The sequence below is a fragment of the Arthrobacter sp. JUb119 genome (assembly GCF_024807995.1).
Taxonomy (GTDB): domain Bacteria; phylum Actinomycetota; class Actinomycetes; order Actinomycetales; family Micrococcaceae; genus Glutamicibacter.
Genome location: NZ_JANUFE010000001.1, coordinates 1,147,494 through 1,205,164, shown reverse-complemented (window position 1 = coordinate 1,205,164; position 57,671 = coordinate 1,147,494). Strand labels below are relative to the sequence as shown.

The following is a 57,671-nucleotide window of genomic DNA, read 5'->3' as shown; positions in this document are numbered from 1 at the left end:
CGGGCTCGTGGGCGTCGCGGAAACAAGAGTGGCCGCCGAATCGGTTTCAGCCGCCGACGGGGCGAGTTTTACTTCCGCTGAAGATTCGCTCACCGAAGTAGCGGAAGCTGGCACAAAAGTTCCGGCGAATGCCAGAGAGAAGACAATTCCGGCGCTAATTGCAACGCTGGAAAAGGCGCTTTGCGAAGTACAATGTTTTTTTGCTCCCTCGAGCAAGGACTTTTTACCTGTACGACCGTTGTTCCGTCGTGCAACTCTGTCCCCAACAGGTCTGCCAAACACAAGAATTCCCCAATATCCGAGGACATTGGGGATGCTAAACCTGAAGAACGCAGACTGGTGCGTAGAATTTGACGCTCGTTTCCCATAAACGAGTGCCTAAATTACAGCCAATTGATCCCCACGACCAACTGGCTTTCCCCAAGTTTTGCCGGACCCCCAAAATCCGGGCGAGTGATATGGCGACAGCGTATCGGATGGATTTCACTTTCGTCAACACTGAAGATTAATAAAACGATGCGGACGATCAATTTGTTGGCTGGAAAGGCTGAGAACGCGAAGTTTCTCGTGGAAAACGGATACCGTGGGGTCCTGAAAAAGCTCTAATAAGTCGCCTAAAAAGGAAATTAAAAAGAGGTGAACAGAGACCGCTGGAACCACCTACGAGGACTTTGCGCGGGCTCTTTCGGACGAGAACGAGCCGACCCTTCTCACTGTCTTTTACGACCGGCCGGCAAATACTCCAGATGGCCGGTCATGTCGCCTGGCGGCGGTTCCTCGACAACTGTTGCGGTTCTGGTGATAATCGACTTGACGCGTGTTCGGCTCCAGTACGGTGCTGATCTGCGGGTCACGGACCTGGGGTAGAAACTGCCCTACGAGACGAATTCCTTCGACGACGCAATCGCCTCGCTGGTCTTGCACTACTTGGAGGACTGGACAGGGCCGCTGGCAGAAATACGGCGCGTACTCAAGCCTGGCGGCAGGCTCTTACTGTCGCTGAACCATCCGATCCAGTACCCGTGGAATCACCCTGGCAAAGACTATTTCCAGCGGGTCCAATACACCGATGAACTGTCCTTCACAGGACAGGCCGCATCACCGACCTCTTGGCATCGGCCGCTGCGTGAGACGATGACCGCATTCCTCGAAGCCGGAATCAGCGTCTACCAGGGCTGGGATCCGCCATATTCCAAGTATGCTTCCAAAAAGATCATTCCCGAGCGGTACGAGAACGGCACGCGTTCCTGAGTTGCAGCGTCCTCGAGCTGCAACCGGCCAAGATAGGTCGCAGCCCGCCTGCGAATTCCGTGCGCGGCAGTGGACATCTGCCGAACTGGACGCCCGGCAGACGATCGATGGATCGATGGATCGATGGATCAGGGCAGTGCCGGGGTGGCCGATTCCAGCTTCGAATGATGCGGATCGACCAGTTCCTGCTCGGCCAGCTGCAGCAGGTAGTCACCATAGCCGCTCTTGCCCAGGGCAAGAGACAGGTGCCGCAGCTGGCCGTCATCGATGAAGCCTTGGCGCCACGCGACTTCTTCGGGCGAGCCGATCTTCAGGCCCTGGCGCGCCTCGACGGTGCGCACGAAGTTCGATGCGTCATTGAGCGAATCGAAGGTGCCGGTATCCAGCCAGGCGGTTCCGCGCGCCAAGACGGTGACATTCAAAGCGCCATCGTTCAGGTAGAGCCGGTTGATATCCGTGATCTCCAGTTCCCCGCGGGCCGAAGGCTGCAGATCCTGGGCCTTCTCGACCACGGAATTGTCATAGAAATACAAACCGGGAACTGCGAAATGGCTCTTGGGTTCAAGCGGCTTTTCTTCCAGCGAGATGGCACATCCTGACTCGTCGAACTCGACCACTCCGTAAGCGCTGGGATCCTTGACCCAGTAGCCGAAAATAGTCGCCCCGGGTTGATCCGAGTACCTGCCAAGCTGCGTGCCGAATCCCGGACCATGGAAGATGTTATCGCCTAGCACCAGGGCAACTGACTCGTCGCCTATGTGCTCGGCCCCAAGCACGAATGCCTGGGCCAGGCCCTCGGGCTTGGGCTGGACCGTGTAGGTGAGCTCGATGCCGAACTGCGAACCGTCGCCCAGCAGATTGCGGAACTGCGGTTCATCTTGTGGTGTGGTGATAACCAGGATCTCACGGATCCCGGCAAGCATCAGCGTTGACAGCGGGTAGTAGATCATCGGCTTATCGTAGACAGGCACCAACTGCTTGGATATTCCCCGCGTGATTGGGTGCAAACGCGACCCGGTTCCCCCAGCTAGAATTATTCCCCTCATGGCTATCGAGCCTAATGAAACGTGAAGTAGTCGCGTCAGAGTAGTCATACTCGAGAATTGCTAGGATGCTGCCCCGCTGCGTAGCCCTCTGGCTACATTAGTGAGATGAAAAGAATCCTTGTAACTGGGGGAGCAGGATTCATTGGGGCAAACTTCGTGCACCACATGATCGCGCACTCCGACAGTGAAATCACCGTACTGGACAAGATGACCTACGCGGCAAACCGGCAGTCGCTGGAAGGCCTTGACAGCAATCGCTTCAACCTCGTTGTGGGCGATATTTGCGACTACGTCCTGGTCAACGAACTGGTGCCGCAGCATGATGCTGTGGTCCACTTCGCGGCCGAGACGCACAACGACAATTCCTTGCATGATGCTCGCAGTTTCGTGAATTCAAATGTCTTGGGGACTTTTGAACTCCTGGAAGCGGTACGCAACCATGGCGTGCGCCTGCACCACATCTCCACCGACGAGGTCTATGGGGATTTGGAGCTGGATGATCCGCAGCGCTTCACCGAAACCACGCCGTACAAGCCATCCAGTCCTTATTCGGCGACCAAGGCCTCCAGTGACCTGCTGGTCAAGGCCTGGGTCCGCTCCTTCGGGATCGAGGCGACGCTGTCCAACTGCTCGAACAACTACGGTCCGTACCAGCATGTGGAGAAGTTCATCCCGCGGCAGATCACCAATATCCTCGGCGGGCTGAAGCCCAAGCTCTACGGCAATGGCGCCAATGTGCGCGATTGGATCCACGCCAGCGACCATTCCTCGGCGGTGCAGCTCATCCTCGAAGCAGGAGACTCCGGCCGCACCTATCTGATCGGCGCCGACGGGGAGAAGAGCAACCGCGAAGTGCTGGGGCTGATCCTGGGGCTGATGGGCAAAACGGCTGATGGCTTCGACTGCGTGGTTGACCGTGCCGGCCATGACCTGCGCTATGCCATTGATTCCACAGTTCTGCGCGCCGAGCTTGGCTGGGAACCCCGGTACACCAATCTGGAACGCGGGCTGGAGCAAACCATTGACTGGTACCGGCAGCACCGTTCCTGGTGGGAGGCGGCCAAGGCGAAGGCCGAGCAGCGCTACCAGCAGCAGGCCGACGCGTTGAAGGTTGCCAGCTGATGGGAGGCACAGCGGAATTGCAGGTGGAGGAAAGCACGATTCCGGGACTCAAGGTGGTGCACTTGCCGGTGCACCGCGATGAGCGCGGTTGGTTCAAGGAGAACTGGCAACGGGAGAAAATGGTGGCCGCCGGGTTGCCGGACTTCCGGCCGGTGCAGAACAATGCCTCTTTCAATGCCCAGCGCGGGACAACCCGCGGACTGCATGCCGAACCCTGGGACAAATACATTTCGGTGCTATCGGGGGAGATCTTCGGCGCCTGGGTGGACCTGCGCCCCGGGAAGGGCTTCGGGAGGCTGTTCACCACGCATATGGGCGAAGGCCAAGCGGTTTTCGTGCCGCGCGGGGTGGCCAATGCCTTCCAGACCTTAGCCGGGAACACTGTGTATTCCTACCTGGTCACCGAGCATTGGACCGACGCAGCCCGGGCGGGGTACAGCTACGTCAATCTCGCCGACCCGCAATTGCGGATCCCGTGGCCCATCAGCCTCGACGCGGCCGTTATTTCCAAAGCCGATAGGGAACACCCGCTGCTGGCCGAGGCGAAACCGGTACAGCCCAAGAATATCGCGGTGCTCGGCGGGAGCGGGCAGCTGGGGCGCGCCTTCGCCGTGCTGGCGCAGCGCGATGAGCGGATCGCCTTGTACACCCGGGCCGAGGCGGACCTGCTGTCCCCGGGTTTCGCCTCCTCGCTGGACCTTTCGAACTGCAGCCATGTGGTCAACGCCGCGGCAATGACCGCGGTGGACCGGGCGCAAACGCCCCCGGGCAGTGCCGAGGCCTGGCGGGTCAATGCGGTAGCCGTGCGCGAGCTCGCCGCTCGATGCGCCGAACAGGGCGTGCCGCTGGTGCACGTGTCCACCGACTATGTCTTCGATGGCGCGGCGCGCGAGGTCGACGAGCAGCATCCGATCGCTCCAGCCGGCGTCTACGGGCAGAGCAAGGCCGCCGGCGAACAGGCAGTGCTGGCTCATGGCGTCAACTATGTGGTGCGCACCAGCTGGGTTATCGGGCAGGGCAACAACTTCGTTTCCACCATGCGCAGGCTGGCCGAGCAAGGCATTGGCCCCAGGGTGGTTGATGACCAATTCGGCCGGCTGACCTTTGCCAGCGAACTGGCCCGGGGCATCATGCACCTGCTGGATACTGGCAGCGACCCGGGGATCTACCATCTGCAGGGCAGCGGCGAATCGGCCAGCTGGTACCAGATTGCCCGCGAGGTCTTCGCCCTCTGCGGCTATGACCCGGATGCCGTGCACCCGATTTCCACGCAGGAGTATGCACTGGGCAAGCCGGAGCTGGCGCCGCGGCCGGCGAACAGCACCATGGACACCGCTAAGCTGCAGGCGACCGGCTTCGCCCAGCTGCCGTTGCCCGAATTGCTGGAGCAGTTCCTTCACGCGAGCCGCGTGAAGCCGTGAAAACCAAGTAGGTAAAAATCGAGTGTGGTCCAAGTGCCCGTTGGACCACCGGCCAAATGCCTTCAGCCTGATCCGCCAAACCCGCCCGAACCACCAGTAGTTCCAAGTCATCGCATGGCCGCGGAGGGCAAGCCCACGTGAGGCGCCAGGCTGCGCGGCACTATGCGTTCACTGGGAAAAGCCGAAAAAGTGACTGAGCTTCATTTTATGCGCCAAACAGGGTGATTTCGCTGCCAGCTCGCCCTAGGATGGAAGACTACGCGGATGAATCAAGTAATGCCATCCGTGCATTTGGGGGAACCAACCGATTGGGGCGGTTTGGATAATGGAATATTCACGAATCATCTCCCTTGCCAGCACTCGCAATGCTCAGAGGCAATGGGGAAAAAACAAGATACATTCGAAATTCTTGAGAATCTCGAAAAGCGCATTGGGCAGGGTCCTGGCCGACCCGCACATCGCCGGATCCGTGGTCTCCGGACCGGTGGGCAGTGGGCGAAGGGCACTGGTGGAAGCGGAACTGGGCCAGTTGGCCGAACCACCGCAGCTGATCCGGGTGAACGGAAGCAACTTCGGCACGAAAGTGCCTCTCGGTGCGCTTTCCTTCCTGCTTGCCCAAATCGACGTGGGCGAGTACCCGACCCCGCATGAAATGATCCACGGACTGGGGCGCGTCCTGTGCACCGGCCAGCGGCCATCGATTGTGATGCTCGGGCGGCCCGAGCTGATTGATGAGCAATCAAGTTCGCTGCTGGCCCAGCTGGCCGCAATGGGCAAGATCAAGCTAATCGTGATCTGCGACCATGTGCAGGATCTTCCCGGCGACCTGTTCGCCTTGTACCGCTCGGGCCGGTTGGAGCACCTTTGCGTGAACCGGATGGGCAGCACCGAAACCCATGCCTTCGTCCAGCAGGAATTGGAAGGGCGGGTCTCCGCCTACGCCTCGGCAACCCTGTGCTACTTGGCCGGGGGCAACCGCTCGCTGATGCTCAAGTTGATGCACAGCTGGCGCGAAGACGGCCATCTGCTGCAGCACAACGGTACCTGGGCCTTGCGGATAAACGCGCTCGATTCCGGGCCTGCGATGCAGGCCCTGCACGTTTCGCTGACCCATGGGCTCGATGACGGTGAACGCGAATTGCTCCGGGCCCTGGCACTGGGCGGGCCGGTGGAACTCAACCGCATCCGGCGTTCGGGCCTGACCTGCGAGCTTGACGGCTTGCTGAACCGTGGCCAGGCCAAGTACCTGCCCGGCGCCGCCTACAAGGTAGGCATATCCAATCCGCTGCTGTCCCTGCTCGTGCGCGCCGAATCCAGCAATCAGGCTCACCCTCACGGTGTGGAACTGCTGGCCAAGTTGCACAAGGACCCATTGGCTGCCCGGATCCTTGCGCAACTGAAATCCCTGAACGACCTTGGCGACTACGAATCGCAGCTCAGGGTGGCTGAAGACTTCCAGCAGCAGGGATATCACGCCGAACGCTGGCCAACTGACCCGCGCACCCGGGTGGGCATTGTGGAAATGCACGTGCGCGCGCTGGCCATGCTCGGCCAGCTGTCCCACGGAGTCGAAGCAATCGACCTGGCCAGGGCGGGACTGGACCAGGCCATCAGGGAATCCGGTCCGCGCGAATCCCTGGATATCGCCTTCCAGGAACTGGAACTGCTCAGCCGCTTCGCTACCTTGTTCAGCACCGAGATGACCAAGGAAACGAGCATCGCCGGAAGCAGCGAGGCACTGGTGTCCTCTTCGGGCTGGATGAGCGAGTCCTTGCACCTGAGGTCCCTGTCGCTGCAAGCTGCCAGCTGGGCGGCGCAGGCGCGCCAGGCCGATGCCATGAAGCTGGTCCGCTACGTGGACGAGGAACTGCGCAATGTCCGCTTCAGCGGCCCGGCGATTTCGAATTTCCACTCCGAAGACGCCGCGGACATCGAGTTCCAGCTGCTCCAAGCAGAACTGCTCGCCGGACGCTGGAAACTGGCATCGGACCGCGCCCAGCGTTTGGCCGATGGGCAGTACATTAACCCATTGCTGATTTCCTATGGAAATATCATGCGCGGGATCCTGCTCGGGTTGGGCAACGATTACGAGGCTGCCTTGCACCTGCTGGAACCGAGCCTGCACCAGATGGAGGTTGCCGGAGACCCGGGAACAGAAGCGCTGATCGGGTCGGTCATCGCCTATGCGCTGGCCTGCTCCGGGCGCAGGGCAGAGGCCTCGGTGCTGATTTGCCCGCAGTACGGGACCCCCGGGGGGATGCAGGTTCCGTTGAGCTTCTATTCCTGGGCGGCAGAAATCTTCTCCTGCCTTGCCTTGGCGGAACTCGGTTCGGCGCAGGCCGCACGGCGGCGCCTGGCTTCCTTCGCGCAGCTGGCCCGTGACGGCCAGCATGCATTGCTCGAAGCACTGACCCTGGGATTCATTGTGCGCCTGGGGGACCGGGGCGTGCTGCCACAGCTGCGCAGTGCCGCCAGCCGATGCGAAGGCGTAGTCGGGCAGAACCTGGAGGCGCTCGCCGATGCGGCGCAAGCCATGGACTCGTCGCGCCTTGTCTTGGCGCTGCAGGACATGGTCGAAACAGGGCACCTGCTCATGGCCACGCCAACGCACAACGAATTCGTCGCCGCGCTGGAAGTCAAGGACCAGCGCAAGCTCTCCCGCATGGTCAACGGCCTCAAGCGCGCCTCGGCTCCGCAGATCCAGCGGGAAAACGAGCTGCAGCTCGACGACCTGGAACAGCAGCCGGTCTGGATGCGCGAGCTGACCAAGCGCGAGGCCCAGATCGCCAAGATGGCCATCGCAGGCAAGACGAATCTGGAAATCGCCAAATTCAACGGCGTCTCGATCCGCACCGTGGAAGGACACCTGTACCAGGTGTATTCCAAGCTCCAGGTTCGCAACCGGCAGGAGCTCACCGCCCTGGACCGCACCAGCCGCCGTACTGCAGGGTTGAGATGAAACAGCAGCAATTGATCACTAGAACCAGGCCAACTGAATACAACCAGCTGCTGCAGATCCTGCAGCGGCCAGGCCCTGCTGGAGTCGTGGTGCTGGGTGAGCTGGGCATGGGCAAGACCAGCCTGGTGGAGGCAGTGCTGGCCACCCCGGGCATCGAGGAGCCGGTGATGAAGCTGCATTGCACGCCGTCATTGAGCACCATTGCGCATGGTGCCTTGTCGCCCTACCTGGGCGCCCTGGAAACTATCGACGAACCGGTGGGCGTGCTGCGCGAGCTGAACCGGAGCCTGTTCTCTGCCCGCGGGCACGCCGCGCCGCATATCGTGGTGGTGGAAGATGCCCAGTTCCTGGACCCGCAGTCCTGCTACCTCCTCTCCCTGCTGGTGGAGAATGCCGAGGTGAAGGTGCTGGCACTGGGCAACGGATCCCTGCAGGCAGGCAGCCCGCTGGCCACGTTGGCCGAGCTTGGTTCCTTCACCACCGTGGCCCTGCAGCGGCTGGACCGCAACGGGGTGCGTGCGGTGGCCGAAGGCGTTATCGGGCGCAGGCTCGGCGCTGGCACGGTGCGCCTGATCGACGTGGTCACCGGAGGGAACCCGCGCTTTGTCGAAGCCTATGCTGCGTCCTGCATGGAGCAGGGCACATTGTTCCATGATGACCGGCTGCCGCAGGACCGCTCGATCCACGAGCCGGTGTGGATCGTGGCCCGTGCCCTGCCGGAAATCGATACCCGGCTGCTGTCGCTGGGCCGTGAGATCACCCGCGGCCTTTCCAGCCAGGAGCGGCGCACCTTGCTGCTGCTGGCCCTGGCTGGCCCGCAGCAACCGGATCTGCTGGAGCAATGCGGGCTGCCGTACGGCCGGCTGGTGAAAACCGGGGAGCTGGTGCTAAATGGCGGTGCGGTCTGCTTGAAATCCAGGCTGATGGAGCGCATCGTCCGGGCGCTGGCCTCGGAGCAGGATACTGCGCAGCTGCATGAGCTGTGGTACGCCGCGGCAGCCGAGCTGGGCAAGGCGCATAGTGCCAGGGAAGTGCTGTGGTGCCTGGAAATCGGAAAGCAAGTGCCCTCCGAGCTGGTCCTGGCATGCGCCGAGCGAACCGCCCGGAACCTGGACTTCACCCTGGCCCTGCGTCTTTGCGAATTGGGCAAGCTATCCCAGCAACATGGTCAAGGAGCGCTGCTCGAAGCGCAGGTGCTGCTGAGCATGGGCCGGCACTATGCCGCACGCGCCCTGCTCCTGCGCCTGATCGACCAGCTGACCGATCTCTCCCTGCTGGGCCAGGCCTATGCCTACCTGGTAGAGGTGACCAGCTGCATCGAAGCGGACGGCGCAGAGCTGGAGCGGATCCTGGATGAATGGCGGCAACGGGCCCAGGGGCATCCGGACGGCGAAGCGGTGGCCGGCTTCATGGCTCTGCAAAGCGCCGGGGCCCAGGCGCTGGATTTCTGGATCAGGGTGAATACACCCCGCGGCCCGCTGCCCAGCGTGGCCGAATTGCGGGACTTCCTTTCGGATCCGCAGCTGCCTGTGCAGGCCAGATTCATCGGGAAGATCATGCTCAGCGACCTTCATAGCTCCGCCGGCAACTGCCAGCAGGCCCTGGAACTGCTGGAGCCGGTGCTGGAGCTGTTCAAGGAGCATGCGCCGCTGCAGGCAATGTACGAAGTGCGGGTGTTCTTCCGCATCGGCTGGAACCTGCTGTACCTGGGCGAATACGAGCGGGCCGAGGCCTTCATCGATTCCTACCGCCAACCCAGGCTCCGCTCCATCCAGCATTACCAGGGAGCCATCTCGCTGCTCGATGGCATCAGCCACCTGCTGCAGGGCAAGGTGCAGCGGGCCTTGGCCAAAATGGCCGAGTCGGTCACCGAGCTGCAGATCGTGGACACAACCCAGTTGCTGGCCTTGGCCAGCAACCTCTACCGGCTGCTTCTGGCGCGCATGGGCATCGATGTGCCCGTGGCCCTGGCTACTGCGCCCGAGGATTTCAGTTCCAGCGGCATGATTTCGCCCTCCGGGCAGCTGGGCGAGGAATCCTCGGAGCAGCGGATCTTTGCCCGGGCTTTTGCCGCGGGCCTGGGCAATCCGTATCAGGGCGAGTCGCTGCAATGCTTCCCGATGGTTGAACGCGAAATCCTGTTCAGCTTGACCAGGCAGCTGGGTGACGAAGAGCTGGCCGAATCAGCGCAGGGGGAAAGGCTGCGGGCCTTGGCCGCCGGCCAGGAAGGTTCGCGCGCTGCGCTGCAGGCGCGCTTGATGGAATTGCGCGGCTCTCGTCTCGGAGAACCCCTGGAGCAGCTGGCGCAGGAGGCCTTGTCCAAGCAGGACTACCTGGTGGTGATCGAAGCCTGGGCTCGGGCGGCCGAACGCTATGCGCAGGCCGGGGACCAGCGCCGCTGCGGTGCATTGCTGCGCCGGGCGGCCCGGCTGATCGAACAGCAGGGAATGCGCCCGGGAAAGTACATTGACCGCGTTCTCGCGATTACGGAGCTGACCGCCCGTGAAACCGAGATCGTGAACCTCGCCCGGCAAGGCCTGAACAATGCCCAGATAGCCCGGGCCTTGACCGTCTCGCAGCGTACGGTGGAAGGCCACCTCTACCGGGTATTCTCCAAATTGGGGATCACCGAGCGCGCGGAATTGGACCACGCCGGGCTTGAAGCGGGTACAACGCGCAAGTAGCAGGTGCCGGTCTGCGCAATCTTGGGGTAAGTACCACCCGTGCCCCGCCCTGCGCTGGTGGGTAATGTGAAATGCGGGAGCTGGCGAATTACGCAGGAGTTCTTTTTCTCAACGAGTGCGTATCTGTCTGGCAGCGGTCGGTGTTGTGGCGGCGAAGCTCATCCCAGAAACGGGGCCGGCGGCCAGCGAATCCGCGAGGATTACCCCCAGCGCGACCGCCGGTCCCTTCCCGAAAAGGCCCTGTATCGGCAACCCCTCTGCGCCGATGCAGGGTTTTCCCGTTCCCGGCAAAATCTTTCCAAGTAGTAAGCGAGTAGGAACCAAGTGCAACGCGAGTAGTTACGGGCAATGCGGGCGGTCTTTTGGGTGTTCTTCCACTCGTGTATCGGCTGCCATTGCACTTTAGGCTCAAGGTACACAACGGCAATCCGGCTCGTGGGACAGCGTGATTGCCTTGTGTTTTTGGGGAACTCGCTTATTTCTTGGGGGAATACAGATGCATTGCTTTGTGTTGCCGGTCTGCGACCACCCATGCTGCGTCGAATCGCTAGCAAGGGTGGGAACAAGACATGTCGCAAATTAGCAGCAGGCTGCGCGAGGATCGCGTATCGTCGCTGGGCACCTGGACGCTGGCGCGTCCATCAATTATCGGGGTAGCCGGCACCGCCGGGGCCAAAGGCCGCGCCTATCTGCGCCGGCTATTCGGGACTGACTTGTTGGTGATTGCGCTGGTGAGCTCCTTGCCGGCAATCGCCCAAGCCCAGGGCTCGCTTTTGCACCCGCAGCTTGCAGGCAGCACGCACTACTACGTGCTGGCCGGGCTGGTGCTCACCGCAGCCTGGATGATCAGCCTGCGGTCCTTCAAAGCCCATTGCCTGGGCAGCGTCGCGGTGGGGATGCAGGAATACAAGATCATGGTCTATTCGGGCCTGGTGCTTGCCGGCTTCATGGGGGTGCTGATCGTGCTCACCGGCCAAGAGAGCCTGAAGATCTTCCTGCTCCTTTCCTTGCCGCTGGGACTGTCCGCGCTGCTGACCGGCAGGTGGACCTGGCGCCAGTGGCTGGGCTGGCGCTGCCGAAGCGGCTACGCCTTGAGCAATGTGCTGGTGTACGGCCAGCCGGATGACGCTGGATTTGCAGTCCGGCAGATTTCCAAGAAGTCGGGACCTGCCTACCGGGTGGTCGGCGTGCTGATGGACGGAGCGCCAAACCTGGAAGTCGAACGCGCTATCCGGATAGCCGATCCGACCCTGCCGCTGGCCTATGACACCGGCGGCATCGAGCAGGAAGTCAACCGGTTGCACGCTGATTCGGTGGTAGTCGCAGGGCCCCTGGCCGGAGGCAACGAAGCCTTGCAGCAATTGGGCTGGAAACTGGAAAGCAGCGGGGCCAAGCTCATCGTGGCCTCCTCGCTCATCGGAGTGGCAAGCCGCCGGGTGCGCACCAGCCCGGTGGATGGGATGCCGTTGCTGCATGTGGAGCTGGCGAAGTTCACCGGGGCGCGCTACTTCTTCAAGCGCGGCTTCGATATCGTCTTTTCCGTGCTCGCCTTGCTGGCCCTGTCGCCGGTTTTCCTGGTGATCGCCTTGCTGATCCGGCGCGACGGCCCGGGGAAGGTCTTCTACGTTCAAGAACGGGCCGGCCAGGACGGGCGCCCATTCAAGATGATCAAATTCCGCACCATGGTCCAGGATGCCGAAGCGCGCTTGGCCGCCCTGCAAGAGCTGAACCAGGGGGCAGGCCCGCTCTTCAAAGTGAAAGACGACCCGCGGATCACCCGCTGCGGCCATTGGCTGCGCAAGCACTCCTTGGACGAGCTGCCGCAGTTCGTCAACGTCCTGCGCGGGGACATGTCGGTGGTGGGACCGCGCCCGGCCTTGTTCACCGAAGTGGAGTCCTACGAAGGGCACACCCGCCGCCGACTGCTGCCCAAGCCCGGGGTGACCGGTTTATGGCAGGTCTCCGGACGATCAAACCTGGAGTGGAAAGAAAGCGTGCGGCTGGATCTGTATTACGCAGAGAACTGGACCGTGCTCAGCGACTTGCGCATCATCTGGCGGACCTTTCGTGTGATGATCGAATCTGATGGAGCCTACTGATGAGTGTTGCACCCGATACCTTGATCCACCCGGCGCTGCGCGTAGCAGTCATCGGCGCCGGCTACTGGGGCCCGAACCTGGCCCGCAATTTCGCGATGAGCACCGAATGGGAGCTGGTGGCCATCTGCGACATGGATATGGCCCGTGCCGAAGCCTTGGCACGCAAGACCGGCAACCCGGCCGTGGTCGGCTCGATGGACGAACTGCTGGCCAGCCACGCCATCGACGCCGTGGCCATTGCCACCCCGGCGCGCACCCACCACCAGATCGCCATGCAGGCCATTGCCGCCGGCAAGCACGTGGTGGTGGAAAAGCCTCTGGCCGACAACAGCGTGCACGGAGCCCAGATGGTCCAGGCCGCAGCCGAAGCCCGGACCATTCTCATGGCGGACCACACCTACTGCTACACGCCGGCGGTACTCAAGATCCGCGACCTGCTGGCCGCCGGGGAACTGGGGGAGATCCTCTACATCGATTCCACGCGGATCAATCTGGGACTGGTCCAGCCGGATGTCGATGTCTTCTGGGACCTAGCGCCCCATGACCTGTCCATTCTGGACTTCGTGATTCCCGGTGGATTGAACACCCGCAACGTGACCGCCTTGGGATCGGACCCGCTGCGAGCCGGGAAATCCTGCATCGGCTACCTGTCCATGGAACTGGACAGCGGCATCCTGGCGCATATCAACGTCAACTGGCTCTCTCCGACCAAGATCCGCCAGATGGTCATTGGCGGCAGCAAGAAGACTCTGGTGTGGGATGACCTGAACCCGCAGCAGCGGCTGACGGTCTTCGACCGCGGGGTGGATCTGGAACGCCAGGAAATGATCCGCGCCGACAGCGAAGACCGCAAGGGCGCCACCATTTCCTACCGCCTGGGGGATACCTGGTCGCCGGCGCTGTCGGAATTCGAGCCGCTGGGACTGATGGTCTCGGAATTCGCCGCCAGCATCAGGGGATCCAGGCCCGCGCCCACCGATGGGCCCTCGGCGTTGCGGGTGCTCGGGGTGCTCGAGGATGCCAGCTTGTCCCTGGCCGCAGGCTCCATCCCGCAAGCCACCAGCAACCGGAAAACACTCGTTATGGGGAGCGTACTATGAGCGGAAACATTGAAAACCTGGCCGGGAAGCGATTCCTTGTCACCGGTGGTGCAGGCACCATCGGGTCAGAAATTGTCGACCAGCTCCTGGCCGCAGGCGCCGCGCATGTCGATGTGCTGGATAACCTGGTGCGCGGGCGTCGGAGCAATCTCGCCAACGCGCTGGCCAGCGGGCGGGTGACCCTCTATGTGGGGGATATCGCCGACCGCGTGCTGGTGCGCGAAGTGATGGCGGGCAAGGACATGGTCTTCCACCAGGCGGCCATCCGCATCACCCAGTGCGCCGCGGAACCGCGCCTGGCCGTGGACGTCATGGTCAATGGCACCTTCAATGTGCTCGAAGCCGCGGTGGCGGCCAAGGTCCCGAAGATCGTGGCGGCCTCGAGCGCTTCGGTCTACGGGATGGCCGAGGAATTCCCGACCGCAGAACGCCACCACCCATACAATAACGACACGTTGTACGGGGCGGCCAAGACCTTCAACGAAGGGCTGTTCAAGTCCTTCCGCGCCATGTACGGGATCGACTACGTGATGCTGCGCTACTTCAACGTCTACGGGCCGCGCATGGATGTGCACGGCGCCTACACCGAGGTGCTGGTGCGGTGGATGGAACGCATTGCCGATGGATTGCCGCCGCTGATCTTCGGCGATGGCTCGCAGACCATGGACTTCGTGGTTTCCCAGGACATCGCCCGGGCCAACCTGCTGGCCGCCAGCAGCCCGGTCGCCGAGGGCGTCTACAACGTGGCCAGCGGCACGGAAACCAGCTTGGCGGACCTGGCCCGGACGCTGCTGGCTGCCATGGATTCGGATCTGCCCATCGAATACGGGCCGGAACGGGCGGTGAACTCGGTGGTCCGCCGCCTGGCAGATACCAGCGCAGCGCGCGAGGACCTGGGCTTCGAAGCCCGCATCGGGTTGGAAGAGGGACTGCGGGCGCTCGTGGAATGGTGGAAGCCATTGCGCGAGGAAGTCGCCGCAGGCCGGGCACTGCACAAGCCAATCGGCGCCAGCAAGTAAGCGGACAACGATTTTTTGGGGGAAAAATCATGGATCGCATCAGCGTGATGAAACCATGGCTGGGAACAGCCGAAATAGACGCCGTAGCCGAGGTCATTGCCTCCGGCTGGGTCGCGCAGGGGCCGCGCACCGCCGCCTTCGAAGAAGCCTTCGCGCAGCACCAGCAGGTGGCGCACGCGGTGGCCACCTCAAGCTGCACCACCGCTTTGCACCTGGCATTGCTGGTGGCCGGGGTGGGGGCCGGCGACGATGTTATCGTCCCGTCCTTCTCTTTCGTGGCCACCGCCAATGCCCCGACCTATGTCGGGGCGCGCCCGGTGTTCGCCGATGTGGATGCCGCAACCGGCAACATCACCGCGCAGGGGGTGCGCACGGTGCTCACGCAGAAGACCACCGCCATCATCGCGGTGGACCAGGGCGGCATGCCTCTGGATTTGGCACCGCTGCGCCAGTTGTGCGACGAGCTGAACCTGGTGCTGATCGAGGACGCGGCCTGCGCGGCGGGATCAACCTACCAGGGGGGCCCTGCCGGGGTCGGCGCCGACGTCTCGGCCTGGTCCTTCCACCCGCGCAAGCTGCTCACCACCGGCGAAGGCGGCATGCTGACCACCGGCAACGCCAGCTGGGCGCAGCGCGCCCGGCAGCTGCGCGAGCATGCCATGGATGTCTCTGCGGCGCAGCGGCACAGCTCCACGCTGGCCCCGCAGGAAAGCTATGGGGAAATCGGCTACAACTTCCGCATGACCGACCTGCAGGCAGCCCTGGGGCTGGTGCAGCTGGGCAAGCTCGATGCGATGGTTGAACGCCGCAGGGCCCTTGCCGCCCGCTACCAGCAGGCCTTCGCAGGCATCCCCGGACTCAGGTGCGTCACCGATCCGGGGTACGGGACCTCGAACTACCAGTCGTTCTGGCTCGAAGTGGGCCCGGAATTCCCGGTGGACCGCGAGGGGCTGCTGGCGCAGCTGGCTTCCGATGGCATTTCCGCCCGCCGCGGCATCATGGCTTCGCATCTGCAGCCGGCCTACGCCGGGCATTCGGGGACCACCACCGCCTTGCCGGTGACCGAGCGGCTCACCGCGAATACGCTGATCCTGCCGCTCTACCACCAGCTGGACGAGCAGCAGCAAGACCGAGTCATCGCCAGCGTGCTCGCGCAGGCGCTGGCCGCCGCCGGCGGCGAGTGACATGGCCCGGATACTCCTGCTGGCCGCCAGCGGGTTGGCGCGCGAAACCCTGGCCTCGATCGAGTCCACCGGGGACCACGAGGTGGCCGGCGTGCTCGATGACAATACGGCTTTGCACGGGAGCATGATGGGCTCGGTCCGGGTCCTGGGGGGACTCGACATGGCCGCGGGGCGCACCGAGCAATTGCTGCTCTGCGCCGGGCAGGGCCGGCACCGGGCTGCGATCGCCGGCCGGCTGGCATTGGATGACTCGCGCTATGCCACGCATGCGCATGCCTCGGCGTTCCTCGGGGCCGGCACGCGCCTGGCTCCGGGATGCATCGTGCTGGCCGGGTGCGTGGCCACCGCCGATGTGTCCATCGGGCGGCACTGCGTGCTGATGCCCCATGCGATGCTCACCCATGACGACCGGCTGGGCGACTACTCCACCCTGGCCGCCGGGGCCACGCTGGCCGGCAACGTGCAGCTGGGCGACCGGGTGTACATCGGCTCCAACGCCACGGTGCGCGAGAACCTGTCGCTGGGCGCTGATGCGGTGCTGGGAATGGGCTCGGCGCTGCTGCAGGACATCCCGGCCGGCGAGACCTGGGCCGGATCCCCGGCGCGCAAGCTCTACGGCCCCCGGGCCGCGGGCTAGGGGCGCGGCATGGCACCGCGCACCGGGCACGCCACCGTTGGCCCACCACATACTTTCGAAGCAAGGAATTGAGCAATGGCATTGACTGGAACCGCAACGCAGCGGCATATCCCGCTGGTGGACCTCGCAGCGCAGCAGCGCGAGGTCCAAGGCGCCGTGGATGCCGGGCTGGCCCGGATCTTCGCCGAAACCGCGTTCATCGGCGGGGCCGCCGTGTCCGGCTTCGAACAGCAGTATGCCGCGTTCCTTGGCGGCGGCCATTGCGTGGGCGTGGGCAACGGCACCGACGCGCTGGAGCTGGCGCTGCGCGCCTGCGGCATCGGCCAAGGCGACGAGGTGATCATCCCGGCCAACACCTTCATTGCCACCGCCGAGGCCATCCACCTGGCCGGGGCGCGCGCGGTGCTGGTGGACGTGGATCCGCAGTACCTGCTCATTGATCCGGCGGCCGTCGCCGCGGCCGTAACCAGGCGGACCAAGGCCATCATGCCGGTGCACCTCTACGGCCAGAGCGCCTTCGTCGAACAGCTGGAACCGATCGCGCGCTCGTGCGGGGCCAGGATCATCGAGGATGCCGCCCAATCCCAGGGCGCCACCCGCCACGGGCGCAGCGCCGGCACCCTGGGGGATATCGCCGGCACCAGCTTCTACCCGGGCAAGAACCTGGGCGCCGCCGGCGATGCCGGGGCCGTGCTCACCGCTGATGCCCGGCTCGCCGCCCGGGTCAGGCTGCTCGCGGCCCATGGCAGCCGGGTCAAGTACGAGCACGAGGTGATCGGGCGCAACTCCCGGCTCGACGCCATCCAGGCGGTGGTGCTCAGCGCCAAGCTGGAACGGCTGGCCGCATGGAACGCCGCGCGCCGGCAGGCCGCCGGGCGCTACGCCGCGCTGCTGGCCGGGCTGCCCGGGGTGCAGCTGCCGTTGCAGGCACCGGGCAACCAGGACGCATGGCACCTGTATGTGGTGCGGGTGCCGGACCGCGACCGGGTGCTGCACCAGCTGAACGCGGCCGGCATCGGAGCGGCAATCCACTATCCGCAGCCGGTGCACCTGACCCAGGCGTTCGCGCACCTGGGATACCGGCAAGGGGACTTCCCGGTAGCCGAGCGGGCCGCCGCGCGGATCCTTTCCCTGCCGCTGTACCCGCATATCACGCCCGAGCAGCAGCAGCGCGTGGCCGACGCCCTGTCCGGGGCCCTTTAGCCATGGCCGGGGAAGGCGCACTGCGGGAGCCGAAGATCCCGCGGGCCGCGGGCGCCTTGACTTCTTCGGGAGCCTTTGCCTGGTCCTTGGGCAATACGCTGGTTTCGCGCCTGGGCACCCTGGGCATCGGCATTGTGCTGGCCAGGATCCTGGGGCCGGAGCAATTCGGCACCTTCGCCATCGCGCTGGTGGCCCTGATGGCTGTGCTCAGCTTCAACGAGCTCGGGGTCAGCCTGGCCATCGTGCGTTGGCCCGGCGATCCGGCAGTGATTGCCCCCACGGTGAATACGATCTCGGTGATCGGCAGCACCATCTTCTGCGCCGTTGCGTGGCTTGCCACCCCGTCCTTCACCGCGCTGATGGGCGATGGCTCGGCCACCTGGGTAGTGAGGCTGCTGATCGTCTCGGTGCTGGTCAATGGGGCGGTGGCGGCCCCGGCCGCTTTGCTGCAAAGGGGATTCGAGGAACGCACCCGGATGGGCATCGACCAGGCCAACGTTTGGGTGGGGGCCATCAGCTCGGTGGTCTTGGCCCTGGCGGGATTCGGGGCGATGGCCCTGGCCATCGGCCGGCTGCTGGGCGGGATCATTTCGGCCATCATGTTCCTCAGGGCCTCGCCGTTGCCCTACCGCTTCGGGTGGGACAAGGCATCGGCCGGGGCGCTGCTGAAATTCGGCTTGCCTTTGGCCGGTTCGAGCATGATCGTCTTCGCCATCGGCTACGCGGACCAGCTGGCCACCGGCGCCATGCTCGGGTCGATCGCGCTGGGGCTGTACGTGCTGGCCTTCAATCTCTCCAGCTGGCCGCTGTCGATAGTCTCCCAGCCGCTGCGGCGCGTTGCCCCGGCAACCTTCGCCGCGCTGGCGCAGGATTTCGCCGGGCTGAAGAAATTCATCATCGCGTTGTCCAGCATCATCGCTTGCGCCACGATCCCGGCATTCATTGCGCTGGCAGTGGCGGCCGAGCCGCTGGTCCGCTTCGTCTACGGCGATCCCTGGAGCCAAGCGGCGCCGGTGCTCAGCTGGCTGGTCATTGCCGCGCTGTCCAAGGTCTTCTGCGAACTGGCCTACGACTGCATCGTGGTGATCGGCAGCACCACGGCGATCCTGCGCATCCAGGTCATCGGGCTGCTTGTGCTGATCCCCTCGCTGCTGGCCGGAGCCCGCTTCGGCGGTCTGGCCGGGGTGGCGGCGGCGCAAGCGGCCGTGGCCTTTGCCGTGATGCTGCCCCTGTACCTGTGGAATCTGCGCTCCCTGGGCATCGGGCTGGGCGCATTGTCCGCCCGCCTATGGCTGCCGGTGCTGGCCGGCCTGGGGCTGGGAGCCGCGGGCTGGATGCTGGTGGCGTCCATAGAAAATGCCCTGCTGGGCCTGCTGGCCGTGGGCGGCCTGTGCCTGGCCACCATGGCCGGGCTCATTTACCTGCGCCGAGAGGACCTGGCCAGCCTCCGGGGGATTGCCCGGGCGAAAACGTTGGAGGAAACATCATGAAGATCCTGGTTTACCCGCACGACATGAACCTGGGCGGCAGCCAGCTGAACGCCATCGAGCTGGCAGCGGCCGTCAAGGACCTGGGCTACGATGTGGCGGTTGCCGGGCAGCACGGCAGCCTGCGCGCCAAGGTGGGCGAACTCGGCCTGGAATTCATCGAGCTGCCCGAGCCGGGCCGCCGTCCAAGCCGCAAGGTGGTCAGCGCCCTGGAACAGGCCATCGCCCAGCGCGGCATCGACATCGTCCACGGCTATGAGTGGCCTCCGAGCCTGGAAGCGGAACTGGCGTGCTTCAATGCCCCGGCCACGGCGGTCAGCACCGTGCTGTCGATGTCCGTGGCCCCCTTCATTCCCACGCACACCCCGCTGCTGGTGGGCACGGAGCAGATCGCCGCGGCGGAACGGGAATTCGGACGCGCCCTGGTGGAACTGATGGAACCGCCCATCGACACGCGGCTGAACCGGCCGGGCCTTGAACTGCCGGTGCGCGAGATGTCGCAGCGCTGGGGGATCCACGGCGGCGGGCTGACCATCGCGATCGTCTCGCGGCTGGCCCGCGAAATGAAGCTCGAGGGAATCCTGCGGGCCATCGAGGTCATCGGGCGCATCCCGGGCGGGGAACCGGTGCAGCTGGTGATTGCCGGCGGCGGCCCGGCGGCCGGCGAGGTGGCTGCCGCCGCGGACGAGGCCAACAGGCGCGCCGGCCAGCTGCGCGTGGTGCTCACCGGGGAACTGGAGGATCCGCGCTGGGTCTACCAGAAGGCGGATATCGTCCTGGGCATGGGAGGCTCGATCCTGCGGGCCATGGCCTTCGGCAAGCCGGCGGTGGTCCAGGGCGAAAGCGGGTTCTGGCGCGTTGTGGATGAATCCTCCCTGCCCGGATTCCTCTTCCAGGGGTGGTACGGGGCAGGAGCGGGCAGCGGGCAGGGAGCCGATGCGCTCCAAGCCCAGCTGCGCCCGCTGCTGGCCGATGCGGCGCTGCGCCAGCGCCTGGGCGATTTCGCGCGCCGTGTGGTGGTTGAGCGTTTCTCGCTCCAGGCATCGGCCCGGCGCCAGGTGCAGTTCTACCGCCAGGTGCTGGCCCAGGGCCAGGGGCGCAACCGGCTGGGCGCGGAGTACACCCTGGCCGCCGCCCGCTTTGCCCGGTACAAGTTCTCCCGGCTGGCCGCGCGGATGCGCGGCAGCGTGGCCGCCGACGACTTCAACGCCACGGCTGCCCTGCGTTCGGCCGGGGCATCCGGCCGGCCTGCGGTGCGTGCCTGATGCGCGGGCTTCGCGATGCCATAGTGGTCATCCCGGGAACCCGGTGGGAGGATACCCAGGGCACCGACCACCGCCTGGCCCAGGCCCTGTCGGAGCATTGCCAGGTGCTGTGGGTGGACCCTCCGGTGCCCTTCGCCGGCCCGGCCCGGGTGCTGCGGCCCGCCGGGGCCGGCTTCGCGCATCTGGACCAGCTGCAGGAGTCGATCATCCGCTTGCGCTACCTGGTCGCCCCCGGGTTCACCCGTCCGGGACTGGACCTGCTGGCCAAGGCCCTGCGCGATGCCGCCATGCTCCGGGCCCAGCGCCGCCTCGGGCTGCGCGTGCAGGCCACCTTGCTGCTCTCGCCGCGCGATGAATTCCCGGCCGGATCCACCGGCGAGCGCTTGCTGCACGTGACCGATGACTGGGTTCAAGGCGCTGCGATGATGGGCCTTGGCCCCCGGCAGGTGCGCCGCCGGCTCGCGAAGAACCTGGCCGAGGCCGATCAGGTCAGCGCCGTGTCCCCGTATCTGGAACGGGTGCTGCATGAGGTGGATTCGAAGGCGCTGGTGCAGGTGGTTCCCAATGGGTGCACGGTCCTGTATCCGCAGGGCCAGGGCAGCTGCCCGGCGCCGGAATCGACCGGCAAGGTGGTGCTCCTGGGCCAGCTGAACGAGCGGCTGGATATGGCAGTGCTCCAGCAGCTGGCCGCGTCCGGGCTGCCCATCGAGGTGATCGGCCCGAGGCGTGAGCGCGACCCGGTGGCCGTAGCAGGCCTGGACCGGTTCCTGGCCGCCGAAAATGTGCAATGGCATGGAGAGGTCGCGCCCGGCGAGGTGCCCGCGCTGCTCGCCGGCGCCATGGTGGGCATCACCCCCTATCTGGACAACGAATTCAACAGGGCCAGCTTCCCGTTGAAGACCTTGGACTACCTTGCTGCCGGGCTCGCCGTGGTCTCCACCGATTCCCCGGCCGTCCGCTGGCTGGACACCCCGTTCATCCGTGTCGCCGGTTCCCCCGAGCACTTCGTGGAGCTCGCAGGACAGCTCGCGGCGGGCGGCGCGCAGGGAAGCGACCGCCAGCGGCGGATCGACTTCGCCAACGGGCATTCCTGGCAGGCGCGGGCAGCGAGCCTCATCGGAAGGATCAAGGTGCAGGCATGAAAAGCATGTGCGCCCTGGCCCTCGCCGCGGCCTGCAGCCTGGTATTGGCCGGCTGCACCAGCTCGCAGGCCGAGCCGCCGCCGAGCATCGGGCCCCTGGGCCTGGAGCAGATCCCGTGGGAGGGCGGCCCGGAGTACTGGAAGCAATTTGCCCGGGCCGACGCCGCCGGCTGGGATGACCCGTCGTTCTTCCCGATTGTGGCCTGGTACAACGGGATCTCCAGCCAGGAAGAAGTGGATTTCGACAAGGCCCTTGGGATCAACACGTACATCGGCATGCCGGCCAGCTTCGACGCGGCCTGGCTCGATTCCAACGGCCTGTACTGGATCGGCGGTGCCATCAACGGGACCTTCAATGCCAACACCCCGAGCTGGGTCGGGTACATCCTCGATGACGAGGTGGACGGTCGGTTCGAGCCCGAAGCCGGACGCCGGCACCTGGCGCAGCTGAGCTCCGAGGTGCCCGAAGGGCTGTTCAAGTACGCGAACTTCACCTACATGGTGCTGGAAAACGACATGGCGGCCAGCGACTCGCAGAAGTACGTCAACGGCTTCACCGACGTGGTGTCGGTGGACAAGTACTGGTACACCATCCCGCATTGCGCGGCCGAACCCTATCGCGATGTCTCGCTGGTTCCGGTCAAGCAGGACTCCTGCCGGACGGCCTCCAGCTACGGGCAGACCATGGACGCGCTGCGCCAACGCGATGCCCAGGACGGGAAGCTGCAGCCGCTGTGGCAGTTCGTGGAGAACATGGGCGGAACCGACAACGAGGCCGCCTTCGATGGCTACATCGGCGCCGGGCAATTGCGCGGCGCGGTGATGAACTCGGTGATCCATGAGGCCCGCGGCATCCTGTACTTCAACCAGGCGCTTTCCGGGCCGTGCAAGGGCGGCAACGTCTTCCGCATGGCGCAGGTGCATGTGGGGTACTGCGGTGCCCGGCAGGTTGACGCCGCGCGCATCGTCAACAACCAGATCCACCAGCTGGCGCAGGTGATCAACACCCAGTCCCTGGCTTTCGAATTCAATGCCCGAGCAGACACCATGCTCAAGGTGCACCAGGGGCATGCGTATGTCTTTGCCATGCCGGTCCCGGGTGCCGAGCCGGGCCAGCTGCAGCTCCAGCTGCCGGAAGGGATTTCCGGCAGAACAGTTGAAGTGCTTTTCGAGGATCGGCAGATCCCGGTGGAAAACGGGGCCTTCGTTGATTCCTTCGACCACGAGTACAGCTACCACGTCTACAAGGTGAAGCTATGAAACCGACTATCGACCACATCATCCTGACCCGGTTCAATCTCCCCTCCAAGGGGGTGGAGAGCCTGGCCCGCGCCCAGGATGGCTGGCTGCGCAGCCGGCAGGAGCTGTTCGAGAAGTACTGCCTTCCCAGCATCCGGCAGCAGACGCGCAAGGATTTCACCTGGGTGATCTATTTCGATCCGCACAGCCCGCAGTGGCTCAAGGAGCGCATCGGGCAGCTGGGCGCGGACCGGAGCTTCATCCCGGTGTTCCGCGATTCGGTTTCGCCAGCAGAGCTGCTCCACGACCTCAGGGCCGCCGGTGCGGGATCCCGTGACGTCCTGTTGACCACGAACCTGGACAACGATGACGGACTGTGCCTGGACTTTGTCCAGAGGGTGCAGGATGCCGTGGCCGATGCGGGCCCCGCGGCGCTGTATATCGGCCAGGGGCTGATCCAGCGCGGGCACCGGTTGTACCTGCGCCAGGACCCGTTCAACGCCTTCTGCTCGGTGGCCGCCCCGTGGAGCGAGCCTGAAACCTGCTGGATGGACTGGCACAACAGGCTTTCGGAGCATCTGCCCGTCATCGGCATTGGCGGGAAGCCCGGCTGGCTGCAGGTGATCCACGGCTCCAATGTCAGCAACCGCGTTCGCGGACGGCGGGTGGGGCCGGGGGCCTACGCACGGGACTTTGCCGGCGGCCTGCACGATGCCGCCGCGCCGCGGGGCTGGGAGAGCCTGGGCGAGCGATTCATCTTGCGTCCTGCCCGCGTGCTCAAGGAGGTTCTGCGCCGCAGCGCCAAGGAGGCGATCATCGCCCTGGGAGGCCGGGACCTGCTGGGACGGGCCAAGGAATGGGCAGGGAAATATTCTCCTGCCCGGCGCTGAGCCCGGATCCATTGATCTACTGTCCAACAGCCCGGACAATGGGCTGCAGGTGCAGGCTTGGGGAAGCCGGCACCGGGTGAAAACAAAAAATTGGGGGAAACAATGTTTTTACGTGATCTGCTTTTCAGCTGCCTCAGACGCTGGTACATCCTGGTCTTGGGGCTGGTGCTTACCGGCTTGGGCAGCTACTACATTTTCAATGCCATCGAGCCGACCTATGAGGCCGAGGGCAGCGTGGTGCTCATTCCGCCCAAGGTCGCGGTGACGGTGGGGGACAATCCGTACCTCTACCTCGGAGGGCTGGACCAGGCGCTGGGCGTGCTCCAGGTGAAGACCACCTCCCCGGAAGTCATTACTCCGATCGTGGAGAAGTACCAGGGAGCTGAAGTCGCCATTGCCAAGGATGCGACCACTTCCGGTCCCATCGCGGCGATCACCGTGACTGCCGACACGGCCGAGGACACCATATCCCTGCTCGAGGACACCTTGGCTTCGATTCCCGCCACGCTCAAAACCCTGCAGGCCGAGTTGGACGTGCCGGAGAATTCGGTGATCACCTCCATGGCGTTGTCCAAGGACCTGGTGCCGGAGCCGAACAGCAAACGGCAGATCCAGTTCACGGCTTTCGTTGCGCTGGGCGGCATCAGCGCCTCCTTGCTGGGCGCCGGACTGCTCGATCGCATGCTGCTGGCATTGAAGAAGCGCCGTGCACTGCGGAAGCTGGGAAGGGGAACCGGATCGCTGGCGGTGCACGAAGGTCCAGGAAGCCTGGCGCCAATCCAGCCCCTGAAGTCCTCCGTGCAGCCGGTGGAGCAGGAACCTGGGCACACCGGGTCCGAGACCGGGATGAAGCGTGGAAGCGAACGTGCTCGCCTCAGAGGCTAGCGGGCCGGCCGGGGGCTTGAGGCAGAAGCTGCGCGATTTCGAACCGCGGCCCGTGAAGCGGATCGATGCCACGACGGTGTTGACCGCCTACCTGTTCTTGCTGCTGGCAGTCCCCTCCGACCGGGGGATCGGCCCGCTGGGTGCCGCCGGGTCTCCTTCCACGCTTTTCGCCTTGGCGATGCTGCTGTGGTGGGTCTGGCACCATGTGCGCGGAATCCGTGTCGAGCAGGCGCCCAGGCTGCAGATCATCCGCATTGCCTTGTTCGTCTTCATCGGGATGGTCTTGGCCAGCTACGTCAATTCATCGCAGCTGGCGCTGCCCTTCATTGACAGCAATGGCGCGCTGATGAACCTGATCAAGATCGCCGGCTTCGCCGGGGTGGTGCTGGTGGCCAATGACGGGCTGCGGGACCGCGAGCGGTTCCTGCTCCTGCTCAAGCGGGTGGCCTGGCTGGGCGGCGGCTACGCGCTGCTGGGCCTGGTCCAATTCTTCACCGGCCTGGATTTCGTTGACCAGATCGACATCCCGGGACTGTCTGGTGCCGGGACCGGCGGGGTGGATTCCCGCGCGGGCTTCATCCGCCCCGAAGCGACCGCTCGGCACGCCTTGGAGTATGCCTCGGTGCTTTCGGCGACCTTGCCGGTTGCCCTGACCTTGGCCATATACGGGGCCGGGCAGAAGATGATGGCCAGATGGCTTCCATCCGCGCTGATCGGCGGCGCGGCGATCCTCTCGGTGACGCGTTCTGCCTTGATCGGCATCGCGGTGGCCATGCTGGTGCTGGTGCCCACTTGGTCCCCGCGGGTGCGCAAGATGGCGTTGATCGCGGGACTTGCCGGCCTTGGCGTGCTGTACGTGGCGGTCCCGGGGCTTGCCGGAACCATCATGGGCATGTTCTCCGGCCCCGACTCCAGCATCGATTCGCGTACCTCCAGCTACCCGTCGATTGCCGGGTACCTGATGGTTGCCCCGTGGCTGGGGCGCGGACTGGGCACCATGACCGCGGACTACCGGATATTCGACAACCAGTACATCGGCTTGCTCATTGAGCTGGGGGTGCTCGGGGTGCTGGCTTTCATCGCCCTGGTGCTCATCAGCGCTGCCTGCACGATCTTCCGGCCGTGGGGAACGGATCGCAAGATCGCGGCCCTGGGGCCGGCCATTGGCGCCGGGATCCTGGCCGCCGCCCTGCTCAGCGCCTTCTTCGACTCATTCCACTTCCCCCAGGCCATGGGCATGCTTTCGCTGATGCTGGGCCTGGCCGGCGCGCACTGGAACATCTCGCAGGAGCAGGCCGCCGGGCCGCTGGCGGCCGCCGGGCCGGGGGAGCCGCCGCGCTTGACCAAGCGGCGGATCCGCCGTTTGCTGTTCGTGGTGCTGCGCTGGTGGTTTGCCGTGCTGCTGATCCTGGCCGCGTTCATCCCGGCAGGGCTGAACGTCCGTGCTGCCACGGGCGTGTACTACACGAAGTTCGACGTCGTGTTCCAGGCTCCGCCGGGAGCGACCAAGGACAACGCGCTGCGCACCGAGGCCTCATCCACCGTGCACTACGCGGCGCTGGTGCAGCGGATCTACCAGGACAAGCACCGTGAGGCCGATATCCGTCCGGTGCGGGCGCCCTTGTACGGCACCGGCCTGCACGATGCCGAAGCGGTGTACCTGCCGGATGCCGGCGGGCAATGGCAAACCAATTTCAACAAGTCCCAGCTCTCCGTGGAGATCGTCAAGAGCACGCCGGAAGCTGCACAGCAGCGGGCCGCCGAGATATCGAAGGAGATCGCCGCGTTGGCCACGGAACCGCAGCAGGCTGCCGGCATCTGGAAATCCTCGCAGATCACTACCGAACGGGTAGCGCAGACCATTCCCGTGGGCTATGTGGATGTGCGCACCAAGTACGCGTTGGCGGTCCTGCTGGCCCTGGCCCTGGGTACCGCTTTCGCCGGGGCCATGAGCCTGCACAAGTTCGTCTCCTGGCGCCGGTCCCCGGCGTAGGCACGCGAGGGCAAAGCGCTGCACCGCACGGCGGGCCTAGGCAGCCTGCCTGCTGGAATCATCGCGCTCCCACACCGCGCGTGGCCCGGCAGCAGCGGGCTTCTTCGGGACCCGGGCCAAGACCACCATGCCGGCGTACACCAGGGCGTCCCAGGCCGAGAACGGGCCGGAAACCGAAGCCAGCAGCTGGCCCAGGGTCGAACGCGTGCTCGGCTGCGCCGCGTTGGACCGGTGCAGCTCATGCTGCCCCCGGTAGTTCCGGCGCAAGATGGCCAGCAGCGAATGCGCATTGCGCGGGGTCTTCACCTGCACCGGGACGGTGGGCAGCACCGTCTTCTCTGCTGCAGTGAACTGCTGGTCGATGAACAGGTCATCGGCAAGCACCGCGGGAAAATCAGCAAAGCGGGCCCGCCCCTCCCTGCTCAGCCCATAGGCCCCGGCACCCCAGAGCGCCTGGTTGGTGCCGGGAATCCGCCGCCGGGCGCGGTAGAACGACTTGACCAGCCAAGAGGCGCCGGTAGTGTCGTAGGCGAAGGCCGGTCGAGCCGAGAGCATCCCAGGCGTGGCCAGGTGCTCGAACACCATGCGCAGGGCGCTGGGCGCGATTTCGATGTCCGCGTCCAGGTACAGCCGCGGGAACCGTGTTGCCTGGGCATCGGCCTTGTTCAGCGCCGCGACCTTGGACGAGGCGGAAGCCTCGATGACCTGGATCCCATCGAAGCCGCGGGCAATCTGCGCGGTGCCATCGGTGCACCCGTTGCAGGAGACAATGACCTGCACCAGCCCGGCCCGGGCCAGCGGCTGCAATGGCTCCAGGGTCCGGGCGATGACCGCCGCTTCATTGTGCGCCGGGATGATCACCGTGCCAGAAGGGAATTGCCGGGCGGGCTGCACGCCGCCGGTCGCGGCCGGAAGGGTGGCCCAGGACGGCTCATCCACCACCGTGCGCAAGATCCCGCGGCGCTCGGGCTTCCAACTGCGCAAGGCCTCATGGCCAATGACCGCCGTGCGGAACAGGGCCGCGGTGCGCGCAGGCTGGTGCTTGCGGGCGTAGCGGATCCGGTTGACCGCCATCAGCGACTCCAGCTGCACCGACGCCCCGGAGCCGCCCATCTCATGGGTCATGCGCGCTGCGGGCTCGTACCAGATGCTCGCCCCGGCGTCCCGGGCCCGCTTGAAGTAGTCGGTCTCCTCGGAGTACAAGAAGAATTGCTCATCCCACGGGCCCAGCCGGCGTTCCAGTGCCGAGTCGATGAGCAAGGCGGCCCCGGTGGCCCAGTCGATGCGGTGCGGGTGGGCATAGCTCTCGGGATCGTAGTCGATTTCCGAGCCCCAGCCCGGGCGCTGGGCCAGGCGCTCGCCGAAGAGCGCATCCCCGGCGGCCCTGGCCACGTTCGGCTCGCGGCGCAAGGAGGTGTAGGTCCGGCCGTTGGCTTCCAGCAGCCGGGGGACCACGATCCCGGCCTGGCTGTGCCGCAGGCGCTGCAGCAGGCTGCTGATGGCTCCGCGGCCCACGGCCAGATCGGGGTTCAGCACCAGCACCGCGGCGCTGTCCCCGGCGTGCCGGCGGGCCGCATTGATCCCGCCGGCATAGCCCAGATTGGAACCGGTGGGGATGACGATGACATCATCGTGCCCGCTTAGCTGTGCCAGCGTAGTGTCCGAAGAGCCGTTGTCGGCGATGACCACGCGAAGCCGCAGGCCGCTGGCTTCGGCGCGCAGGCTGCCGATCAGCTGGTCCACCGAATCGGCGTTGTTGTAGGTGACGGCAAGCACCGCCACATCGGCAAGTCCCCGGCCGGTGATGAAGCGGCTGTTGCCGACCTGGTGCAGCGGCCGTACGGGCCGGGGTGCCTCGGGCAGGGGCTGAACCCGGGTGCCAGGAGCAAGCAGCTGGCTCCGGCGCTGCAGGGCCACCAGGCCCGGAGGATCATCGACCAGGTAGCGCCGCGCCAGCCGGCGCGGCTCCAGCCCCAGCCGCCACGCCCATTCCAGTCCGCTGCCAGCGACCCGCTGCGGTGCGCGTCGCACCGTCCCGGCCAGGAAATCCACCACGGCACCGAAGGCCAGCAGGACGCTGGCGCCGGTCAGCGCGCCGTAGGAAGCCATCCACAGCTCCTGGCGCGGCTTGCCCAGGCCCACCACGAGGATCTCGGTGCCGCTTGCACGGATCTGCTCGGCCAGGCGCAGCGAGCGGCCCTCGTCCTCGATGTCTTGGCGCTGTGGTGCCCAGAACCCGCAGACCTGCAGCTTAGGGCGGCGCTGCGCCAGCTGCACGGCCAGTTCCGCCTGGATGGCTGGCTGCCCGCCAAGGAATCCCACCCGCAGCCCGCGGGCTGCGGCCTCATCGAGGATCGGGCCGATCAGGTCGCTGCCGGCAAGACGCGGCCAGCGCCGCCCGGTCAGCTGCTGGGCGCGCAGCACCAGCGGCGCTCCGTCCAGCAGGTTCAGCCATTGCATGGCCGGGGCATCGAACGCGTCGGGAAGGCAACGCAAGGACCAGGTGGGGTGCAGCGAATCGCCCAGCGTCCCCTGCCAGCGCCCGCCGTGGCCGAATTGCACGATATGGTCCAGATTTGCCGAGACCACGGACAGTGCCGCCGGCCGGGAATCGGCTTCCCGCCTGACGTGCAGCGCGTGGTTGATGATGCGGTGCACGGCCTCATCCTGGGCCAGCAAATCCACCACGATTCCGGCGAGGTCGGCGCGGTCAGCTGCGTCAGTCATGATCATCCCTGGATTGCTTGCGGATGCCGGTGCGCGTCCGGCGTGGCCTGCCGCGCACCGGCAAGGAAAGGAAAAAGAAGTACGGTAAGGCCCGGGCGGCCGGGCTCAGGCCGAGGCCATGGAGCCGGTTCCCAGCTGCTCGTAGCGCTCGCCGGTGGCAGGGCACTGCCAGCAGCCGTCCTTGAATTCAAGGCGCTGCCCGGAGGTTCCCACCCAGCCGATTTGCCGTGCCGGCACTCCGGCCACCAGGGCGTGGGCCGGCACGTCGCGGTTGACCACCGCTCCGGCGGCCACCATGGCCCACTGGCCGATGTCCACCGGCGCGATGCACACCGCGCGGGCGCCAATGGATGCGCCTTGGCCGATGGTCACCGCCACGGCCTGCCAATCCCCGTTTGCCTTGCGGCTTCCGTCGGGATTGATGGCCCGGGGAAACAGGTCATTGGTCAGCACCGCGGCCGGGCCGATGAACACGCCATCGCCCAGCCGGGCCGGCTCGTAGACCAGCGCATAATTTTGTATTTTGCAGTTCCTGCCCAGGACCGCGCCGGGCCCGATGTAGGCACCCCGGCCGATATTGCAGTTCTCCCCGAGGACTGCCCCTTCGCGGACCTGGGCCAAATGCCAGATGCTGCTGCCTTGGCCGATGTCCGCCGACGGCGAGACATCGGCAGTCTGCTCGATGCGAGTCATGAAATTTCCCCCAAGAATCCGGTCCGCGAAGAACGGCGCGGGAAGCGGACCCCAATGCCGCATCCCTGTTGGATTGAGCATAGGTCCTGGAGGCTGGCGCGGAATTGATCAGCGCAGAACGAGGGTACAGGCAAGGCAGCCAATCAGCCGAAGCAGGTAGATCTCGAGTAGCGCAGCTTCCGTACCGCGCTTATATCTTCCCTGTCCGAGGTATAGCCTAGTGAGCAGGTCATCCCGTGTTTCTTCGATACCGGATGGGTGCTGGGGGAAAGCATGAAAAGCAAGGTTCTGGCCACGATCATACTGGGTGCCGCCGCGATACTCCTCGTGGCCGCCCTGGCCCTGGATTTCGGCGGGCCGAAACCCACCGCGGGCCAGCAATCGCCAGCCACGACGGATCCTGTGGCCACCAGCCCCGCAGCCCAGCCCACGGACGGCCCGGCAACTGCCGGAACCGCCGAGCCTAGCGGTGAATCCAAGAAAGAATCCGCACCAGAGCAGTCCGCGCCGAAGCCCGAGGCGACACGTCCCTCCTGGGACCCGCAGCCCAGCGCCACGGAATCCCGGCTGGAAGTGCCCGAAGCAGCCAAGCCCTCGCAATTCGCCTTGCCCGATACCCCGAAGCGCGAGCCGTTGCTGGAGACGGCCCCGAAGTCCTCGGTGGCCGAGGGCAAGCTGGTCAAGGGATTCCCGAAGTCCGCCGTCCCGGTGCCTAAGTCCACCTCCATCGTGCAGTCCTCGGTGCAGAACCAGGCCAAGAAGGTGCTTGTCGGTGTCGAGGGACGCAGCAGCGACAGCGTGGATGAGGTGCTGGCCTTCTACGCCAAGCACTTCGAGAAGCTCAACTGGCTGACCACCCAAAGCGCGCCGGCCGAGGGGACCACCCAGCTCTCCGGATCCTACGGGGCCGAATCCACCACGGTGACCGTGCGCCAGCTGCCCACCGGGGCCACCTCCATCGTTGCCGCGGGCATCTTCGAAGTCCAGGAGTAGCAGGTGTACCTGAGCCTTTCCGACTGGAAATCCGGAAAAGCCGCCGGGGCGCAGCGTGCCGCAACGGTGGCCTTCAAGGCTTCGCCCACGGTCATCGCCCTGGGGCTGGTGAGCATGCTGACCGATATCTCCTCCGAGTCGGTAGCTGCCATCCTGCCGCTGTACATCACCGGGGCCCTGGGGATGTCCATGGTGGCCTACGGCTTCTTCGAGGGCATGAACCAGTCCATCAGCTCGGTGGTGCGCATCGGCGCCGGCTACGCCGCGGATCGCAGCAACCGGCCCAAGCCGATCGCCACCGCCGGCTACGGCCTGTCGATGCTCGCCCGTGCCGGGCTGCTATTCGCCACCGGGTTCGGCGGCATCCTGGGGGCGATCGGCCTTGACCGGATCGGCAAGGGGATCCGGACCGCACCGCGCGATGCGATGATCCAGGCCGCGTCGCAGCCCGAGCATTTGGCCCGCTCTTTCGGGCTCCACCGGCTGCTGGACACGCTCGGCGCGACCTTCGGCCCGTTGCTGGCCTTCCTCGTGCTGGTGCTGGTTCCCGGGGACTACCGGATGGTGTTCGTGGTGTCCTTGGCCGCCGCGGTGCTCGGGGTGGCGGTGCTGGCCCTGCTGGTGCCCAACAGCAAGCTCGTGGATTCCGGACCCGCCGCCGCGGACCAGCCGGATGCCACCGTGGCGGCGGGCAAGCCGAAACTGCGCGAACTGGCTCGCGGTCCGCTGGGCAGGGTGCTGCTGGCCGCCGGGTTCCTGGGGCTGCTGACCATTGGCGACGGCTTCGTGTACCTGGCATTGATGGAGCACGGGCAACTCGATGCCCTGTGGTTCCCGCTGCTTTTCGTCGGCTCGAATCTCTTCTTCTTGTCGCTGGCCCTCCCGTTGGGCAGGCTGGCGGACCGGACCTCGCGGTCGGCGATCTTCGTCCTGGGGCATCTGGCGCTCGCCCTGGCCTACGCGTGCGCGGCCGCCGGCGGCTCCTGGCTGTTCCTGCTTGGCGCGCTGGCCCTGCTGGGCACCTTCTATGCGGCTACCGACGGGGTGCTCGCCGCCCTGGCCGGCCAGCTGGCCCCGGCCGGATCCACCTCGAGCGCCATCGGGGCCGCGCAGACGGTGGTGGCTGTGGCCCGGCTGCTGGCGTCCTCCGGTTTCGGAGTGCTGTGGATCCTGCTGGGCAGCACCGCCGCCATGCTCATCGCGGCAGCGCTGTTGCTGCTGCTGGTTCCCCTTGCCTGGCGGCTGCTGGCTGGCCGCGGCAAGCCTGCGGGGAATGCGGTGGCCCCATGACACCTGCGCGTTCCCGGTTCCCGGCCAAGAGCAGGTGGCTGGCCCTGGTGGTGATCGCGGTGCTGGTGCTGGGGTTCGTCGCCATCTACGCTGTCCAGGCCTACGGCCGATACCAGGCACGCACCACCGGCGCCTCGGCGGTGTCGATCGCTGGTCAACTGGTGGCAGCTGACCGGATCATCTTCCGCAATACCGCCATGGGCGAAGGGTACGGGCAGGTGGCCTCCGTGGCCCTGTCAGAACCTTCGGGGCCGCGCCAGCTCTCGCAGCAGGCCTGCGACCGGGTGGACGCCACGAGCACGCATCTGTCCTGCCTGCGCACCAAGCGGGGCATCCCCACCACCTTCCAGGCCACAGTCTCCAATGCCGGGCAGCAACCGGTGGAACAGCATCCCCTGTCCGGGGTGCCCAGCCGGACCCGCATCTCCGACGGCGGGCTGGTGGCCACCACCGCATTCGTCACGGGGCATTCCTATGCCGCTGGCCAATTTTCCACCGAGACCACTATCAGATCCGTGGGCGGGCCGGACTATGGGAACCTCGAGGACTTTTCCATGAATATCCAAGGCAAGCCGCTGACCGCCATTGACCGCAATGTGTGGGGCGTGAGCTTCATATCCGAGAAGGAGTTCTATGCCACGGTGGCCTCGGGCAACCAGACCTGGCTGGCCAAGGGGGACCTGGACAGCCGGAGCCTGGTATCGGTGGCATCCAACGCCGAATGCCCTTCGGTGTCGCCGGACGGATCCAAGATGGCGTACAAGAAGCGCCGCGCCCAGCCGGGGCTCGCGCACTGGGATATTGCCGTCCTGGACCTGGAAACCCGCAAGGAGACCGTCATCGGACTGGAACACGGCTTCGATGACCAGTTGGAGTGGCTGGATGAAGGGACCTTGCTCTTCGGCATGCCGCGGGCTGGCGCACCCGGGGATAGCGATGTTTTCAGCATCGAGGCCCAGGCCAACGCCACGCCGCAGCTGTTCATTGAGCATGCGTGGTCGCCCTCCGTGGTTCGCGCCGCCCAGTAGCCATGCCTAAGCCCCGGGCGGCGGGGCGGCCAGGCAGCACTCAGGGAGTCGGGCCCGCCGTGCTCGGACTGGCAGTTCCCATTCCTGGCCCGGAGCTGCCCGGGGATTGGGCCGGCGCTGTGGAAGAAGCCGGGGCGCCGGTGGACGGCTCGGCCGTTGGACTGCCCAGATCGCCGGGGGTGCTGGTTGCGCCCGGTGCCGGGTCTTGCGTCGCTGGCGGGCTGGGCGAGGCAGATGGGTCTGCAGTGGTGGAGGAGCTGGAATCAGGTGGGACGGTGGATGCCGATGCATCTGCCGGCGCGCTGCTTGGGGCTGGTGCGGCCGCCTCTGGTACCTCGTAGAGCACGTCCACGAAGTAGTTCGTGTTGTTCCATGAACTGCCGGGCATGGTGCCGGCACCGTAGCGGAAGACGCCGTTGGAGCCTTCCAGCCTCAGCCCGGCCGTGGATTTGCCTTGAGCTAACTCTCCCGGTGAGTGGACGTACCCGCCGTGGGGCGCCTGGTAGGAAATGGTGAATTCGGTGCCTTGGGCGATATCCAGCGGTGTCCCCAGATAAGCGGTGTGCCAGCCCTGCTCGCTGGTGGCATCGAAGCTGGCGCTGCCCAGCTGGCTGCCGCCGGCATCCCAGATGGTGCCGGTGCGCGCCGAAGCACCCAGCGGGCCCTGGTAATAGCGCAGGGCATGAATCCGCAGGTCCTGTTCGGCCACCATGCGCAGGCCCAGTTCCACCGCCGCATTATCGCCCGGATCCAGCACGCTGGGCTGGGAATCCAATCCAAGGAAGGATGCTGTCGGGGCGTTGGCGCCGACGGTGCTGAAGGTCCAGGGGGCCATGACTTGTTGCGCAGTTCCGTCGCCGAGCAGGTTCTGGGCATCTACGGTGATAACGCTGGCCTCGGGAAGCCCGGTGTCGGCGGTGAAGGTCAAGGTCTTGCCGCCATTGCTGGCCGCAGTGGATCCGGGAATCGCCGAACCGCTGGCGCTGGCCATGATCTCCGCCTGGCTGCTGACCGGCTGGTTGAATTCCAGGGAGATCGTGCTGCCGGTGGCTACCTCGGCCTGGCCGGCCGCCGGGGTGCGGCCGGCCAGTGCCAGGGGCTCCGCTTCCGGTTGGAAGCTGACATCCACCAGGTAGCTGGTGGACACCGTGGAGGCCGGGAATCCTTCACCGTAGCCGTAGTGCCCCGCGGAGCTGGTGGTTTTCAATGCGCCGACCTGCAGGGCGCTTCCCAGGGCCCCGGGCGAGGCCGGGTACACGCCGTTGCTGCGGTAGGCGGCAACGTATTCGGTATCCTGGTCTATGACGACAGGCGCGTCGAAGGCCGCGTACTGCCAGCCGGAGACCGGGATGTCCGGGAACTGCAGCTGCGCTATGGCTTCTCCGGTGGAGGAATAGAGCCAGCCGTCAAGTGCGCCGGTTTCCCCGACGCTGCGGTAGAACTCCAGGCCGAGGATTTGCCCGGCGGTATCCGTGGAAAAACGTGTTCCCAAGGTGACCGGGACGCCGTCAAAGATGGCGGGAACCGCCGGCAAGTCCAGGCGGCTGAACAATCCGCAGGGGCAGTCGTCAGGATCTTGCGCCGCGTCCGGCTGGATGCGGAAGGACCACGGCTCCACGCTGGCCTCTTGGCCTCCGGCAGTCTTGATGTTCTGGGGCGAGATGGTGATGATGGCATCGGCCGGGAACGGTTCATCTGCGGTGAAGGAGAGCATGGTGCCGTTCTCCTCCAGCGTGGTGGCCCCGGCAATGGCGTCCTGCCCGTTGGCCACCGATAGCGTGCCGGCCGCATCGATCTTCTGGTTGAAGCTCATCGTGATCTTGGCATCTGGAGCAACGCCGGAGGACTGGGCGGCGGGGGACAGGGCGGTCACTTCCAACGGCGCGGCGGTGGGGCTGGGATCAGTTGTAGCTGTCGGAGACGGGCCCGGAGTGCTGGCGCCATCTGCGGTGGTGTAGGCGAGGTCAACGAAGTAGTTGCTCGAATTCCATGAACTGGCTGGGACGCTGCCGGAGCCATAGGTGAACAAGCCATTGGATCCGGAAAGGGCCAGCTCCGCATTCGACTTGCCGTCGGCGAAGTCAGCGGAGGTGTACACATAGCCGCCGCTGGGTGCCTGGTAGGAGACGATGAACTCGCTGCCCTCGACCATGGCCAGCGGTGTTGGAAGGTAGGCGGTGTGCCAGCCCTCGGCTGCAGCGGATTCGAAGGCAACCGAGGCCAGCTTGGTTCCTTGGGCATCCCAGATGGCGCCGGTATGCTCGCCTTGGCCCAGCGGCCCCTGGTAGTAGCGCAGCGCGTGGATCGCGATGTCCTTCCGGGCGGTGAATTTCAGCCCCAGTTCCACCGCGGCATTGTCGCCAGGATCCGTATTGCCCGGGGCCTGCTCGCCCAGGAAGGTGCTCAGCGCAGTGCCCTGCCCGGCGGTGCGGAAGCTCCAGGCGGCAATCTCGGCATCCCCGGATTGGGTGCCGGAGATCCCGGTGGGCGCCACGGTGACCACCGTGGCCTCGGGCAACGGCGCGTCCGGGGTGAAGCGCAGCGTGGTCCCGTCCTCATCCAGGGCCGAGCTGCCGGCCACCGGGCCGCCAGGGGTGCTGACCTCCAGTGCTGCCCCGGATTCCAGCGGTTCGCTGAAGGCCGCCGAGATCTGCGTGTCGACCGGGACATCGTTCTTCCCCGGCGACGGGGTTTGCGCGGTGAGGCCCACGGGCGCTGCCTGCGGGGTGAAGCTGACATCCACCAGGTAGCTGGCCGAGACGCGGGTTCCGGGGAATTCCTCGGCGTAGCTGTACTGACCGGCGTTGCCGGTGGTCTGCAGCGGCCCGGCCGTGGTCGGCTGGCCGAAACTGCCGGGAGTCACCGGATAGATGCCATTGCTGCGGTAGGCGGCGACATACTCGGTACCGGCCTTGATGGACACCGGCGAATCGAACTGCGCATACTGCCAGCCCGTGGCCGAATCATCGGGGAACTGCACCTGGGCAATGGCACTGCCGGTAGCCGAGTAGAGCCAGCCGGTATGCGAGCCGGATTCCCCCGGGGAACGGTAGAACTTCAACCCGTTGAGCACCCCGTCGGTATCGGCGCTGAAGCGGGTGCCCAGGGTGACAGGGGTTCCGTCATTGACCGCAGGATCAGCCGGGATTTCCTGGTCGTTGTAGAACCCGCACGGGCAGGCCGAAGGATCCTCGGGCACCGGCAGCATGGTGCGGAAGGACCACGTATTGCCACGGGCCACGTCATTTCCGGTCAGGTCCTTGGCCGCCAGCACCACGGTATAGGCCTCGCCTTCTGCCAGCGAAGCGTCCGGGGTGAAAGTGGCTCGGCGGGTGGTCTGGTCATAGGCGCTCTGCCCGGCGACTTCCTGCCCGGAAGAATTCTTCACGGTGATGCCCACCGAAGCAGGATCGCTTTGCTTCGACAAGGTGGCGCCGATAGCGGTGCCCACCGGGACGCTGCGGGCGGTATCCAGCGGGGTCTGCCCGTACGCGCTGAGCTCGATGGACGCACCGGTTTCGAAGAGGACATCCACGTAGTAGTTGCTGCGGTCCCACGCGGTGGTGGGGAACCCGGCAGAGCTGCTGTAGAGGCCAGCGGACGGGGTGCCGAAGCCGCCGGCCACCTTGACCGGGGAAGCATCCACGCCGCGGTAGGCGAAGTCCTGCAGCTGCATGGCGTAATGGCCTTGGGGCGCATAGTAGGACGCGACAAATTCCTGGCCGGCCTGCACCTCCACCGGATTGCTGAATGTGGCTGTTTGCCAGCCTTCGGCGCTTTCGTTGGAGAATGTGGCGGTGGCCAGGGCGGTGCCGTTCAGGTTCCACAGCGTTCCGGTGTGCGTGCCGGTATTGGCCTTGGACTTGTAGAATCTCACCCCGGTGATATAGCCGTCGTTGGCCGCGGTAAAGCGCAGGCCCAGCTCCACCGAGGAGCCGTCGCCGGAATCCGGGGTCCGGGGCGTGAACTGGCCGTAGGCGCTGTACGGGCCGGTGACCTCGTAGAGGACCGGGGTTCCCGTCTGCGGGTAATTCCCCGAATCGTCGACGGCGCGCACCAGCAAATCCTGCTCACCGGTGCCCATTTGCACCGCGTCGATGGACCATTGCGTGGTGCCTTGCGCCAGCTTCCAGGTTTGCCCGGCGTCGAAGGAATATTCGACGGCCGCGACTTGCCCTTGGCCGTCGCTGGCCGTTCCCTTCACCGAGATCCGGTCGCCAAAGCCCACGGCGCTCGCCGGTGCCTCGGTGACCTGGACGGTCGGCGCTTGCCGGTCCTTGGGCGCGTCCGGGTAGGACAGCTCGTCCATCAGCGTGGAGGGCAGGGCATCCATATCGGCCAGCAGATTCACCTCTGCCTGCTGCATCCGGGGGTCTTCCTCAGCGCCATTGCCGTCATGCCATTGGTCCAGGCCCCAGGTCCATTGCACAGAACCTGCCGAGAAGACGCTGGCTCCACTGGCCGCCTTGTAGAGCGTGAGGTGGTGCGTGGTCGTTCCCGGCGCCACCTGGTTGCCGAAATCCTGCAGGTATTCGGGGATCTCGCCGGTGGTGGTGGACAGGTGGATGAGCCCGGGAGGGCGGAAGCCGTTGGGCAGGTCCTCGTTGGACTCGTAGCCAACGGTGTGCGGAGCCAGCTCGGTAGTGCTGCCGGGGTCCTGGCCGCCCAATTCGGTGTCACGCCACAGGCGCAACTTTCCTTCTTCGCTATTGACAGTGACCGGAAGATCTCCGGAGTTCACCACATAGGCCGTTCCGGTTAAGCCGTTCTCGGGCAATCCGCCGCCTTGGCCTGGCGGGGCGAAACGCGGGTCGCGCCAGGTGCCGGTCCATTCGGTGGACGGGTCAATCTTGGAATTGGACCAGGTCTCCTTGTAGCTGACCAGGGTCCGGTAGTCATTTCCTCCCGTGTTAGAAGGCTCGTAGCGGGTCCGCCAGTACACCTCATTGCCGGAGAGGAACTGCAGGTTCACCCCGGCATCCCGGGCGGCTTCCACATTTGCCCGTTGGGCGCCGGACCAGTATTCGTCATGGCCAACCGAGAGGAAAGCATTGTGGTTTGCCAGCAGGTCTCCGTGCCGGTCCGTATCCACTCCGGAGAAGTAGCTCACGTCATAGCCGTTGCGTTCCAGGAAGCGGACCATCGGGTATTCGGCACCGAAGTAGAAGTCCCTGGATTCAATGCCGCCGCGGGTGGCGAAGGGGCGGTTGTAGCTGATCTTGAAGGCGCGCCCATTGGCCGCACCCGAATAGAAGTCGGATCCGCCATAGAGGTTGTAAGCATGCCAGGTGGGATCCGAGGTCTGGAAGAGCACGTCCGAGGTACTGGCTTCATCGCGGACTACGAAGGTGATGTGGCTTGAGCCCCCGTTGTCACTGCGGGTGAGCTTGGCAAGGTAGACGCCGGAGACCGCATCGGCCGGGACATTCCAGCTCGCCGAGACCTTCCAAGTGCCGCAGTCGGTGAGTTCGGTGGAAGAATCGGTCAGGCACGCTGGCTGATTCTGCGGCAACGCAGCGCTGGGGGAGATGGAGGTGATCTTCCGGGCTCCCAATCCCTGGTACCAGCCGGTGCGGTAGATATCGATGGTGTAGTCAGGCGCATCGGTATCGATCTTGAAATCGACCGGCGAACCGACATTGACGCTGATGTCGGTGGCGAAACCCTGGATCGAGCTGTCTCCTGCCCCCTGGATATCCCATTCGGTCCACGGAGCACCCGGCTTGGAATTCTCGCACACGATGGGATTATCAGCTGGCTGGCAGGGATCGGCGGCCCTGGCGGGCAGGGCAACCAGCAAGGAAAATACCAAGCCCGCAAAAGCTGCGCCGGCAATGGCTATCAGCAGCATGCGACGGGCGCTGGAAAGCGGTAATTCCTTGACATGAAGATCCGCCGCGCTCATTCCATCCCCTTGGAGAGAACCCGTTTTCAACGGGATAATCGACAGCGCGGCAAGCAACAGGCCACACCTGATCCCAGAATATGGACTGCCTGCATCAGCCAGATAGCGGTTACACGGAAAACGAGAGTATCTAGGGTGTGGCTCTGGAGTGAAGGCAAACCACGGGGTGCGGACGCTGCCTGTGCAGATTCAAGTCCTGGACGGGTAACGGAAGCCTCGACCGCCGTCCAGGCGCACCACGCTGGAACAGGCAGGAGGGTCCATCGGGTGATGGCCACGTCGTCGGGCTGCGAACTATCCTGCTTCAGGTTTGGCCTTGTCCCTTCTCCCAGACGGAGACGGGGTATGGGCTGTCAAGCGCCAATGCGCGCCAAAGCCATCCCCCAAGGCCGCACGGCCGAAGATGCCAGTATGTGGTTTCAGGATTCCCCAGACACTCGGTGCGCTGCATGCTGCAGTGTGCCTTGAACTGGTGTTCCCGCCGGAAAGTAATGCGTTCACGAATAGGCGGTACTCTGCTCCAAGGGCGAGAGTGCTATTTGGTGGATGAACGCTATCGCAAGTGCTGGCGGCCATCGAGAGGATCCGGGAATCAACTGGTTTTATGTGGCGTATCCCGGACCGCAACAAACCTGGCGGCAGACGGCAGGTTGGCCTTGGATGCGGAATTTCGCAAGAATATTCGCTGATGCCAGGATAGCGCTCGTCAGAGTCTATCGAATAAGTGAAAGTTTTCACAAAGTCGGATTTTCCCTGCGTAACATGCATGAATTCGAGGGAAAACGGGGGATGCATAGCGCTACTCTGGAAATGTAGGCAGTGGAAAATAGCTGCCTCCATGCAAGCATCAGCCCAAGAAATCGCAAAGGTGCCACACCCGTGTCTGACAACAAGCCAATCGTACTTCTGGCCGAACAACTCTCCCCAGCAACCGTTGCTGCTCTCGGCCCCGACTTTGAAAATCGTCAGACCGACGGGGCTGACCGCTCCCAGCTGCTCGAAGCCATTGCCGATGTAGATGCAATCCTCGTTCGCTCCGCAACCCAGGTGGATGCCGAAGCTATCGCCGCAGCAAAGAACCTGAAGGTTATCGCCCGTGCCGGCGTGGGCCTGGATAACGTAGACATCAAGGCAGCCACCCAGGCTGGCGTCATGGTGGTCAACGCTCCAACCTCCAACATCATCTCCGCGGCTGAATTGACCGTGGGCCACATCGTGTCCCTGGCACGTCGCATTCCTGCTGCCAACGCATCGCTGAAGAACGGCGAATGGAAGCGCAGCGCCTACACCGGCGTTGAACTCTTCGAGAAGAAAGCCGGCATTATCGGACTGGGCCGCATCGGTGCACTGGTTGCTGCCCGCCTGCAGGGCTTCGGCATGGAGATCGTTGCCTATGACCCATACGTCACTCCTGCCCGTGCAGCACAGCTGGGTGTCACCCTGCTGACCTTGGACGAGCTGTTGGCTGAGGCCGACTTCATCACCATCCACATGCCAAAGACCCCGGAAACCCTGGGCATGCTGGGCAAGGATGCCTTCACCAAGATGAAGAAGTCCGCATACGTGGTCAACGTGGCCCGTGGCGGTCTGGTGGATCAAGACGCGCTTTACGAAGCATTGAAGAATGAAGAGATCGCAGGCGCTGGCATTGACGTGTTCGTCAAGGAGCCAAGCACTGATCTTCCATTCTTCGAATTCGAGAACGTCACCGTCACCCCGCACCTGGGCGCTTCAACTGATGAAGCACAGGAAAAGGCTGGCGTCTCGGTTGCCAAGTCGGTTCGCCTGGCACTGGCCGGCGAATTGGTCCCGGATGCTGTGAACGTTGCCGGCGGCGTCATCGATGAGAACGTGCGCCCTGGCATCCCGCTGATTGAGAAGCTGGGCCGTATCTTCAACGCATTGACTTCCGGCTCGCTGACCAGCATTGACGTTGAAGTTGCCGGCGAGATCGCTTCACTGGATGTCAAGGCACTGGAGCTCTCGGCACTCAAAGGCGTCTTCATGGACGTTGTTTCGGATCAGGTCTCCTACGTGAATGCCCCGGTCTTGGCTGAGCAGCGCGGTGTTGCTACCCGTCTGATCACCACCCCTGATTCGCCTGAATACCGCAACCAGCTGACCATCAAGGGGTCCACCAACGAGGGCACCCAGCTTGCTGTAGCGGGTACCTTGACCGGTCCTAAGCAGATCGAGAAGCTCGTAGGCATCAACGGCCACGAAATCGAAATCCCTATTTCGGATCACATGATCGTCGTCCGCTACGCGGATCGTCCGGGTGTTGTCGGCTCGTTGGGCAACGTGCTGGGGGAGCAGGGCGTCAACATCGCCGGCATGCAGGTATCGCGCGATGAAAAGAAGGCGGAGGCCTTGGCTGTCATCAACATTGATTCCGCACTGCCGCAGGGCGTTCTGGATGTTGTGGGTGCGGCGATTGGTGCGAGCGTGGCGCGAGAGATCAACCTAGCTGACTAACATGTCCTAGCGATTCCTAATATTTTTTGACCGGTCTTGAGCGCGCTGAACGTTCAAGACCGGTCTTTTGCTAGGTGAGCTTCACTGGACAGACGCGTGCAGGTTAAACTAATTTGCGCCCCTGCGTTCATTGCAACTTGGCGTTCAGCCGACGGCCACCGAGTGATCGCTTCGCTTCTATATGGTCAGCTGTTTAATCAACCTACATTTCGAGGAATCTCTCTTTGTGCAGGCACTCACAGAGTAAATCGACACCATGGATAAGACGCGCTTAATGTAGGGCAACCCATGCCAACTACGGGCTAGAATTAATCTGATTGACGGACTCTGAGTAAAGCGTTGCCTTGGTGACGCAAGCCTCGTTTCGACAATTGATTTCAGTGATCAAAAAATTTTAGGCTGTCGCGCTATGGGGAAACATTGATGATGTCAGATAAGAGCAGAAAATTGCCAGCTTTGACCAAGAATATTAAATCAACGTATGTAATTTCAATGTTCGTGTTGAGTGGTGTGATCATAGCCCTACTTGTCTTGATCTGGATACTCGTAAGAAATCCACCAGTCATAGCCTTGGTTTTAGGAATTTTTGGTTCTTTATTTTTGCTTGTAGCATTATTGTTTAATTTCTTCTCAACGCAACGCCACTTCAATCAACAGGGTCGCATTGATTCTAGATTGAAGCTACTTGATCAGAAGATATCGAAGTACCAGCAGCTATTGGTTGCAGATGCGCATCGTCGATCGCTGGATTCAGCTAACGAACAAAGTCACGTCATCGGTGAAAGGGTGACTAAGCATGATGCAGAATCACACTCGGAAAAGTCTAAGGATTCAACGCTAAAATTAGTCGAGGCCTCGGATCCTCGCGTTGAGATTCTAAACACTTCGTCCGCGAAGGATGCCACTGCGAAACCCGTTGATTCTAAAGTTCCAGTGGCGAAGTACGCACCTGCGTCTCCGGTAGCGAACGCTGCACCAAGTGCCACTGCGACGTCCGTTGTTTCTAAAGCTCCCGTGGCGAAAGACGCGACTGCGACGTCCGTTGTTTCTAAAGCTCCCGTGGCGAAAGCCGCGACTGCGACGTCCGTTGTTTCTAAAGCTCCCGTGGCGAAAGCCGCGACTGCGACGTCCGTTGTTTCTAAAGCTCCCGTGGCGAAAGACGCGACTGCGAAGCCCGTCGTTGCTAAAGTTCCGGTGGCGAAGGCAGTTCCAGGTACTCCCGTTGCCACTCCTAAAACTGCTGTAGCGAAAGCCGCACCAGGTTCAACTGTAAAGCCCGTTACTCCGAAGGCTCCCTTAGCGAAAGTTTCTCAGGTTGTGCCTTCTAAGGCCGGCCCCAGTAAAACACCTGATCTCGATGAGGCGCTGGACGTATTTCATGCAACTCCCACCGCGGCGGCACTCGTAGCGCTATTAGCGCGACTCTGGAACGACCGAGGAGAGATTACTCGGCCGGCCGCATTGATACATAACCATCCGCAATTGGTAAGTGAATTTAATGCACGAGGCGCACTGCTGGCTCGACAAATCAGCGATGCGGCAAATATGCAGGCATCATTGCCGCCACTGCCTCCTCGATCTGCTGGACCGCTGGTCGAACCCGAAGCAGACCGAGTTCTTTATTGCGTTCACGCAACGCCTGAATTCCACTCAAATGGATACGCCATTCGTACTCAGGGAGTCGCTGAGGGTCTAGTTGCCAATGGTCGTAAAGTCCGTGTTCTCGGGCGACCAGGTTATCCATGGGACGTAATCGTACCGAATAAACCGGAACGAGAACGGATCTTGAATGATACTGGAAACGTAGAATATGTTTATCTTCCTACAGCAGGTTTGGATCAGCTTCCACGGGGCACCTATATGCAAGTTGCAGCGGACGCCATCGTGAGAGAAGCCCTAAAATTCCGTCCTGCTGTGATCCAGTCGGCTTCAAATAGCCAGACAGCTTTGCCAGCTTTGATCGCTGCGCGACGTCTTGGTATTCCATTCGTTTATGAGGTCCGTGGTCTGTGGGAAGTTACACAAGCTACCAAGAGCGAGCATTGGGGAACGTCAGAAAGATACAAACTCGACGCAGACTTAGAGACTCAAGTCGCTGTCGAAGCAGATGCCGTAAGCGTCATAACACGACAGCTCGGTGAAGAATTGGTGAGCCGAGGTGTGTCCGAAGACAAGATCTCAGTCATTCCGAACGCTGTCGATATTAATCTTATTCGCCCACTTTTGAAAGATCCCGTATATAAACCTGCTCCCGGACTTGGGAAAGCCCCACTAATTGGGTTTGCCGGCAGCTTGGTCTCGTATGAGGGTTTGGACCTGCTGATTGATGCGGTAGCACTGCTCAATGCGCAAGGAACAGATTGTCGTCTTGTCATTGCAGGTTCCGGTAATCATGAGTTGGAGCTGCAAAAGGCAGTCAAAGAAAAGGGACTCGAGCGCCTTGTACATTTCTTAGGACGTATCCCGCATGAAGATGTGCGTCGTCTATTAGCTAGCCTCGACGTTGTCGTTTGTCCTCGTAGTTCCAATTTGGTTACCGAAATGGTGTCTCCACTTAAGCCTCTGGAAGCTTTTGCAGCCGGACGCGTGGTCCTTATGTCGGACGTATCTCCGCAACGTGACCTAGCTTCAAAGGGTGAAATTGCACCGCTGTTCAAAGCCGACGATGTCGAATCTTTGAAGAATGTACTGCGCGGGCTCATTGAAGACGACGATCTCCGTCGAAGCTATGAGAGACGAGCCCGTTTATGGGTAGGGGATGAACGCACCTGGAAGCGAGTTTGCGCCCGACTTCTCGAAGCCCACACATTCGCCGCTACTTCGTTGACGGCAAGCCTAGTCTCGGTTCCGGAAAAGAAGCTATTGCCTTCTATTCGTTTAGCTAAGGTAGGCGAGGGGAGCTTGGCCGTTCCTTTCGCCGAACACTGCGAGGTAGTCACCATCGACTCTTCCCCGTCTCGATGGACGTCAATACTTGAAAGTACGCATTTTGATGCTGTAATTTTTACGGGTCGAATGGACGAGAATGGATGGGACTTAACCATACTCAAGGATTTTCTTCAGTTGGCTTCGGCACAGGACATTCCATCCATTCTTGTTTCAGATATTGGTGCTGCAGGTACATCCGTCATCAGCGATTTAGCGAGATATACGGATCACGTGATTTTTAGCGGGACAAATGAAATAGATCCACTACTCGTGCTCGAAGCGACGGGTGAAACCAGCCTTTCGGTATCCACCCCGATATTTGACCCCCAGCAGTCGTCTCCACTTGGTCGTCAGGTCCGCACGAAAGTTTTCTCGGCACTTCCTGAGGCAATGCCTTCCGAACAGGTGCTTGATCTAGCACGTGTTCACGGACTACTCGTTTGCACGACGGGTGAGACGGAAAGAAGTATTCCCAAGCGATTTGCGAAGCACACTGAGCTGTTTGAGGACTCTCGCAAAGCATTTCATCGTGCGACGGAAACCCTAGCGATTCTGCGTTCCCCAAAATCGACCGACCGAAACCTCACAATTGAGGCAACAGCCCGAGGTCTAATCGAAATTGTTATTGATCCTAAAACCAAATTGGATTATTTAGATGACCACCTTGTAACGCTCATGAGTGACCCTGAAATCTGGCTTAACTCCGCGTGGGGCAGCGTTCGTGAAGCGCATCGGACAAGTACCGCCCCGATGATCCTCACAATGCTGTTGCGTGCCGCAGGAGTTTCGGTCGAGTATCGTCGGGCATTTTCATACGCCGTACATCTCGAATCAGTTTCGGAATCTGACACCACAAAGGCAATTCAGGATCTTCTGATGCAAACTGTTGCCCCAGCAGCGATCGTAACTAATGCTGTTGTTGTTCTTTCGGAAGACTTGTCTACGCTGGCAAGCCGCCGGGGAGTACAGATTGGCACTGAACTACCCGAGAGCATAGATTTTGAAGGAATGTTTATTGCCGGACGCGCGCGAACTTTTTATGAAGACTTACTTACTGCCGCACGGTTCGAAGAATGCGATGAAGTGCGCGTTTCGACAGGGTCCGCTAAGTGCGGTGAAATTGTTTCCAGAGCCGAAGGTGGAGAAACGTTACCAATTGGTTTACGACGAGCTGATTGGAGCCGCAACGATATAGAGCGATCTGTTCTTGTAGTGCATCAAGCAACGACAGTGATATCTAGTTCCGAATCTGTGGACGCTGGCCTTTCAACGGTGAGTATCAGCCCTATGGAAAAGAAGTATGTTGAAGCAGACGGCTCGACAACTCGTATCCTGATCCCCGGCCATGATTTAAAGTTTATTACAGGCATATCTGATGCACTAGTAGCAGCCGGGGCCGAAGTCGAGATTGATAAATGGAAAAACCACACAGTACACGATGAAGCTTTCAGCCTGAGTGCCCTGGAGCATGCTCACGTTATTCTTTGCGAGTGGGGATTAGGCAATGCAATTTGGTACTCGAATAATAAGTTGCCGAATCAGCGCCTATACGTCCGTGTGCATAGCCAGGAGATCAAAACCTCGTACTTGAAAAACGTGAATCATGACGCTGTTGATACTTATATTTTCGTTAACGAATTGGTTCGGGACATTGCAGTTGCATTCCATGGAGTGCCCCTCGAAAAAACGGTGATCATTCCCAACGGGGTCGACGTTGAAAAACTTCGTAAACAGAAAAAACCACAAGCTCATAAAACCATTGGCTTTGTAGGCGCTGTTCCGCAAGCCAAGCGCTTGGACATAGCTCTAGACATACTTGAGAAGGTTCGAGAGATTGACCCAGAATATCGGATGGTTGTGAAGGGGAAAGGGCCAGAGGACTACCCGTGGATGCTTAGGCGTCCAGCTGAGATGGCTTGGTACAAGAAGCAGTATGACCGCATAGACCTGATTAATGAATCTACTCCTGGCACCGTTATCTTGGAGGGGCATGGCGATGATATGGCTGAATGGTATTCAGGAATAGGAGTCGCGCTTTCAACTAGTGATTTTGAATCATTCCACTTCACCATTGCAGACGGCGTTGCTTCCGGAGCTCGGCCTGCAGTCCTGTACTGGCCCGGGGCCGACGGTATTTATCCGCGCCACTGGATTTCAAACAGCATTGAGCAAATAGCCAATGCGATCGTTGATGGAACTCATGACCCTGCGGATACAGCTTTAGTAGAGGACCAGTATTCGTTAGAAACCGTTTCACAGGACATTCAGCACCTCATTGCACCTGGTGGAGAACGCGGATGATTCAGTCAGGAAATCAAGGTCAGCAAAAGATCGCATATCGATTGGTTCAAAGATCTGAGCATGGACAGATAACTTCTAGGCGAGATGCATTTGTAATTTGTGCGCCAGAGTTCTTGGACCAATGGCAACGACTAGGAAATGTCCTCATCCTCGTTCCTGGACTAAGCACTTATCAAGTAGTCGGATCTCGAGGGGTACCTTTGATCATTGATGAAAGTGCTCTACTAAGCGGGGCCTGGGCTGGTAGTGACAGTTCGATTGGTGAGAGTCGGGTTTCCGAGTTGGAAGAGTTTGCAGCTACAGCCCGAAGCGGCGGAGGGATATGTGTATACATACGGCGCGGATATCGAGTGCCTAACGTTAATCTTGAACGGTTCCGCGCCCTAGGAGACATCAGTATTAATTTGAGTGACGATAGCCCGCGAATGCCCGAACCGGCACTCATCCAGCAGATACGAACTGTACTTGAATCGGAAAGATGCTGAGCAATGAACGCGAAACGGAAAGTTCTGCTGTATGGCGACGTCAACCTGAGCTACATCGATGGATCGGCCGTTTGGTTGACTTCGATGGCCAATGCCTTGACCCAGACCAGCTCCAAAGTGTCGCTACTTTTGAAGGCTCCCGCCCAAAAGGGTGGGTTATTTGAGGATCTCAAAGCAATCAAAGACCTTGAAATAATCGACGATTTCGCTACTAAGCAAGTCAGAAGCGCAAGTTATTCACAACGTAACGCAGCCTTGCGTATCGAGCAATTAATTGATCAACGTAAATTTGATGCGATAGTTTGCCGTGGCTTTGCGATTTGTAAGGAAGTTTCGAAGCTACCTCAGGCCGGGTCACGGCTTTGGGCCTATATGACAGACATCCCCCAATCTGCGGGCGAAATGACTGATGAAATTCGTGCTGACTTAACGAGTATTGCGACTGTAGCCCGCAGAGTTTTCGCTCAGACAGACGAAGCAAGAGACTTTCTTGAATATCATGTTCCCGCAGCCCGAGGTAAAACACTTGTGCTGTATCCGATGCTTCCTGATACCCATGAGGTGGCAGGAAAAGCTATTGAAAGTGGACATTTAGAAAATGCCGGCAGAGCAATTCGGCTGGTCTACGCGGGCAAATTTGCACGCGCATGGAAAACGCTCGAAATGTGCGAAATTCCGGCAAAAGCCGCAGAGCTAGGCATCGATGTTGAATTGACAATGATCGGCGACAAGATCCAGTTCGACGCCACCGAACCGACATGGTCCGCAAGGATGCGAGAAAAGATTAACGACTCTCCAGGCGTTGAATGGTTGGGGCGGATGAGTAGGCAAGAAACCATGCAGGAACTAAGTAAGCATGACATCGGCCTGGCATGGCGCGGTTCGGAACTAGACGCGAGCCACGAAATATCGACGAAACTGCTTGAATATTTGGCATGCGGAGTGCAGCCCCTACTAAACAGAACTGCCATGCACGAGTCGCTACTGGGTACCGCCTACCCGCTCTTTATAGACAATGGCGACGTTCTAGATGCATTGCAAAAAGTGACAGAGGAACACATTGATCTTGAGGCCCTACGCACAATTACGGGGCCTGCGGTAGACATTTTCCGGGTTAACGTTCGCGCGGGCTATCTTGAAAATGAGCTGGAAAGAGCCATTCAGGGTGACTTGGGGAACGACGTTAAGCTACGACTGAACGTCATTGGCAACCCGCAGTTCAATCACTCGATAAAAACAGTGTTTGGAGAACTACGCCAGGTAATAGTTGATAACTCCGCGGACACGATTAACGAAAAAGAAGATAGTACAATTCGCGACTTCACCGTTGCGCCAGGCGACTTGCTAACGGAGCTTCCTAATGCGGAGCACCCTCTTTGGGCTACCTGGGGCAAAGGAACTAAGCCAGTACCCAAAGGTGTAACACTTAGTGGCGTTCTCATTCGTGAAGTCGGCGATCGTCGACTAGCGGCTCGCTGGGCGGACCTTCCAACAGCACGGGTATTTGTTATTCCAGATGCATGTGACTACACCTCACGTCGGGTGAAAACACCTACTGCAAAATACACTGTTGGTGTCGTAGCGGGTCCAGAGGATGAAGGGATGGCAGTGGCATGCGCCTATCAGCTTCTCAAAGAGTTGCGCAGCATTGATTCTCGGTTCAACATTAAACTTCTTTTCCCAGCAGAGCGTACGGTACCGCTCGATCCGTGGGAACAAGAGATGGTTTTGGACGGATTATCCAAGCTGTCACACGATAGCGCAACAGCTTGTTCTTGGTCGATGGAGACCGTCCATGGAGGTAGCGCTTGGCTTCGAGAAATTAGTTGGATCATCGGCGCAAATGAGAATTCTGTTGCTTTGGAATTTGGCGATACGCCAAAAATATCGGGCACCAAGGAACTGAGTTCCTTTAAAACTATCCATGAATCGCATAAGCTCAACGAAGCAGGGGTTTACCAAGATATTATCAAGCAAATAATTTTGGCCACGCGCGATGAGGACGATAATGGTTTCATGGAAGCCACTTCTGAATGTGCTACAGACCTTGCCGAACTGCACAAAGTACTAGCAGCTGTGTCTGTCTAATCTATCTTGATCGTTAAATGAACGGAATCTGAAATATGACGATGGAGTCAGAGATGGCTGATGTGCTACTGAAAACAGTACGCAAGCAGTTGCTAAAGGGGCGAGAGAATTCTCTGGAGCACACACGCACATTTCTGAACGAAAACGTCGTGATTTCTACTCAACACCAAGCATTCAGCTTGGACAGCGGGCAGATGTGGGGCGAACCCCATCCGAGATCGACACAGCGCTGGCTCCATGGATTTGAATATATTCTGGATTGGATTAGCGCCTGGAATCTGCTGAACAATGATGAGCGAATCACATTGGTAGCACGCATTGATTCCGTTTTTGAAGATTGGACGAGTAAGTTCGGCTTCCGGCCTGGTACTGATCCAATGGCTTATCACGACGAAACTACCGCGCTTCGTCTCCAATCGCTGATGGCGTTACATCGTTCTCCTATCGGACCGCAACTTGGTGATAGCTTCGGAGCACTAATCGAAAGAACTGCGGGCCTTCTCTCCGAGGAATCTTTCCATTCAGGACTGAATAATCACGGGATGCTTCAGGACGGCGCATTGCTACTTTATGGCGCCATCCTCCAGCTCGAAGAACGGCCAATACCTTTTGAAATATTGGGCATATGGGATCGTATCCTCACTTACGCGCGAACTACTTTTGGCTCGGATGGTGTTCATAAGGAACACTCGCCTGTTTATCACCTGCTCGTTTGCGAAAAACTGTCAGACTATGCCAGGTTAGCCGCAGCGATGCGTATGCCCTCATCAGCATTCCTCAGAAATTTGCTAGTCCAAGCAGCGAGATTTGCTCTCCATGCAACGACTCCTGGCTCGGCCTTTGCTCCTCTTGGTGACACTAGTCGAGAACAAATCCCCTTGAACGCTGTCTCGATTTACAACTCTGCTGAGTTTGAATGGGCGGTGACCCACGAAAAGGGGGTTCCACCAGTAGAGAAAGTCGCCGTGTTCGAAGACAGCGGCTATGCGGCATTTAGGACTAGTTGGACGGATCGAAACGCTGCGTACCTAATAGTGGCGAATGCCTACCATGGTTCTTACCATAAGCATTCTGACGAACTTAGTATGTATCTTGAGTCTGGTGGCGTTCCGATACTTGATGATGCTGGTCCCTACGGATATGACTATGGAGATCCACTGGTACAGCACGCGTATTCGTCCTCTGGACACAATACTTTGCTGGTCGACGGGAAGGGTCTCAAAAGACACGACGGATCCATGGACAAGACTTGGTTTCAGGATCTAGGGTCAACTGATAGCCAGCTGCAGGTCTGCGCATTCACTTCGCGATTTGATGGAGTTGTTGCTTCTCGGCTTGTAGAAGCTCACGGAGAGTCTGCTGAAAAGACTCACATTCGTATTCAAGACAAAGTGACCTCTGGAGAATCTCATAGATATACATATTTGTGGCACTTCGGTCCAGACTTGGAGCCTGTACTTCGAGGTAGCGGAGTCGAACTTTATCGTGAGGGTTTGAAAATCGGTGAACTTGTCGTTTCATCGGACACTGCGGTCAAGCTAAACCTACTCCGAGGAAACCAACATCCCGACAAACTAGCCCTACATTTTCCGTCGATGGGAAAAACGCGGGAGTCAACAGCATTGGAAGTGGAGTTATTCGCTGAAAGTGCCGCGGTGACCACAGATGTTAGATTGGGCGATTTTGTTCTTGTGGATCGCGGGGTGACTCCGGAAGGGGAGTGGTTGACTTCGACAGGCAACGTGCCGCTTCGCTACATGCTTGAATGCGACTCAGATTCAGCGGCCGAGTCCCTTACTGTAATCTTTTCATCCTTGCGGCAGCGCGGAGACTTCACTCATGACTATCGTACGGCGCTCCGAGGGACAAGAACTACAAGGTTATTTATCCTAGATGACTTTGGAGAACGTGGATCATATTACTATTCCAACGGACGTGACACCGCTATTTTTCGTTCGGTGCAGGCGCTGATCTCGGAAATATCCGAATCATTAGGACTTCAAAGATCGCAAATCACTACCATAGGATCATCAAAGGGTGGCTCTGCAGCTCTGATTCATGGCTATGCTGCTCGCGTTGGGCGTGTGATCGTAGGAGCACCGCAGATACTGATAGGAAACTACACTGCTGGGCACGCCCAGGAAGTATTACGTTATCTCGCTGGAGGCACTGGCCAAGGCGATCGGGAATGGGCCAACGAGATAATTTCTAATTTGATAAAAGATGCCTCGACGCACACACGTGTGTCCGTGCTTGTTGGTAAAGAGGACCATCATCTTTTGGGTCATATTCGCCCTTTTGAAAAAATGGCCACGGTCTCGGGCAAACCTGTATCCGTTTCTGTGATGCCGGACGTCACCCATGGCAATATCGGTACGGTCTACCGAGATTTTGCACGCCATGCTGTTCTAAATCAGTCAAAAGTGACGGTCCCGTACGTGTTCAGGTATGACGACATTAACAACGAACTCGTCATAGCGTTGGGGGATCTTCTCAGTACGCGAGTTGCTGCCTGCTATTTGTACAGTGGCAACCAACTTCTTGCGAAGTCCGCGTATTCGAACGAGCCAGTGCGGAGTTGGCAAGTGGATTCCGGACAGGACTATCACGTACGAGTCTTTATTCGTGATGGTGATGTTCAAATGCCGACATTTAACACAGAGATACTCGTATCGAGTGTACGAAATAGATAGATCCTGCATGGCACACATCTTAGTTTTCAGAGTCTTAATGAGAACCATTTCTTACGCCTCAGTGGCGGCACCTGATTACATTAGTTGAGAAGTAAATTACTTTTTTGTGTTTAGCTGAAGTCTTTGGTAGCACCAGTACGCCGAAATGCATAGTATTGAGACCCGCTGTCCATTAAGTGGTGAGTTTCAGTTTCTACGTCACGAGATTTAACATCCGATGCGCGCGCCGGCGCTACCAAATATGACTCCTATACATATGAATCGAGGTGACGATTAAGTAGCCTTAGCGAAACCGGCTTGATTTAGTCCGATGTCCCATTTACCGTTGGATGATGCCACCTGATTTAGGATCATAGCGGTGATGTCTTTTGGGGGTGGAGTATGACCCGTGGTTCCAACGTTTCCCCAGGATCCCAGAAGCTCCCAGACTCTACCCGAATTCTTGGTCTTATCCATAAAGGGGCGATAATGGTCTTTTACATGGTGGGTGTCGCGCCTATTCTGAATGTAGGCGACAGTGTTATTCGGATATTCCGGATAAGTTTCCACCAAGTCGTGAACTAATTGCGTTGAATTCGGCACGAACGGGTTTTTTCCGCGCCAAGCGACTTCTACGTAAAGATCTACGGCGGGCTTCCAATACTTAGAAATCGAAGTCTGTGGGTTGATCGCGACTGCGAGCGAAGAAGGAAACCTCCGGGATAGTTCAAGCGCACTAAAACCGCCACCTGAAGCTCCAAAAAAGACCAAATTATCCGTGTTGGAGGTATCGGCTATTTTAGCCACAACCGCTCCTAAAAATTCTTGAAGACCGAGTTGATCTTCTGATCCTGCGAACCATCCAAGCTTTAACGCGCCGCCAAGCGTTAGAGAAGGATCTGAGATTGAAATTCTATTTGCAGGAACATCCGTTAGGACCCCGCTACCTATATGATAGGGAAGATTTACGGTGGTCATCACTGCACCGTGAAAGGCAATTACTGTTGTCGTATAGCCTCGATCTTCGAAGAGAAAATCGACCGGAATACCTTTAAAGCCAATTGCTATACGACCGCTCGGTATGGTGGGTGAAGCCTCAAAATCATTCAGATTCGAGAATTCCGTTACTGGATCATCACTTGTACTTAAACGTCTTTCGCGCATGAAGACATCATAAGCCACCGGTCTCCAATATCAGGATATGGGGTTTACTCTATAAAAATCTGGCAAAGAAGTTTCACTGTAATCACGGGTTCGCCGAATCGGATTCTTGAACTGTACTGGAGATCATGCCGCGAATTTACTAGCGGCAACATCAGGTATCGTGCCGGTGATTTCATCAAGATAGAGTTCCTCAAACTCCACCGGAGTCCGACAGCCCAGGGTCGGGTGCAATCAGGCATGACTCTTCTATATCTTGTCAAGCCGTTTCTTGAACCCTTCTTTCCTGAGCCGAGGCCGCCAGGATTCTGAACACTCGGCGGGCTAGATATCGTTTGACGCAACGTCGGATCTCCTTGTCGGTTTTGCCCTCAGCCCGAGGTTTCTCGACACAGTCGCGGGTCTCTGAGTCAAAGGTCATTCTGGTCATGGCAGCCATGTGCAGGGTGCTGTTGAGCCTCCTATCGCCGCCTTGGTTTAGCGGATGCCGCACAGTGTTCCCTGATGATGCGGGGATGGGGTTTACACCGGCCAGACAGGCGAAGGCAGCTTCTCTATGGACCCGTCCTTCGTGTGACCATGCCACGCGGCATTTCGCCGCCGCTACCGCCCGGAATCCCTTTTCCTTGAGCAAGGGTGCAGCCGCGCTGACCTTGACCAACTTGTCGAGCTTCTGTTCGTTGGACTTCAGTTGCCCATCCAAATCCAGAGTATGCTTGGCCAGACGGGCCGCTTCGGACCGGGCGATATTCAACGCCAGTTCTTCCTTGCGCTCACGCCACCTGAATATTTGATCGGATGAGCGCCACGAATATTCCGAATGGGAGCCACCCAATATTCACGTTCAGACCCACCGGTATCCCTCCCGGTGAGCCGGCGACTCTGAACTAACATTTCACTGTAACGACGACTCGTTCTTACTACCTAGAACTGGAGTACGCCTCGTGCATGTTGAACCCACCGGCCTCGACCTAGACCGTGTTGTGAACAATCCGATCCGTGATCGGGTCGCCCGACGCACCCAGCTGTGCATGCCAATCCGGCTGCTTATTTGAGTATTCAGCGTGCAAGAGTTTCAGATTCGTGCCGACTTTTGCCAGTTCTTTATGAATCTTGGACCAGTCCGGCTGCACGAACATGCCTCCATGATCGCCACGGCCAGGAAACAAGAGTTGGTAAGCATCTTCTTCGTTCAGGTCTTTGAGTTCTTCCCAACTACGGGATGTTGCGTCGGCGGCCTTGAGAACTTAGGCGACGCTGTTGCGGGAGATGCCTTGGCTGGACGCGATGGAGCGTCCTGACATGCCTTCGGCGTGAAGTTGGAGTATTCGCTTTGCTTTGATTTTTCGTACCATTGGAAATGGCTCCTTTCACCACGCAGACTCTTTCGTGGTCGGAGGAGCCTATACAAGGTGGCTCTGAAGGAGAATATTGGGTGGCTCTGAACGGTAATCATGCTGTTTTTCCCAGGTGGCTCTGAAGCGCAATATTGGTGGCTCCCATAGAGTCAAATAATCACACAGGGAGATCTTCTCGATCTGCACTGCAGTGAGCTTCCTGCGTGCATCGATTCCGAGGTCGTTGCTTCGCGCCAAGGCATTCAAAGCGTTGATTGAACGGGTGCGGCCCTTGGACATGGATTCGCGTGCGGTCACTGGAATCCGTATACCCGGGCGGATCCCTTCATTCAGGCGGGGACAGCGTAAATTTTCCACCGTCAACGGCAGCATGGCCATGGCCATGCGGTGGGAGTCCAAGGCGTCTGATTTTCCGACGCCGCGATTCTTCTTTGAATCCATGCGCGGTGCCTCTGCGATGGAGATCCATGAGTAGCCACGATGCCTGTGAGGATTGCCCCGTAGGTCGCTGCGCCCTCGATAACCCAGAGAGTGTCGGTATCGGCGTTGGATCGACGGGCAACCCATTTGTTGGCGCGGTTGGTGCCGGTTGCGGTGGTGGGGAACGATTGCGTATCCAGCAATGCGCCGTTGCTGGAATCAAGGATTGCGTAAACGTGGTTTCGTGCATGGGTGTCGGCACCTACGACAAATGGGTGGCAATTAGAGACGATAGACAAAGCGGTCGCCGTGCTTTTCCTTTTGTGATGGACATGATTGGTGGCCGTCATTGGCCGGTGCCAGTCGGGCAGGAATCAGGACGGAACAGAACTGTGAGGAGTCACGCCTGCGAGGGTGGACAATCTTCTAAAGAAGCTACCGAAGTGGGCCGGTCAGGTACCGGCTGCTCACGATCGTGGACGGACAAGTCTTGAAAAAGACACCCTGAAGGTCAGTTGTACCAAGAGTCACATCTAGGAGTGGGACAGCCTGTAACTATCCTGCCAGCCAGTCCCAGACTAGCTGGAACAAGGCTCACAGGTTGTGTATCAAGGCACCCACTCCATCACCACGTCATCCACGTGCGTCTGAGAGGCCAAGGCTCCGATGTGGAACGGGGAATCCCCGGTCGCGGCCTCATTCTTGAACAACCCCATCACGGTCTCGGCGGCGCGTTGTCGAATGCATCGCCGATCGAACCGATCGACGGACCAGTCTTTCATCGGCCAGTGCCCGGGTGTACCTTCGCGATGTATACTCGGCTCCGGCATCGCTGCGATTCACGGTGCCCTCAACAGCGCTTTTACGAGACCCTGAGCACTAGCGACGCTGCCATAAAGCCATCCGGAGAGCTTCCTCCGCAAACTCCGTGTCATCGACGTCGCCCAAGACAGGAATCGCCGCGAGAAGATATTGATCATGAACGATACGTACGTGAATCCGGTTCCGATAGGAACATAAGTGAAAGCGGTGATCCAAACCTTGTCAGGTGCATCAGTGCAGAAGTTGCGATTCAACAGATCCTAGGCCCGCACAGTGTCCTTGGCCCGGATCGTGGTGACGGTCAGTCGGCCCCGGACCAGGCCGTTCATTCCCGCGTCACGCGTCAGCTGGTCCACGGTGTGCTTGGAGACTTCGGGGAAGCCGTTGCGTTGCAGCCATGCCCGCATTTTCCGCCGTCCATACAGTACCTCGGGTCGAGGCCTGCCGGTCTTCGGATCGGGTTGCTGCAGGTCATGCAGGAGCGTTGAGGATCTGGGCGTCGGTATGGCCCGGGATGCCGGTTGGCGTTGTTTCCAGCCCAGATACGTGCGCGCAGAGACCTTCAAACCCTGGTCGGTCAGGGGTTGGCAGAACGGACAGGACTGCGTAGCCGCACTCGCGCTGCTGGTCGATGAACTCGGTGATTAGTGCCGGCGAGGGGCGAGCTCGCTTGGCTAAAGATAATCGCTGACTGCCGGAGGATTTCATTGCTCTCTCTTCCAGACTTTGACCTTGGCCTTGAGTGCTTTAATTTCGGCGAGTTCCTCGCTGGTGGTTCTGGTGCGGTCCCCGGCATCGATTTGCGCCTGGAGACCCAGCGACGCAGGGTCTCGGCACCGATGTTCAGCTTCGGGGCGAGGTCCTGGCATGCGCCGTAGACGGACTTGTAGCGGTCCAGGCGGTCCAGGGCTAGGTGACGGAGAGGCCCTTGACTTTAGGGGTGTACTGGCTGGGTATGTGTTCCATTCTCTCAAAAAGGAACGGCATGAAACCAGGAACGATTAAGAGAAAGATCTTGGCATGGATCAAACCACCACAGGATGAGGCAGAAGCGCTCACGGAGGATGTTTCTTGCCTCTGCGAGCGCCCTGCTATCCAAGTTCGTCTGACAAGCCCAACGCTTATTTCAGATCTTGGTTGATCTCCTCAACTGGGCGTGAGATGACCGGATTCGTTTCGTGCATGGACCTTTCGAAAATGTGCCGCTTGATCAGCTCGTGTCGGCGTTCCATCGCTTGCTCAGAAGAATGTTCGCCGTACGATTCAACTAGAATCGCTTGAATATGAGGATCTACCTCACTCAAGGCAGATCCTTGATGTGCTTTGCTGGAACACCGCCAACGAGGGTGTTCGGGGCAACATCCTTGGTGACCACGGAGCCCGCCGCAACAATGGCGCCGTCGCCGATTGTCACGCTACCAACGATGGTAACATCAGCACCGATCCACACACCATTCCCCACCTTGATAGGCGTACGAAATACCGTGCCGCCACGTTTCGTCGACGGACCCAACTTATGGCTATCAGTCACGAACTTTACGAACGGCCCAACAAGCACGTCGTTTCCGATAGTGACCTCCGCACGAACGTAGGAGCCCTTGTTGAAGTAGCAGCCGGAACCTACCTTGATAGGTCCAATCCATTCAGCGTCACGAAGAATTTTGGTGTTCGCGCCAATCTCGATGGGGTTGGTTTTCGAG

34 protein-coding genes and 3 pseudogenes (1 of these 37 only partly in view) are annotated in these 57,671 nt (G+C 61.2%); 26 read left to right on the top strand and 11 right to left on the bottom strand.

Annotated elements, in window-relative coordinates; genetic code table 11:
• On the top strand, window positions 1–370 hold the 3' portion of the coding sequence (locus tag M2368_RS05595) for a hypothetical protein (RefSeq protein ID WP_400343446.1). The gene continues 74 nt to the left of window position 1, outside the view; 370 of the gene's 444 nt are visible here — the last part of the coding sequence; its start codon lies beyond the left edge, outside the window; it ends in the stop codon at window positions 368–370.
• Window positions 371–918: 548 nt separating this feature from the next.
• Complete coding sequence (locus tag M2368_RS05590; RefSeq protein WP_498724158.1) at window positions 919–1,251, top strand: class I SAM-dependent methyltransferase; 333 nt, start codon at window positions 919–921, stop codon at window positions 1,249–1,251.
• A 128-nt stretch (window positions 1,252–1,379) separates the two neighbouring features.
• On the opposite strand, the gene rfbA is transcribed toward M2368_RS05590, so the two are convergent.
• Complete coding sequence (gene rfbA, locus M2368_RS05585; RefSeq protein WP_400343451.1) at window positions 1,380–2,297, bottom strand: glucose-1-phosphate thymidylyltransferase RfbA; 918 nt, start codon at window positions 2,295–2,297, stop codon at window positions 1,380–1,382.
• Window positions 2,298–2,402: 105 nt separating this feature from the next.
• Between rfbA and rfbB the strand changes: the two genes are divergently transcribed.
• From rfbB to M2368_RS05500, 17 genes are all read left to right on the top strand, one after another.
• On the top strand, window positions 2,403–3,419 hold the full coding sequence (rfbB, locus tag M2368_RS05580; protein WP_498724157.1) for a dTDP-glucose 4,6-dehydratase: 1,017 nt from the start codon (window positions 2,403–2,405) through the stop codon (window positions 3,417–3,419).
• Window positions 3,419–4,840, top strand: a complete 1,422-nt coding sequence (locus tag M2368_RS05575; RefSeq protein WP_498724156.1) for a sugar nucleotide-binding protein — start codon at window positions 3,419–3,421, stop codon at window positions 4,838–4,840. The genes rfbB and M2368_RS05575 overlap by 1 nt, the downstream gene beginning before the upstream one ends.
• Window positions 4,841–5,249: 409 nt before the next feature.
• A complete protein-coding gene (locus M2368_RS05570) occupies window positions 5,250–7,799 on the top strand; it encodes a helix-turn-helix transcriptional regulator (RefSeq protein ID WP_498724155.1) in 2,550 nt (849 codons plus the stop codon).
• The gene (locus M2368_RS05565; RefSeq protein ID WP_498724153.1) at window positions 7,796–10,483 is read left to right on the top strand and encodes a LuxR C-terminal-related transcriptional regulator; all 2,688 of its coding nucleotides are present in this window, start codon (window positions 7,796–7,798) and stop codon (window positions 10,481–10,483) included. Before M2368_RS05570 ends, M2368_RS05565 begins: the two co-directional genes overlap by 4 nt.
• Window positions 10,484–11,052: 569 nt before the next feature.
• A complete protein-coding gene (locus M2368_RS05560; RefSeq protein WP_498724152.1) occupies window positions 11,053–12,582 on the top strand; it encodes a sugar transferase in 1,530 nt (509 codons plus the stop codon).
• Window positions 12,582–13,682 carry a Gfo/Idh/MocA family protein gene (locus tag M2368_RS05555; protein ID WP_498724151.1) on the top strand — a complete coding sequence of 367 codons (1,101 nt, stop codon included), beginning with the start codon at window positions 12,582–12,584 and terminating at the stop codon, window positions 13,680–13,682. Before M2368_RS05560 ends, M2368_RS05555 begins: the two co-directional genes overlap by 1 nt.
• Window positions 13,679–14,701, top strand: a complete 1,023-nt coding sequence (locus M2368_RS05550) for an NAD-dependent epimerase/dehydratase family protein (protein ID WP_498724150.1) — start codon at window positions 13,679–13,681, stop codon at window positions 14,699–14,701. The genes M2368_RS05555 and M2368_RS05550 overlap by 4 nt, the downstream gene beginning before the upstream one ends.
• A gap of 29 nt (window positions 14,702–14,730) precedes the next feature.
• Window positions 14,731–15,885 carry a DegT/DnrJ/EryC1/StrS family aminotransferase gene (locus tag M2368_RS05545; protein WP_498724149.1) on the top strand — a complete coding sequence of 385 codons (1,155 nt, stop codon included), beginning with the start codon at window positions 14,731–14,733 and terminating at the stop codon, window positions 15,883–15,885.
• 1 nt (window position 15,886) lies between these two features.
• Window positions 15,887–16,522 (top strand): NeuD/PglB/VioB family sugar acetyltransferase, encoded by a 636-nt coding sequence (locus tag M2368_RS05540; RefSeq protein ID WP_400343471.1) that lies wholly within the window; start codon window positions 15,887–15,889, stop codon window positions 16,520–16,522.
• Between the two features lie 75 nt (window positions 16,523–16,597).
• The gene (locus M2368_RS05535) at window positions 16,598–17,725 is read left to right on the top strand and encodes a DegT/DnrJ/EryC1/StrS family aminotransferase (protein ID WP_498724148.1); all 1,128 of its coding nucleotides are present in this window, start codon (window positions 16,598–16,600) and stop codon (window positions 17,723–17,725) included.
• A 2-nt stretch (window positions 17,726–17,727) separates the two neighbouring features.
• Window positions 17,728–19,215, top strand: a complete 1,488-nt coding sequence (locus M2368_RS05530) for an oligosaccharide flippase family protein (RefSeq protein WP_498724147.1) — start codon at window positions 17,728–17,730, stop codon at window positions 19,213–19,215.
• Entirely contained in the window at window positions 19,212–20,477 is a 1,266-nt protein-coding gene (locus tag M2368_RS05525; protein ID WP_498724146.1) for a glycosyltransferase, read from the top strand. Before M2368_RS05530 ends, M2368_RS05525 begins: the two co-directional genes overlap by 4 nt.
• Window positions 20,477–21,619 (top strand): glycosyltransferase, encoded by a 1,143-nt coding sequence (locus tag M2368_RS05520; protein ID WP_498724145.1) that lies wholly within the window; start codon window positions 20,477–20,479, stop codon window positions 21,617–21,619. The genes M2368_RS05525 and M2368_RS05520 overlap by 1 nt, the downstream gene beginning before the upstream one ends.
• Window positions 21,616–22,878, top strand: a complete 1,263-nt coding sequence (locus M2368_RS05515; protein WP_498724144.1) for a hypothetical protein — start codon at window positions 21,616–21,618, stop codon at window positions 22,876–22,878. The genes M2368_RS05520 and M2368_RS05515 overlap by 4 nt, the downstream gene beginning before the upstream one ends.
• On the top strand, window positions 22,875–23,747 hold the full coding sequence (locus tag M2368_RS05510; RefSeq protein ID WP_498724143.1) for a glycosyltransferase: 873 nt from the start codon (window positions 22,875–22,877) through the stop codon (window positions 23,745–23,747). The genes M2368_RS05515 and M2368_RS05510 overlap by 4 nt, the downstream gene beginning before the upstream one ends.
• A gap of 102 nt (window positions 23,748–23,849) precedes the next feature.
• Window positions 23,850–24,632, top strand: coding sequence for a hypothetical protein (locus M2368_RS05505; RefSeq protein WP_498724142.1), 783 nt, complete (start codon window positions 23,850–23,852; stop codon window positions 24,630–24,632).
• Window positions 24,613–26,625 carry an O-antigen ligase family protein gene (locus M2368_RS05500; protein WP_498724141.1) on the top strand — a complete coding sequence of 671 codons (2,013 nt, stop codon included), beginning with the start codon at window positions 24,613–24,615 and terminating at the stop codon, window positions 26,623–26,625. The genes M2368_RS05505 and M2368_RS05500 overlap by 20 nt, the downstream gene beginning before the upstream one ends.
• A 36-nt stretch (window positions 26,626–26,661) precedes the next feature.
• On the opposite strand, the gene M2368_RS05495 is transcribed toward M2368_RS05500, so the two are convergent.
• Entirely contained in the window at window positions 26,662–29,352 is a 2,691-nt protein-coding gene (locus M2368_RS05495) for a WecB/TagA/CpsF family glycosyltransferase (protein WP_498724140.1), read from the bottom strand.
• A 105-nt stretch (window positions 29,353–29,457) separates the two neighbouring features.
• Window positions 29,458–30,045: an acyltransferase gene (locus M2368_RS05490; protein ID WP_400343489.1), complete on the bottom strand. Its 588-nt coding sequence runs from the start codon at window positions 30,043–30,045 to the stop codon at window positions 29,458–29,460.
• 273 nt (window positions 30,046–30,318) lie between these two features.
• On the opposite strand from M2368_RS05490, the gene M2368_RS05485 reads away from it, so the two are divergent.
• Genes M2368_RS05485 through M2368_RS05475 form a run of 3 tightly spaced genes read left to right on the top strand, consistent with a single transcriptional unit; the run spans window position 30,319 to window position 33,356 of the window.
• Window positions 30,319–31,038: a hypothetical protein gene (locus M2368_RS05485; RefSeq protein ID WP_498724139.1), complete on the top strand. Its 720-nt coding sequence runs from the start codon at window positions 30,319–30,321 to the stop codon at window positions 31,036–31,038.
• Window positions 31,039–31,041: 3 nt separating this feature from the next.
• Window positions 31,042–32,328, top strand: a complete 1,287-nt coding sequence (locus M2368_RS05480; protein WP_498724138.1) for an MFS transporter — start codon at window positions 31,042–31,044, stop codon at window positions 32,326–32,328.
• Entirely contained in the window at window positions 32,325–33,356 is a 1,032-nt protein-coding gene (locus M2368_RS05475; RefSeq protein WP_498724137.1) for a hypothetical protein, read from the top strand. The genes M2368_RS05480 and M2368_RS05475 overlap by 4 nt, the downstream gene beginning before the upstream one ends.
• Before the next feature lie 40 nt (window positions 33,357–33,396).
• Here M2368_RS05475 and M2368_RS05470 read toward each other — a convergent pair whose 3' ends face one another.
• Window positions 33,397–39,261, bottom strand: coding sequence for a DUF4082 domain-containing protein (locus M2368_RS05470; protein ID WP_498724136.1), 5,865 nt, complete (start codon window positions 39,259–39,261; stop codon window positions 33,397–33,399).
• Window positions 39,262–40,140: 879 nt separating this feature from the next.
• Between M2368_RS05470 and serA the strand changes: the two genes are divergently transcribed.
• The 4 genes from serA (at window position 40,141) to M2368_RS05450 (ending at window position 52,231) form a co-directional block, all read left to right on the top strand.
• Window positions 40,141–41,736, top strand: a complete 1,596-nt coding sequence (gene serA / locus M2368_RS05465) for a phosphoglycerate dehydrogenase (protein WP_498724135.1) — start codon at window positions 40,141–40,143, stop codon at window positions 41,734–41,736.
• 423 nt (window positions 41,737–42,159) lie between these two features.
• Window positions 42,160–46,965, top strand: coding sequence for a glycosyltransferase (locus M2368_RS05460; RefSeq protein WP_498724134.1), 4,806 nt, complete (start codon window positions 42,160–42,162; stop codon window positions 46,963–46,965).
• A gap of 488 nt (window positions 46,966–47,453) precedes the next feature.
• Window positions 47,454–49,538, top strand: a complete 2,085-nt coding sequence (locus M2368_RS05455; protein ID WP_498724133.1) for a glycosyltransferase family protein — start codon at window positions 47,454–47,456, stop codon at window positions 49,536–49,538.
• Window positions 49,539–49,591: 53 nt separating this feature from the next.
• Complete coding sequence (locus M2368_RS05450; protein ID WP_498724132.1) at window positions 49,592–52,231, top strand: heparinase II/III domain-containing protein; 2,640 nt, start codon at window positions 49,592–49,594, stop codon at window positions 52,229–52,231.
• A 273-nt stretch (window positions 52,232–52,504) separates the two neighbouring features.
• Here M2368_RS05450 and M2368_RS05445 read toward each other — a convergent pair whose 3' ends face one another.
• The 7 genes and pseudogenes from M2368_RS05445 to M2368_RS05415 form a co-directional block, all read right to left on the bottom strand.
• Entirely contained in the window at window positions 52,505–53,374 is an 870-nt protein-coding gene (locus M2368_RS05445) for a hypothetical protein (RefSeq protein ID WP_498724131.1), read from the bottom strand.
• 256 nt (window positions 53,375–53,630) lie between these two features.
• Window positions 53,631–54,164 (bottom strand): annotated as a pseudogene (locus tag M2368_RS05440) (transposase); the annotation flags it as partial.
• Window positions 54,165–54,417: 253 nt separating this feature from the next.
• Window positions 54,418–54,726, bottom strand: a pseudogene (locus M2368_RS05435) (IS21 family transposase); the annotation flags it as partial.
• A 48-nt stretch (window positions 54,727–54,774) separates the two neighbouring features.
• The gene (locus M2368_RS05430) at window positions 54,775–55,170 is read right to left on the bottom strand and encodes a hypothetical protein (RefSeq protein WP_498724130.1); all 396 of its coding nucleotides are present in this window, start codon (window positions 55,168–55,170) and stop codon (window positions 54,775–54,777) included.
• Window positions 55,171–56,231: 1,061 nt separating this feature from the next.
• Window positions 56,232–56,378 (bottom strand): hypothetical protein, encoded by a 147-nt coding sequence (locus tag M2368_RS05425; protein WP_498724129.1) that lies wholly within the window; start codon window positions 56,376–56,378, stop codon window positions 56,232–56,234.
• A 714-nt stretch (window positions 56,379–57,092) separates the two neighbouring features.
• Window positions 57,093–57,275 carry a hypothetical protein gene (locus tag M2368_RS05420; RefSeq protein ID WP_498724128.1) on the bottom strand — a complete coding sequence of 61 codons (183 nt, stop codon included), beginning with the start codon at window positions 57,273–57,275 and terminating at the stop codon, window positions 57,093–57,095.
• Between the two features lie 11 nt (window positions 57,276–57,286).
• A pseudogene (locus M2368_RS05415) lies at window positions 57,287–57,430 on the bottom strand (DapH/DapD/GlmU-related protein); the annotation flags it as partial.
• Window positions 57,431–57,671 lie beyond the last annotated feature (241 nt).

What these genes read in the sequence shown, in the direction of transcription:
- M2368_RS05485 (WP_498724139.1), top strand. Translation starts at nt 30,319, where the DNA reads ATGAAAAGCAAGGTTCTGGCCACGATCATACTGGGTGCCGCCGCGATA.
- M2368_RS05430 (WP_498724130.1), bottom strand. Translation starts at nt 55,170, where the DNA reads ATGGATTCAAAGAAGAATCGCGGCGTCGGAAAATCAGACGCCTTGGAC.
- rfbB (WP_498724157.1), top strand. Translation starts at nt 2,403, where the DNA reads ATGAAAAGAATCCTTGTAACTGGGGGAGCAGGATTCATTGGGGCAAAC.
- M2368_RS05520 (WP_498724145.1), top strand. Translation starts at nt 20,477, where the DNA reads ATGCGCGGGCTTCGCGATGCCATAGTGGTCATCCCGGGAACCCGGTGG.
- M2368_RS05530 (WP_498724147.1), top strand. Translation starts at nt 17,728, where the DNA reads ATGGCCGGGGAAGGCGCACTGCGGGAGCCGAAGATCCCGCGGGCCGCG.
- M2368_RS05575 (WP_498724156.1), top strand. Translation starts at nt 3,419, where the DNA reads ATGGGAGGCACAGCGGAATTGCAGGTGGAGGAAAGCACGATTCCGGGA.
- M2368_RS05515 (WP_498724144.1), top strand. Translation starts at nt 21,616, where the DNA reads ATGAAAAGCATGTGCGCCCTGGCCCTCGCCGCGGCCTGCAGCCTGGTA.
- rfbA (WP_400343451.1), bottom strand. Translation starts at nt 2,297, where the DNA reads ATGAGGGGAATAATTCTAGCTGGGGGAACCGGGTCGCGTTTGCACCCA.
- M2368_RS05525 (WP_498724146.1), top strand. Translation starts at nt 19,212, where the DNA reads ATGAAGATCCTGGTTTACCCGCACGACATGAACCTGGGCGGCAGCCAG.
- M2368_RS05550 (WP_498724150.1), top strand. Translation starts at nt 13,679, where the DNA reads ATGAGCGGAAACATTGAAAACCTGGCCGGGAAGCGATTCCTTGTCACC.
- M2368_RS05510 (WP_498724143.1), top strand. Translation starts at nt 22,875, where the DNA reads ATGAAACCGACTATCGACCACATCATCCTGACCCGGTTCAATCTCCCC.
- M2368_RS05565 (WP_498724153.1), top strand. Translation starts at nt 7,796, where the DNA reads ATGAAACAGCAGCAATTGATCACTAGAACCAGGCCAACTGAATACAAC.
- M2368_RS05425 (WP_498724129.1), bottom strand. Translation starts at nt 56,378, where the DNA reads ATGCGGGCATGGCTGCAACGCAACGGCTTCCCCGAAGTCTCCAAGCAC.
- M2368_RS05545 (WP_498724149.1), top strand. Translation starts at nt 14,731, where the DNA reads ATGGATCGCATCAGCGTGATGAAACCATGGCTGGGAACAGCCGAAATA.
- M2368_RS05470 (WP_498724136.1), bottom strand. Translation starts at nt 39,261, where the DNA reads ATGAGCGCGGCGGATCTTCATGTCAAGGAATTACCGCTTTCCAGCGCC.
- M2368_RS05540 (WP_400343471.1), top strand. Translation starts at nt 15,887, where the DNA reads ATGGCCCGGATACTCCTGCTGGCCGCCAGCGGGTTGGCGCGCGAAACC.
- M2368_RS05455 (WP_498724133.1), top strand. Translation starts at nt 47,454, where the DNA reads ATGAACGCGAAACGGAAAGTTCTGCTGTATGGCGACGTCAACCTGAGC.
- M2368_RS05475 (WP_498724137.1), top strand. Translation starts at nt 32,325, where the DNA reads ATGACACCTGCGCGTTCCCGGTTCCCGGCCAAGAGCAGGTGGCTGGCC.
- M2368_RS05535 (WP_498724148.1), top strand. Translation starts at nt 16,598, where the DNA reads ATGGCATTGACTGGAACCGCAACGCAGCGGCATATCCCGCTGGTGGAC.
- M2368_RS05490 (WP_400343489.1), bottom strand. Translation starts at nt 30,045, where the DNA reads ATGACTCGCATCGAGCAGACTGCCGATGTCTCGCCGTCGGCGGACATC.
- M2368_RS05555 (WP_498724151.1), top strand. Translation starts at nt 12,582, where the DNA reads ATGAGTGTTGCACCCGATACCTTGATCCACCCGGCGCTGCGCGTAGCA.
- M2368_RS05560 (WP_498724152.1), top strand. Translation starts at nt 11,053, where the DNA reads ATGTCGCAAATTAGCAGCAGGCTGCGCGAGGATCGCGTATCGTCGCTG.
- M2368_RS05450 (WP_498724132.1), top strand. Translation starts at nt 49,592, where the DNA reads ATGGCTGATGTGCTACTGAAAACAGTACGCAAGCAGTTGCTAAAGGGG.
- M2368_RS05445 (WP_498724131.1), bottom strand. Translation starts at nt 53,374, where the DNA reads ATGCGCGAAAGACGTTTAAGTACAAGTGATGATCCAGTAACGGAATTC.
- M2368_RS05495 (WP_498724140.1), bottom strand. Translation starts at nt 29,352, where the DNA reads ATGACTGACGCAGCTGACCGCGCCGACCTCGCCGGAATCGTGGTGGAT.
- M2368_RS05505 (WP_498724142.1), top strand. Translation starts at nt 23,850, where the DNA reads ATGTTTTTACGTGATCTGCTTTTCAGCTGCCTCAGACGCTGGTACATC.
- M2368_RS05460 (WP_498724134.1), top strand. Translation starts at nt 42,160, where the DNA reads ATGATGTCAGATAAGAGCAGAAAATTGCCAGCTTTGACCAAGAATATT.